Source organism: Xanthomonas sp. 4461 (assembly GCF_024806475.1).
In the GTDB taxonomy this organism is placed as follows: Bacteria; Pseudomonadota; Gammaproteobacteria; order Xanthomonadales; family Xanthomonadaceae; genus Xanthomonas; species Xanthomonas arboricola_F.
The window spans coordinates 918,877-967,051 of sequence record NZ_JANTYV010000001.1; the positions used below are offsets into that span (position 1 = coordinate 918,877).

The following is a 48,175-nucleotide window of genomic DNA, read 5'->3' on the forward strand; positions in this document are numbered from 1 at the left end:
TCTGCCGCCACGCGCGGTCCTGGCAGCGGCGACCGCCGGCCAGCGCATCGTGCGAGATATCGATCTGGATCCGCTGCGCCGCCGGTTTGCCCTTGTTGCGGCGCTCACCGGTCCAGAACGTGTAGGCCTCATGCGCCATGCTGGACGGTGTGCTGAAGTAGGTCTTGCGCCACTTCTTGTGCATCGCCATGCCGCTGGCGACCTTGTTCAATTCGTTGAACCCGTAGGTCCAGAAGAACTCGTCGAAGTAGAAGTTGCCGTGGTAGCCCTGCGCGGTGCGCGCATTGGTGCCGAGGAAGAACAGCTCGGCGCCATTCGGGAACACGATGGTGTCGCCGCCGGAGAGCGTCTCGTTGATCGTCTCGCGCACGAACTGCTGCATGTAGCCGCGGAACAGATGCGCCTGCGCCTTGGACGCGCTGAGGAAGATCTGATTGCGCCCGGTGGTGAGCGCATCGATCAGCGCCTCACGGGCGAAGTAGAACGTGGCGCCGATCTGGCGCGACTTGAGGATGATGCGGGTACGTTCGTTGCCCGCCCGGTACCAATCGCGCTGATAGTCGAAGCAGCCGTCGACGAACGCCGTGGTCAGCTGCTCGATCTGCTCTTCGGTGAAGTCGTTGCGTTTGGGCTTCTTTTTCGGGGCGGCATTGCGGTTCGCCACAGCGGGATTCAGATCGGTTTCATTGCCGCCGCCCTGGTAGCGCTGGATACGCGCCTGGCGCTCCAGCTGGCGGTGCAGCAGATCAATTTCCTTGAAGTCGCCGCCGGACTTTTCCGGCTTCATGATCAGCACGACCAGGCGTGCTTCCAGTGCTCCGCCGATGCGCTCGACGTTATCTGCGCGATCCCACTCGTCACGCGACTTCCAGCTGTGTACAGTCTTCTCGTTCTCGCCGATGGCCTGCGCAATTTCGGTCACGCGCCATCCCATCCAGTACAGGAATTTCGCCTGTCTGCGAGTGTCCATCGGGAGTTGAGTGGCGACGCTGCTCATGCAATCAGAGTGACGCGCGCGATCTATTCCCGACAGCAGCGGGCCGCGTAACGCGCTGAATTACAGGCTTTTTTCGTTGCTGCGTATTGCGCAGCGTTTGACCATGCACTCATCGCATCGCAAACGCATCCAGCGCAGAGGACACGCATGTCGGCCAAGGCCAAGAAGTTCCGTTCCAACTGGTTCCGCGTGGCCGTCGAAGGCGCCACCACCGATGGCCGCACGATTCAGCGCAGCTGGATCGACGACATGGCCGCCACCTACAACCGCGAGACCTACAACGCCCGCATCTGGATCGAGCACATGCGCAGCCTGCTGCCGGACTCGCCGTTCCGTGCGTATGGCGATGTCACTGCGGTCAAGGCGGAAGAGGTCGAGATCGACGGCGCCCAGCGTCTGGCGCTGTTCGCCCAGATCGAGCCGACCGCCGACCTGATCACCATCAACAAGTCCAAGCAGAAGCTCTACACCAGCATCGAGGTGCAGGAGAAGTTCGCTAATACCGGCAAGGCCTATCTGGTCGGCCTGGCCGTGACCGATTCGCCGGCCAGCCTGGGCACTTCCATGCTCAGCTTCGCCAGCCAGAACCCCGACGCCAATCCGCTGGCCGATCGCAAGCAGTCACCGGGCAACCTGTTCACCGTCGCGGAAGAAACCGCGCTGGAATTCAGCGAAGTCAGCGACGGCCCGGTCGCCAATCTGCTCAGCCGGATCCGCACCGCGCTCAAGAGCGAGGACGCCACCAGCATCACTGCCGAGCAGTTCGCCGACCTCGGCCAGGGCGTCGAAGAGATCGCCGAGCACGTGCGCGGCCAGGACGAACGCTTCAACCGCCTGCAGGCCGAACACGCCGAGCAGAAAGCCAAGCACGCGCAGCTGGCGAACGACCTGGCGCAGCTGCGCGAATCGCTCTCGCAGCAGCCCGATCCCGCACAGCCCGCACGTCCGGTGGTCACCGGCAGCGGCGCAGCCGTGCTGACCGACTGCTGATCCCACACACCACATACGCCGCCAGCGCCCCACTTTCGGAGCCACAATGCAAAACGCCACCCGCCTGCAGTTCAATCAGTTCGCCGAGCAGATCGCCAAGCTCAACGGCATCACCTCCGCTTTCCACTCGTTCGCCGTCGATCCGACCGTGCAGCAGAAGCTGGAATCGCGCATGCAGGAATCGAGCGAGTTCCTGTCCAAGATCAACATCATCCCGGTAGATGAACTGTCCGGGCAGAAGGTGGGCATCGGCGTCACTGGCAGCATCGCCAGCCGCACCGACACCGGCGCCGGCAAGACCCGCACCCCGCGCAGCGTCGCCGCGCTCGACAAGAACGAGTACGTCGCCAAGAAGACCGACTTCGACACCGCGATTCCGTATGCGCTGCTCGATACCTGGGCCAAGTTCCCGGACTTCCAGGCGCGCCTGCGCGATGCCATCGTCAAGCGCCAGGCACTGGACCGCCTGCAGATTGGCTTTAACGGCACGCACGCCGCTGCCGACACCGACCGCGCTGCGTTCCCGCTGCTGGAGGACGTCAACATCGGCTGGCTGCAGCAGTACCGCACTAACGCCGCTCAGCGCGTGCTGGCCAGCGGCAAGGCTGCCGGCAAGGTGGTCATCGGCGGCGCCGCTGCCGGCGCTGACTACGCCAACCTCGATGCGCTGGTGTTCGACGTGGTGAGCAACCTGCTCGATCCGTGGCACCGCAAAGACCCGAGCCTGGTCGTGGTGCTTGGCCGCGACCTGATGCACGACAAGTATTTCCCAATGGTCAACAAGGATCAGCCGGCCAGCGAGAAGATCGCAACCGACCTGATCCTGAGCCAGCGCCGCGTCGGCGGCCTGCCGGTGGCCGAGGTGCCGTACCTGCCGGATGGCGCGTTGATGGTCACCTCGCTGGCGAACCTGTCGATCTACTACCAGACCGGTGGCCGTCGCCGTTACATCCAGGAAGTGCCGGCACGCGATCGCATCGAGAACTACGAGTCCTCCAACGATGCCTACGTGGTCGAAGACTACGGCCTGGGCTGTGTGGTCGAGCACATCGAGATCGAGGCCTAAGCCATGGCCGACAGTCCCGCCAAGCGCCACCACAGCCGCGTGCTCGCCGAGCTGGAAGCCGCCCAACGCGCCCCGCACCAGCTGATGGCCGGTGCAACCGCCTACGAGCAGTACATGGCGCAGCTGCAAAGCGATCGCCTGCGCTTGAAGCAGATCCAGTCCACCCAAGGCAAGGCTGCGCTCAAGGCGCAGCTGCTGCCGGCCTACGTGCCGTATCTGGCCGGGGTGCTGGCCGGCGGCCAAGGCGCGCAGGACGAGGTCGTCATGACGTGCATGGTGTGGCGCATTGATGCCGGCGACTATGCCGGCGCGCTGGAGCTGGGCGCCTATGTGCTCAAGCACAGCTTGCAGATGCCTGACCGCTTTTCCCGCACGGTGGGCTGCGTGCTGGCCGAGGAAGTCGCCGAGGCGGCGTTGTCAGCGCAGAAGACCGGCCAGGCGTTCGATGCGGCCGTGCTGGCCGACACCGCCACGCTGACCGCCGAGCAGGACATGCCCGACGAGGTACGCGCCAAGGTGCACCTAGCGCTGGCCCGCGCCTGCCTGGCGGGCATCGCCGACGAGACACCGGCCGACCAGGCGCAGCCCGTCGTGGCGGCGGCTGTGGCCGACCTGCAGCGCGCCATCGCACTGCACGGCAGCTGCGGCGGCAAGAAAGATCTGGAGCGCGCCGAGCGACTCCTGAAGAAGTTCAGCGCTGAGCCTGCGGGCACCAGCGCATAACCGAGCGTCCCCGCAACCCTCGCCGGCTCGGGGCCGATCCACAGCAATTTTCGCTGCGGTGACGCCCCGACCACCGGCGATCTATTCCGAGCCATCCATGAGCGGATTCACTGCCACCGGCACCACCAGCGCCGCGCCTGATGCGATCGCCAATGCGCCGTTCTGGCCAGCGATTGCACCGGCCAAGCTGCGCGCCAGCATGCGCCTGGATGGCACAGTTACCGATCCGCGTCTGCGCCAGGCCATCGTCGCCGCCATGCTGGCGGTCAACGATGAGCTGCAGGCCTGGGCGGATAAGCAGCAGGCGGCCGGCTACGCGGCGTTGGCCGATGTGCCCAGCACCACCATCGATGGCCTCTCCCGCCGCGTACAGCTGTACCTGCGCGCCGTGGCATGTGCCACCGCCGTCGAGGTGGCAGAGCGCTACCGCAGCTTCGACGCCACCGACAGCGCCAACCAGCGCGCCGACAACCTATCGCCGAGCATCACCGAACTGCGCCGCGACCAGCGCTGGGCCGTGCGCGATCTGCAGAACCTGCCGCGCAGCACAGTGGAACTCATCTGATGCGCGTGCATGCCATGCAAGGCGACACCGTCGACCTGCTGTGCTGGCGCCACCTGGGCAGCACGGCCGGCTTGGTCGAGCGCACCTACCTCCTCAATCCCGGCCTGGCCGAACTGGGCGCCGTGCTGCCGCATGGCACGCCAGTGAAGTTGCCCGAGGTAACCACCACCACAGCGGCGATGACGCCGCTCGTGCAGCTATGGGACTGACCTGATGACCGAACCCACCTCCGTATCGAGCGGCTTTTTGATCGCCACCGGTGTGGGCCTTGCCTCCGTGCTGCCCGGCATCGACGGCGACGCGCTGATCGGCGCCTTTGCCGGCGGCGCGCTGTTCGTGGTGTCCGCCGCCAAGCAACCGCTGCTGGCGCGGCTGATCTATTTCCCGGTGAGCGTGATCGCCGGCTATCAGCTGGCGCCGGAGCTCCTGCGCTGGTTGCCGATCAAGTCCAGCGGCGTGGCGGCCTTCGCCAGCGCGGCGTGCGCCATCACGGTGACGCTGGGCCTGATCGAAAAGAGCAAGTCCTTCGACTTTTCCTTCCTACGCCGTGGAGGTCCGCCCAGTGCATAGCCTGGTCACCGTCCTGACGTTGATGGCCTCGCTCGCCATCTGCGTCCGCCTGCTTACCTACCACCGGCCCGTCGATGCGCGCCATCGACGCGGCGCGGGCTGGTGCGCGTGGCTGCTGATCGCCAGCACCGGCGGTCAAGCGCTGCACATCCTGCTGGCCGGCGCCGGCTCGCAGGTCAGTCTTTGGCACCTGGGCACGTTGATCGTGCTGGCGGTGCTCACCTACCGCGCCCAGGGCAATGTGGCGCGCATCCTCAAGGTCGATTGATGTTCACCGATACCCAGCTCGCCTCGATCATGCAGTGCTCCGCGCAACGCGCACAGCGCTGGCACGGCCCACTGCTTGCCGCCGCCAACCGCTTCGGCATCACCACCAAGCGCCGCGCCGCGCATTGGCTCGGCCAGGTCGGTCACGAAAGCCTGAGCCTGTCGCGCATGGAAGAAGGGCTGACCTACACCACCAGCGCTCGACTGTTGGAGGTGTTTGGCGCGCGGATCACACCTGCCCAGGCGCCCAAGTTCCTGCGCAACCCGGTCGGCCTGGCCAACTTCGTCTACGCCGACCGCTTGGGCAATGGCAACGAAGCCAGCGGCGATGGCTATCGCCACCGGGGCCGCGGCCCGATGCAGCACACCTTCCGTGGCAACTACCGCCGTATCGGTGAGCTGATCGGCCTGCCCGTCGAAGACCAGCCCGACCTGTTGCTGCAGATCGAGCCAAGCGCACTGGGCGCGGCAGCGTACTGGCACGACAACGGCCTCAACGCGCTGGCCGATACGGGGGACGTGCTGGGTCTGGGCCGCAAGATCAACCTGGGCAACGTACGCGCCAAGCGCTTGCCGGAAGGCCACAGCGATCGCGTCACGCGCACGCAGCGCGCCCTGCAGATTCTGGGCGTCAGCTGATGGTCACGCGCCTGATCATCCTGCTGGCGCTTATTGCAGTGCTCGTCGGTGGCTGCGTGTGGCAGGAGCGGCGCGTCAGCGCCGCGCAGAAAGATCACGATGCCGCGCTGCAGGCCAAGCGCCAGGCCGAGGCGGAACGCGACAGCGCCAAAGGCTCCACCACCGTCGTGACGCAGTACGTCGACCGCGTGCAGATCGTGCGCGAGGCCGGCGCCACCATCACCCGCGAGATCCCGATCTATGTCACCCAGAAAGCAGACGCTGCTTGCGCTGTCCCTGCTGGCTTTGTGCGGCTGCACGACGCCGCCGCCTCGGGCCACCCTGCCGGGCCGCCCACCGCAGATCCTGATGCACCGGCCGCCGGCATTACGCTCTCTGGCATTACCGGCACCGTCGCCGACAACTACACCAGCTGCCACGCCACCGCCGCGCAGCTGAGCGCGCTGCAGGACTGGATCGATCTGCATCTGCCGGCAGCGGCGCCATGATCAAGCCAGCCAGCCTGCGCGCGCATCTGGTGGCGGCACTGCCCGACCTGGCACGTGATGCTGACCGGCTGCTGGTGTTCATCGACGCCGGCAGCCTGGTCAGCACGTTCCAGCCGGGGCTGTCGTTCGAGTACCAATACACGCTCAACCTGATCGTGACCGACTACGCCGGCCACCCGGACAGCGTGATGCTGCCGCTGCTGGAATGGGTGCAGGCCAATCAGTCCGAGCTGCTGTCCAACCCCGCACGCCGTGGCGACATTGCCTTCGAGGCCGACATCCTCGCCAACGATGCGGTGGATCTGTCGATCAAGCTGCCGCTGACCGAACGGGTGGTCGTGACGGCGAAGGACGGCGGCGGCTACGACATCACCCATGCACCCGAGCCGGTGATCGATCCGACATGGATGACTTGACCGCACTGGAGACCTGGGCTGCACCGTTGCTAGCACGCCTGCAAGAGGGCGAACGACTCAAGTTGGCCCGCAAGATCGGCACCGCGTTGCGGCGCTCGCAAAGCCAGCGCATCGGCAAGCAGCAGGCACCGGACGGCACTCCCTACGCACCACGCAAGCAGCAACTGCGGGATAAGGCGGGCAGAGTCAAAAGCAAGAAGATGTTTGCCAAGCTGCGGCAGGCCAAGTACTTCAAGGTCAGCGCCAGCCCTAACCTGGTGAGCGTGGGATTCATGGGGCGCGTATCGCGCATCGCACGTGTGCATCAAGAGGGACTAACCGAGCAAATTCGATCTGAAGGGCCGAAGGCGCGCTACGAAAAGCGCATTTTGCTAGGTCTCACAAACAAGGACTTAGCGAACATCCGTGACGTCCTGATCACGCACGTGATTCCTGGTCTCTGACGATCCCCCAAATGACCTGGTGCTGGGCCAAGTCTGAGGACAATAACAACTCTGTTATCAAAGCAAAGGTTGGCTGATCTCTGCCCTACGTTCACAGCCTAAGAAATTTGTTGACATCCCGTGAAGGATATGTGATCAATATTGAACGCAAACTTCACTTTATATTTCATTTTTAAACTAAGTCATGGAGGGCTAGTGAAAAAGATTTACATTTTTTCTATCGCGGCCATTATCGCGCTAGGGTTTTTTTCCTTATTAATATTTAACCGCGGCCAGGGCCACAGCCAGCTGACTGGTAAAAATGAGAGTGTCGAGAATACAGAGCGCAAGGATGACCCATCAAACGAGGCAGCTGTTGTCGCGCGGCAGCCTTCAAATTGGGCGTCTAAACCATCCTCGGAAATCGACCGTGATTTTAATGAGCTGAAGAGTCGCGCGGAAACAGGAGACCCTATAGCTCAACGGCAACTTGCCGAAACCTACGAGCGATGCTCTATCTATAGCGTCTCACCTGAAAATTATGCAAAAACTTTAGATGGTTTTGCGAAGATAAAGAACGAAAATAAGTCACGTTATGAAGAAATAAAGAAGAGGACTTCGCATTATTGCAGCGCTATCGATGGCGGAAATATAATTCCTAGCTCAGCTTCTGAGCTTTGGTATGCAGAAGCTGCAAAAAATGGAGACCTCATCGCTCAGTTAAAAACCGCAGCACATGCTTCGGTACCGTCGAGCGCTTATAAGGGATTATTAGAGGAAACCCTGAAGAGCAAAGATCCTGAGGCCATGTTCGCTGTTGACGAAATGCTGGCCAACGCTAAAGGCGAGATTGACCTTGGCAACTACTCACCTACTTCTGGTGGAAATTATTCAGAGTATTCTTGGGCGCTAGCTGCTTGTGAAGCGGGTGCTGATTGCGGGCCTGGCTCGTATCGAATGGATTCAATGTGTGTGAATTTTGGCGTTTGCGATTCAGCCAACTACAAAGATCTTATTAGAAAACACTTCGTCCCACCGAGTCAGTTGAAAGTTATTGACAAAGATATCGAGAGAATCAAATTACTTTCTAATAATTCAAAATAAAATGGACTTACATGACTACCGTGAAGAAGAGTTTTTCCAAGACTGCATGGATACTAGCACTACTATTGGCAAGCCTCACCGCTATAGCCGCCACGATCACAATTCGAGCTGGTGACGCTCCGTACAACCAAGTTCCTGTAGCGCAGGGCATTACAGTCTTGCATGAATCAGAACTTAGAGTTGCTGCGCTCTTCGGTCTTTCCGGTGCATACAGAATACTTCATGGACCCGCCTCTCTCCCACGAGGAACTACATTCAAAGTTTATTACTCTGACATGTCGAGTGAGGATGCGACAGTAGCTTGTGTCGGAGGTACGGTTTGCGTCATCCCGGTTAATGGAACACAGCGTCGAGATGACGGAACTCCGATTCGCGGTGGCGGTAATGGTAACGGCGGCAGTAACGGCGGCAGTGGCGGCGGCACGCCTCCGCCTGGTGGCGGAGTTGTAATCGTTGGACCTCCAACACACGAACCGTAATAGTTTAGAGACGTGTAAAGAATGATTTTCGAAATATTTTTGTCAGGCCGCCCTGAGTAAGGGCGGCTTTTTTTTCCAATAGCCTAGGTTCTCTTAATAATTATGTGATGACGGCGAAGGACGGTGGCGGCTACGACATGAACCATGCGCCCGAGCCGGTGATCGAACCGACATGGATGACCTGACCGCACTGGAGACCTGGGCCGCACCGCTGCTGGCGCGCCTGCAGGATGGTGAGCGGCGCAAGCTGGCACGCAAGATCGGCACCGCGTTGCGGCGCTCGCAGAGCCAGCGCATCGGCAAGCAGCAAGGACCCGAAGGCACACCGTATGCGCCGCGCAAGGAACAGCTGCGGGATAAGTCTGGCAGAGTCAGACGCAAGAAGATGTTTGCAAAGCTGCGGCAAGCCAAGTACTTCAAGGTCAGCGCCAGCCCTGACCAAGTGAGCATGGGATTCATGGGGTGCGTATCGCGCATTGGCCGCGTGCACCAAGAGGGACGGACCGAACAGGTGAGGCCCGGCGGACCACGAGCACGATACGGCGCGCGTGTGTTGTTGGGTTTTTCCCAGGACCATCGACAACTAGTGCAGGACCTGTTGCTGAATCAGCTCAGCGGATAGCCATCTTGAGATACCGTCGCGGTGCAAACAATACGGTCGTTTGATTGATTCCGCGATAGCCAGCACATTCATCAATGAAATTTTTGACGCCGCAGAGAAGAGCGAATAGCGTATCACTGCCCCCAACGGATGGATCAGCAGAGACGCGGCCAAATGAGCGAACAGTATTTATATCTGCTACCCAACAAGGAAGGGACTGCCTTCAAGATTGGAGTTGCATTCCATCCCATGATCCGCAGCACCCGTCTTCCTCAAGCCATTGACCACGAGAAAAGTTTTCAGGTCCCTATGACTTCAGGATCTGCCCTCAAGGTCGAGAAGGTCTTGCATATCCTCTTCAAAGACAATTCTTTTCCGATGCCTCATGGCGCAGGTTACACAGAGTGGTTCGCGATTGAAGCACTTGACGATGTGTTGAAATTCCTCGAAGACCAGAGGAGCCGCCTTGGTGTAGGCGCACCTGAGCGCATCCCGGTTAGGATAGAACGGCCCACCCAAACAAAGGCACAAGATTATTCGCTGGATGAAAGGCGGCAACTGCGCCGTGAAGCTGCCGAACAAAGGTTCTTCAAAAGAAGAGAGCTGGCGATCGAGATCAACCGCGAAGCGATTCAAGTTTTCAAGAAAGTAATAGGCGAATGGGTAGAGGAAGACGCCATCATTGGCACCTTGATTGATACGAATTCCGAGCGTTCCCACGCATACATTTATCTAGAATCTAATTCCGAAAAAGCATCTGCGTGGGCACATACGCTCATTTCAAATGGACTGATCATAGAAGGCCGCAAATCATCCGGGCAAGTAAACTTTTGCACTGGTGTTTTCCACGAACCCAAAATGGGACTCTCAGAACTAAACTTTTCTGCAGATATGTTCACACCCTGTGATTTTTCTGAGGATGATATTCCCGGGTTAGAAGATTTGAGGCGTCTCGTAGACTTGCATTTACCAGTAGCCAGCGGAGATTCAAGGGATACGCTCCTGAAGATCAGGGGTAATTTCAAAATTCTTAGAGAAAAATTTCGCGAAGAATTCTGGGAAGAGTGGAGGAAGGGATCGGGCGGCGTTTGGTAGCATTTGAGCCAGCGTCGTAGGCGCCAGGCAATCGGGCACGGTAAGATCATAGTTATTACTTCGGTGATACGTTCGCCCCAGATGTATCAGTCAGTTTTACAAAGCAAATTCATTGGCTCGATCACGAGAACCAGCGACCCTGATCTGGTCCTCTCTTTCTTTCCGAGCAATGGCATCTTTTACCGCAGTCGATCTATCAAAGCTGCAGGCGCCAGACCTGATCGAGGCTTTGGATTTTGAGACGATCTTCGCTGAGGCCTTTGCCCAGTTCCGCCGGCTCATGCCTGAGTTCTCGGCACTCACTGAAGCAGACCCGGTCTACAAGCTCCTGCAGCTGTTCGCAGCCCGCGAGCTGCTGATTCGCCAGCGCGCCAACGACAAGGCGCAGCAGACCATGTTGGCCTTCGCCACCGGCACCAACCTCGATCACCTGGGCGCACTATTCGGTGTCGCCCGCCTGGTGCTCGATCCGGGGCTGCCGGAGAACGGCATTGCACAGACCCATGAGTCGGACGTGGACTTCCGACGCCGGATACAGCTGGCGCCGGAGGGCTTCAGCGTTGCTGGCCCCGAGGGCGCGTACATCTATCACGCGCTGAGCGCAGCGGCCGATGTCATGGACGCCAGTGCCACCAGCCCCGCACCCGGGCAAGTGCTGGTAACTGTCCAGTCGCGCACCGGCGATGGCACGGCTCCACAGGCGTTGTTGGACCAGGTCGCTTCGATTCTCACCAACGATGACGTGCGCCCGCTGACCGACAGTGTCACGGTCCAGAGCGCCCAGGTCGTCCCGTATGCCATCCGTGGGCGCGTCTACACCTATGCCGGCCCTGACTCGGCAGTGGTCATGCGTGAGGCGCTGCGCAGCCTGCGGGCCTATCTTGCCGAGGCACACCGCATCGGCCGCGACGTTCCTGAATCCGCCATCAAGGCCAAGCTGTTCGCCGATGGTGTGCAGCGCATCGAACTGGACTCGCCTGCAGCGGACATCCGGATCAGCCGCACGCAGGCTGCGTACTGCACCTCGATCGACATCGTGCACGCCGGCATCGATGAGTAGTTCCCCGCTGCCACCCAATGCAACACCGATGGAACGCGCCCTGGCCGCCGTCACGCAGCGCCTGGAAGCAATCCCGTTGCCGTACCCAGACCTGTGGAATCCAGACACTTGCCCAGCCGGCCATCTGCCTTGGCTGGCGTGGACGCTTTCAGTCGACGACTGGAAGGCCGACTGGAGCGATGCGGTCAAGCGCTCGCGCTTGCGTAGCGCCATGGCGATCCAGCGACGCAAGGGAACAGCCAACAGCGTGCGCATGGTCGTCGAGTCGTTCGGCGGTGCGGTCGCCATCCGCGAGTGGTGGCAGACCGAGCCGCGCGGCCAGCCGCACACCTTCGAGCTGGCGCTAACGCTGACCGGTGCCGATGGACAAAGCGCCAGCGCCCGGTTCGTAGAGGAAGTCATCGCCGAGGTCGAGCGCACCAAGCCCGTGCGCTCGCATTTCAGCTTCACCCAAGGATTCCAGGCCGAAGCCCGACTCAACGTCGTGGCGCGCGGCAGAACCACCTTGTTCCTGCGCCTGCAGTGCAAGGCGAGCTAGAGAGCACACATGCCCGGACTCAAACTCAAGATCACCACCGCCGGCCGCCAAGCGTTGGTCAATGCCAAGCAGACCGGCACACAGGCGGTGACCATCGCCGCCGTCGGTTTGACCAGCGCAGCGTTCGTGGCCGATGCCGAGCTCAAGGCGCTGCCGTCCGAGATCAAGCGCCTGACCACCATCGGCGGGTCGGTCACCGCCAAGGACACGATCCACGTGTCGGTGCGCGACGAATCCAATGGCGTATACAGCTGCTACGGGTTCGGCCTTTACCTGGCCGATGGCACGCTGTTCGCCGCCTATGGTCAGCCCGCGTTGCTGGTGGAGAAGTCTGGCGCCGCCTCGGTGCTACTGGCGATTGACGTGGTGCTGGCCGACGTAGATACCGCACAGATCACGTTCGGCGATACCAACTTCACCGACCCAGCGGCAACCGTCGACGTGCCGGGCGTGGTTCGCCTGGCCACCGACGCCCAGGCCATCGCGGGCATCGACCGGGAGCGGGCGGTGTCGCCCGCCAACTTGCTTGCGTCACTGGACCAGCGGCTGGGCGAAATGGGGCCGACCGAATTCATCAAGGAGCTGCTGTCGCGCCCCACGGCGGCGACTGCCCGCAGCCTCCTGGGCATTCGCACGGCTGCACTCAGCGACGCCGGTCACGGCAATGGCCTGGATGCGGACACACTGGATGGCCGCCAGGGCGAGTGGTACCGCGATTTCCGCAACATGCTCAACGTGCCGCAGTCGTTCCTGCTGCCTGGCCAGATCGTCGTCATGGCATCGCTGTACCCGCCCAATGGCCTGCTGGTCTGCGATGGTGCTGCGATCTCACGCGCCAAGTACCCTGCCCTGTTTGCCGCCATTGGCACGGTGTACGGTGCGGGTGACGGCAGCACCACCTTCAACGTGCCCAAGATCAAGGACGGCACAGTCATCACCCATACCAGCGTGGCGACGGCGGTGGGTTCGTACGGCGCCGGCCAGGTCATCTCTCATGCGCATGGCGCCACTGCAGCCGCCGTGGGCGACCACGCGCACTACACAGCGCTCGGCGCAGCCGGTATTCACGCACACGGTGCCAGCAGTAACCCAGCTGGCGACCATGCCCATGGCGCGTGGACCGATACGCAGGGCTGGCACGGCCACAGCGGCAGCACCAGCGCCTCCGGCGACCACCAGCACCCGGGCGTGATCCCATCAGGCGCCGTGAACGGATACGGCGTTTTCCGCGAGCGCGACAACGATGCGGCACCTTCAGATGGATGGACAGGTGCCGGCGGCAACCACGCCCACAGCTTCGGGACGGATGGCGCGGGCAACCACGCACACAACATCGGCATGAACGGCTCCGGCAACCACACTCACGGCATCGGCATCGCCGAGGGCGGCAATCACGTCCACGTGGTGGACCACCGCGGCGCCGGCGCCCACGACCACGCCATTACCGTCAATACCGCCGGCGGCGAAGACAACCTGCCGGCCGGTCTGCGCATGACCTACTGCATCGCTTATTGAGGACTCACCATGACCGCAATGCTCCCACGCACCAACATCGCTTACGCCTTTGATCCCAACACCGGTGAATTCACCGGACCGGTGGTCGTCTATCTCTCTGAGCTGGAAGGCCGCTACCCGCTGCCGCCCAACACGGTGTCCACCACGCCGGCACCGCCTGCAGGTCTGTACCAGCGTCATCGCCTATCGTCAGCCAAGGGAGCGTGGGAGGTGGTTCCGGACTACCGGGGCGTAATGCTCTACAGCACCGACACCGCCGCCCCCGTCGCCAACACGTTGGCATTGGGCGATGCTCTGCCGCTGGGATGCACAACCTCGCAGCCGATCGCCTTTCTTCCCGGCGATTTCCGCCGCAACGTGTGGGACGATGTACGTGCCAGCTGGCGCGCAGATCCCGATTACAGCGCAGTGTTGGTGTGGGAGAAAGCCACTGGCGCGATCGCAGCGCGCCTGGCCGCGGGCATCGAATTGCCCGGGCAGCTGACTACTGTGGCGCCTCCGATGGTGACCGATGGCACACCGGTGTGGGATGAGGAGGCACAGGCCTAGTCGGCACTTTCACTCACGCCTGATGACACGACTGGCTAACCGCTCTCCCTACTTCCCATACACGGTGCAAGCAGCCCAGCGAATCTGCACTCCACCTTTTGATTTGAAATGCTCGCATATCGCATGAAGCGTGCGCGGATTTTTCGATAGGACAGTGTAGGAAGTGTCCTTAGGCTTATCGATTACTGAAAAACCTGGCTCATTGTAGGCAAACAAGGTGAAGTTTGGACATTTCTCACCCTGAGCATACACCCAGCGCGTTTTAGCATTAACACTTACATCCCCATCCGGATCAGTGTCGTACTCACCTGCTTTTTTATCCCACAAAATGGGCAAACGTGCTGGCAAAAGATCATTGGAAGCAATTGCAATCCCATGTGCATCATCCAATCCGACACCTACCCCCTGATATATGACGATCTGGATATCTTTTGGAACCACGAACTCGCCATAGACGCCTCCACTCTTCACCCATTCCCCATGCCCCTCGCAGACCACAACATCCCATCCTTGTGGAACTGCGGGACGAGTCAAGCGTGAGCTCACTCTTAGTGGCTTTTTATCATCCCCGTTAGGCGGATTAAAACCGCCCTTTCCGTAAACTGCTGACATTTCCAAACCCTCCGCATCGACTTTTTATCAAACTAGCTCACCTCTGAACCATCGCCCGACAATTTGTCTCACGCTCCGGGTAACCCTTAGGCTTACAAGATACCTGTTGTGACTTGCTCCTCACGGTCACCGACCATGACTGCATGGGCAACGCATCCTCCGCACTGAGTAACGCCATTCGCCTCGGCACTGTGGCCGAGGTGAATCTGTTCACCGCACGATGCCGCGTGCAGGTCGGCGAGATGCTGACCGACTATCTGCCTTGGGTTGTCACGCTGGCCGGCACCACGATCATCTGGTCGGCACCGGCAATTGGCGAACAGGTCGTGGTGCTATCGCCGGCCGGCGACCTGGCCGACGGCCTGGTGCTACGCGGTCTGTACTCAGACCAATTCGCAGCGCCTGCCGCATCTGACACGCTGCACGTGCTGCGCTTTGCCGATGGCGCGCAGATCCACTACGACACCGATGCGCACGCGCTGCAGGCCACGCTACCCAGCGGCGGGACCGCGTCCATCACCGCCGATGGCGGCATCACGCTCAACGGTCCGGTGACCGTCAACGGCGAGACGACGCTCAACGGCGACACCACGATCGCCGGTACCGCGACTGCGACCACCGATGTCGTGGGCGGCGGAATCAGCCTCAAGAACCACAAGACCACCGGCGTAACCGCCGGCAGCGCGCTCAGCGGCGGCCCACAGTGATCGGCGTCGATGCGACCACCGGCCGAGTGATCGAGGGCGAGCAGCACCTGGCCCAGTCGATCGCCTGCATCCTCACCACGCCCATCGGCACGCGTGAGCAGCGCCGCGACTTTGGCTCGCTGCTGCCCGAGCTGATCGACCAGCCATTCAACGGCGCCACCCGCACGCTGCTGTATGGCGCCACCGCCACCGCATTGATGCGCTGGGAGCCGCGCCTGCGCCTGACCCGCGTCGACCTGGTCGTCGGTGATGCGCCTGGCAGCTTTGTGCTGACGATCGAAGGCGAACGCACCGACGTTGCCCCCGCCAATGCGCGCTCGCGCATGACCATCCCGCTCCGCTTCCGCTCGTCCTGATCGAGGAATCTATGTCCACTGCCTACCACCACGGCGTCCGCGTCATCGAAGTCAGCGCGGGCACGCGCACCATCCGCACCGTCTCCACTGCTGTCGTCGGCTTGGTCGCCACGGCCTCCGATGCGGACGAGAAAGTATTTCCACTCAACAAGGCGGTGCTGATCACGGATGTGTTGGGTGCGGTCGCCAGCGCCGGCACCCAGGGCACCTTGCGCGCCACGCTGCAGGGCAACGCCGACCAGACCAACCCGGTGACCATCGTCGTGCGCGTGGCCGAGGACGCAGATGCGGCCAAGACCACCAGCAACGTCATTGGCGAGGCCAAGTCCAGCGGCTACACCGGCCTGTATGCCTTGCTCGCCGCGCAGGCACAGCTGGGCGTGCGCCCGCGCATCCTGGGCGCGCCTGGCCTGGACACGCTGCCAGTCGCCAAGGCGCTGACCACCATCGCCAAGAAGCTGCGCGCCATGGCCTATGTGCGCCCCGTGGCCGAGACCGTCGCCGAGGCGGTCACCTACCGTGGGCAGTTCAGTGACCGCGAGCTGATGCTGATCTGGCCGGACTTCCTGGCCTTCGACACCGCAACCAGCACTACGACGGCCGCGTATGCCACTGCGCGTGCGCTTGGCCTACGCGCCAAGATCGACACCGACCAGGGCTGGCACAAGAGCCTATCCAACGTGCCCGTATCTGGCGTTACCGGCATCTCCAAGGATGTGCACTGGGATCTGCAGGACCCGACCACCGACGCCGGCGTCCTCAACGAGGGCGACATCACCACGCTGGTGACCCTCAACGGGCAACGCTTCTGGGGGTCACGCACGTGTGCAGAAGACGCGATGTTCGCGTTCGAGACGGCCACGCGTACTGCGCAGATCCTGGCCGACACCATCGCCGAGGGCGTGGCGTTCTACGTCGACAAGCCGATGCATCCCTCGCTGGTCAAAGACTTGATCGAAACGATCAATGCCAAGTTCCGCGACCTGAAGTCGTCCGGCTATTTGATCGATGCCAACGCCTGGTACGACGGCACGGTCAATAGCGCCACCACGCTCGCCGATGGCGCGCTGCGTATTGACTACGACTACACGCCGGTACCGCCGTTGGAGAACCTGCAGCTGTACCAGAAGATCACCACCAGCTACCTGGCGGATTTCGCCGAGCGCGTCAACGCGTAACGCACCCGCCTTAGATTCCCGGAGAACCCCATGGCTTTGCCCAAGAAACTCAAAGCGCTCAACCTGTTCAACGACGGTGAAAGCTATCTCGGCCAGGTGGTCGAAGTGAAGCTGCCCACGCTGTCCCGCAAGATGGAGGAATACCGTGGCGGCGGCATGAATGGACCGGTCGACATCGACTTCGGCCAGGAGAAGATCGATCTCGAATGGAAGTGCGGCGGCCTAATGCGCAGCGTGCTGAATCAGTACGGCGCCACCACGCACAACGCCGTGCAGCTGCGCTTTGCCGGCTCCTATCAGCGCGATGACAGCGGCGATGTGGATGCAGTGGAAGTGGTCGTGCGCGGCCGTCACAAGGAGATTGATCCAGGTACCGGCAAGGCCGGCGATGACACCGAGTTTTCGGTCAAGACCTCGGCCAGCTACTACAAGCTCAGCATCAACGGCGCACCCGTGATCGAGATCGATCTGATGAACATGATCGAGATCGTCAACGGCGTGGATTTGCTCGCCCCGCATCGCCGCGCCATCGGCGCCTGACCCTCCCGGCCTGGCGCCGCCAGGCCTCCACCCTGAGACCTCCCGATGACCCCGACCTTTTCCCCAGCCATTTCCCTCGACCAACCGATCGTGCGCGGCGAGCAGACCATCACCGACCTCAAGGTGCGCAAGCCCGGCGCCGGCGAACTGCGCGGCCTCAAGCTGACCGACGTGCTGCAGCTGGATGTCACCGCGCTGGCAACACTGCTGCCGCGCATTTCCTCGCCCACGCTGACCACCGCCGACGTCAATGCGATGGATCCGGCCGACCTGCTGGCGGTAGGCCAGGAGGTGCAGGTTTTTTTCTTGCCGAAGGCACAGAGGGAAGCGGATTTCCCGACTGCGTAGAGGATGCAATGGCCGACATCGCGGCCATCTTCCACTGGCCGCCGTCTGAAATGGACGGCTGGTCACTGCACGAACTCACGGCGTGGCGCGAGCGTGCCCGCCTACGAAGCGGAGCCGAATAATGCCCCACCCGAACCACGAGGCCGCCTAAATGGCGGCCTCTGACAATCTACGCCTGCAGGTCATCCTAGCCGCCGTCGACCGCGCCACCGGCCCGTTCCGGCGCGTGTTGAGTGGTAGCCGCGGTGTTGCCACCGCACTGCGCAATCAGCGTGACGCGCTGCGGCAGCTCAACAGCCAGCAACGCGATATCGGCGCCTACCGCGAGCAGGTCGCGATGGCGCAGCGCGCCAAGGCCGCGCTCGACGCGCAGCGACAATCGGTGCGCACGCTTGCCCAACAGATGAAAACGGCCGGCACGCCTACGGCGGCAATGAATGCCGAGTTCGAGCGGGCCGTTCGCACCGCACGCGAACTCAAGGCAGCACACGGCGCGCAGGAGGCCGGCTTACAGCGCCTGCGCGGCCGGCTGGAGACGGCCGGAATCAGCACCCGCGAGCTCGTCACGCACGAGCGCCGCCTGCGTGGCGAGATCGAGAGCACCAACGCCGCCATGCGCGCCCAGCAGCAGCGCCTGGTGGCGATCGACACTGCCCAGCGTCGCAGCGCCCGCATCCAGAGCGCTGGCCTGCAGGCGAGCGCCTACGGTGCCGGCATGGCGTTCGCCGGCCAGCGCTGTCACACGCCCGCTAACTTCCAGTGCCGGACCCGGCGAGCAGGCTATCACGCCCGCCGGAACTGGCTTTGACATCGCTGCAGGCAAGGACTGCAGCGCGATCGCCACGCTCTACGTTACGCACGATGCGGTCGTGGTGGTGGCAGCGCTGACCATGGGGCACCACAGCAGCGCCACACAGCGGTGGGAGCGCCGCCGCGGCCCCGGCAAGGGCTGGAAGTTGATCAGCGGCCCGCAACTGTTCACCAGCGAAGCCGACCAGATCAGCAATGCGCTGGCCGACTTCATGGACGATCTGGACTTTCCGTTTGACCTGGCCAACATGCTGCCGCGCCGGCCCACAGCTGCCGCCGAAGCCGCGATCGCCGCTGCTGCGCTGGAGGTGGCCCATGCTTAATTTGGCCCTGATCTTGATCGCGCCAACGATCGGCGGTGCGCTGCTGTATCGGCTGTGGCTCACACGCCCGGCGCGCACTGCACACATCGGGCTGGCCGTGGGGCAGATCCCACAGCGCCTGCGCCGTCGCCGCGCTATGGCCGTGCGCCGGGCGGTGACCCATGGCTGAGTCGATTGTTGTTTGCAGCCCAATGGGTAGCGGTAAGACGCTCAACGCTGACGCAATCCGCCAGGCCTACGAGCTAAAACGCGTGGTCGAGTTGGATGAGCGACTGCAGCGCAAGGGGGACGACTGGCAGCTGGCCCAGCACGACGTGCTCATGTTGACCAATGACCGATTGCTGGCCGAACTGACGGCGCAGCGTCTGCGCATTGAAGTGGTTGCCATCGCCGATGCGCGTGTGCGTATCGGCTGTGCTTGGAGGTCGCCACGATGACGCTCGATCGCGTGATTGCTGTGAGCCGAGCAGCGCAACACTACGGTGGCCCCGGCCCATTGTCGACGGGCGAGGCCTTGACCGCCGCATTGGTGCTCAACCGACACGACTGGCTTGCAGATATGGACTACACCATCGCTCAGGCGCTTGACCGGATTGACGAGGACACCATCGCGCACCTGCTCCAGGCAGAGCGTGCGATCGGCTGTGGCGCAGAAGCCGTGGAGGAACGCCCGCGATGACTCAACGCGAGATATCGCATGCCGAACCGCTTCCCGCCTGTAGGGCCGGTCACGCGGGCCGACACATCGTCGACAGCCGCCGTCTGCAGGCCGGTGGCGGGCATGCCATCGAATGCCGGTGTGGGCGCACCAAGAAGCACGCCGACTTCGCCCAGGCACTGGCCGAGTGGAAGCGTATGCACCGCATCCGCATGCCACGCCAGGTGGCGCCTGCCGACAGCAACGTGGTGCAACTCGGCCTGCGCCTGCGCGGAGGCGACAGCCGGTGAGCAACGAGGACACGGAAGCGCACAGGCGCCAATGCGAAGCGCGCTACTGGCTGCGACAGGGATACACAGACGTCAGATCTGTCTCCCTGCTGCAGCAGCTGATCGCAGCCAAGCGCGGTGACCAGGCGGCGCTGGAGCTGCGCGACGAGATGCGCGAGCAATGGAGGAGCCGCCGGCAGTGGCAGCAGGAACAATTGCTATGACGGGGCGAATCCTGCATTTCGCAGACCTGCAGCGCATCTGTTCGCCGGACGGCCCAGCCCCGCGCCTCTTGGTGGTCTGCCGCTGGGCGGACCGCGAGGGCATCCGCTACCGATATGACCGTAAGGGCAGGATCTGGACAACGATTGACGCAGTGAACGCCGCGCTTGGCATAGCCGAGCCTGCGGCCAACCAAGAAAATGCCATGGAGCTGATCTGATGGGACGCGGTAGAAAACGGAAGTTCAACCCAGCTATTCCGGCACACATTGACCAGGCCGCACTGCCGCAAGGTGTGTATTGGGAGGATGGCCGCTGGTACATCATCGAGTCACATCCTGAGGGAGGCCGTCCTAGAAAAAGGACGGTCGCACACAAGCATTCGCGCCTCTCAGAACTTCATGCGATTGTGGAATGTGCACGGGGCGAGGTCGAAAGAGGCACTCTGGCCTTCTTGAATGAGCGCTTCCACCGATCCACCGAGTTCAAGGCGCTCGCGCCAGGCACTCAGAAGGACTACAAGCAAAGTGGCCGAGCAGCCTGCGCCTACGTGCTGAAAGACGGTAGCCAGCTTGGGCGAATGCAGGTGGCCCGGATCAATGTGCCTGCAATGCAGCGCTTGGTGGAGACGCTCGCAGCAGGGCGTGAGGCCACTGCCATGCAGCCTGCAATCGAGCCGCGCCCAAGCAAGGCCAATCACGTGCTTCGCTACCTTCGTCGCCTATTTGGTTGGGGAATCCGGTTTGGGTTATGCGAACACAACCCGGCCAAGGGCGTACGTCAGGCAAAGGAAGTGGCGGCTCACACGATGCCAGAGCAGGATGCCTTCACGGCGGTATTGCGGTTTGCACAGCAGCGCGCCACCTTCGAGGCGCACACCAAAGGTAGCGTGTCGCCATATCTGCATGCGGTGATGGTCCTGGCCTACAACCTGAGGCTGCGTGGGGCTGAAGTGACCGATCTCACTGACGCGCATGCCGGCGAGCAAGGCATCCTGGCGACGCGGCGAAAGGGCTCGCGCGACAACGTCACGCTCTGGAACGGAGAACTGCGCAGCGCGTGGGAGTGGCTGATTGAGTACCGCAGGCGGACTATGGCTGCGCACGAGCGGCCCATCCCCCTGAAGCCGGAACAGCGCCGGCTGGTCGTCAGCCAATCGGGCACGCCGTTGACAAAGTCAGCGCTCGACAGCGCGTGGCAACGCATGATCAGGCTCGCCATTCGGGAAGGCGTGATCGAAGAAGCCCAGAGGTTCAGCCTCCACGGGTTGAAGCACCGTGGCATCACCGATACGGAGGGCACTCTGGCTGACAAGCAAGAAGCTGCCGGCCACAAAACGCAGGAAATGACCCAGCGTTATTCGCACAACGTGCCAGTCGTAAAGCCGCCTCGCCGGACCTCGTAGGGCGCGGCGTTGCCCCGATCACTTGGCCGTGGAACAGCGTTCCCGGCCATTATTTTCCCGGGAATTTTCCCGGAAGCACAAAAAAAGCGCCTGCGGCGCTGTCTAAGTTGCTGATTGTAATGGTGGGCCGTGATGGATTCGAACCATCGACCAAAAGATTAAAAGTCTTCGGATGCCACTTACTGCCGCAATGGTTTCTGGCCATTCAGCGCTCCGCATTTAGCAGGAATGCTAACGATTTAATCCCGCGTTTGCGCGGCCTTATAGCGCGATTGCGGAGCGCGGTATCTGCTCCTGCGGCGAGTCTCAGCGTATGAGTCTGCTGCTGTCCATCCTGGGGCCCATGCCACCAAATCCACTGCCTCCCGCCTGCCGCTGGGTCTCCGTGACCGCAGATAGCGCGCTCATGCAATTCAACTACGGGACCGTGGCGCACATCTCTGGCGGGACGGTCTGGCTTTCCTGGCGCGGATCCCGAATATCGGCGCCACAGACCGGCAGCATTCGGCAATCGATGATGTTCGCGGAGCGGTGGATCGCCGCGCGCACCGGCCTGCCAGGGGTTAGGAAGGCACCCAGGAAGACCGGCGCGGGCGAGTGCATCGCTTGGAAGGCGGTGCAGCGCGCGGCCACCCGCGCCATCAATGTGGATATAGCCAATTGGGGGCCAACCGACGCTGAGATAGATGCGATGGAAGCAATCGGCTCAACGACGATCACATGGGGATAGAAGCCGGCTCGGCGCTGCTCAGGCGCCACGCGGGTGAGCGGCCCATGGCCCCGCGTCCGGCAGTTGCAGATTGGCACTGCAGTGGGATTCAGCATATCGGGCTGAACCGCACCAAGGGGTGGGGTTTTTCCTCACCGAGGCTGTGCGCCACGCCTGCAAATGAACGTTTTTTCCGGCGCGCGCGCCAAGCATCTTGGTGACGCGCCGAGATGATCTCGCGCCGCCGGCGCTGACCGGCGCAGCACATTCGGAGATCCGTGATGCACACATTCCTAGCCACCGCCGCCATGGCGCTGCTTGGCGCCACCCTGCCCGCCTTTGCTGCTGACCCGCCGCCGGTGAAGTTCGGCCAGGCCACCGAGTTGCACCAGGAAACGTCGGCCGCCGGCGAGAGCCTGGACGCCTTCGTGATTCGCATCGCGCCGCGCGCCCGCGCCGTATCGGTGAGCACTCGGTCTGTCGTGTGCGGTGAGATCTCGGGCACGGGGCAGTACAGCGTGACCTTCAAGACCGACGGGCGCCAGGACATGTGCACGATGCGGAAGAACTCAGCGCCCTACGTGCTCGTCAATGGCATCGCCAAGGACGCGCGCGAAGACCACATCCCGGCCATCTACTATCGCCGTCCCGGCTACCTGATCACGCCGTGGAGCATCAAGTTCCAGGACCGCACCGGTGTGCGGCGCGTGGCCCCGGCTCAGTAGTTGCGGACGTTGAGCAGCAGGCAATCGACCTGCATGGTGCCGTAGGTTCCCGAGGGCGCAGGGGGATTGCCCTGCGTGCCCTCGGCATGGTCGTAGTAGGTGTTGATCCCCTTGGCCGACGCGACGCCTGGCGTGTAGCGCACACCGGCCACGTAGGCCAAGCGGTCCATCACCCAGTTTGGACCACCACCAATGACGCCACTCACGATTGTGTAGGACGCCCCTGTGTGACCAAGCGCAATGGCCACTCCGTCGCCCTGGGTCGGGTAATCCGTCTGACTGGTGCCGGCAGTGGTACGCATGCGCCCGATCACCCTCATGTACTTGTAGCGCGAGTCGAAGGCAATGCGACCCGTGGCCGGGTCTCGGAACCGCACACCTTTGCTCATCACGAAGGCCATTTGCGCCACGTCGGTCGTGTCGAAAACGTAGTACTGGATAGCCGTATTGGCCGTTTCGCACACCAGCTCGAAGGTGAAAGTGTTCCCACTCTGGGACCGGCTCCGCAAGCCAACGAAAGCTGCACAGGTGACGGCGATGAGAGGTGAATTGCCACCGCCAACTGTGACGGTCGCAAAACCGATGCCCTGGTTTGGATTGGCCGCATTGGCGCCTGCAGCGATGACCGTCCCTTTCTGCTTCAGTGCGAGATTTTCGTAGCGCGTGTCGATCTGGATAATGTTCCCGCCCTCGGGCCGGATCCGCACGCCCAAGGCCATCAGTACCTCCCGTAAGTGAGCACGCCGCCGATCTGCGTGCCCTGATTGCTACCGCCGCCGTAGTTCCAGCTGATCGTCCCGGCCTGATCATCCACAGTGAAAAGTGGCGCCTGGGCAAACTGGGCGTTGCTGCTGGCAGAGAACCAGTAGTAGATCTCGTTGGTGCCGAGAGCAGGGACCTCTACCGAGCCGCTCGAGCCAGCTGAGATACTGACCGCACCGAATTTGCTGGTGATGCGCGTCGAGATGTCGATCAGGATGTTGCCATCCGGATCTCGCTGACGGATGCCGCGCGCCATTAGAGCAGCTCCCCAGCTTCGAACAGCGCCACGGTGCCGGCTGCATTCCAGAAACGCAGCGCCTGCTCGTTGAGGGTCATGAAGCCGCCGTTATTTGCGCCGTTCATCGAGAGCGTGCCGTTCTTGTCCAGCTTCCAGCGCGGCTGGCCGTTGGCGCCCACACCATTGGACTGGATGGTGTCGCCGATCATGGCGTTGGTGATCCAGGCATTGCCGATGAGCGCTTGGTTGATGAAAACCTGCCCGCCCTGGATGACGAATGGCGACGTCACCAAGTTGTTGGCGACGTTGATCACCGCGAAGCGATCGGCCTGCATCAAGATCTGACTCTGAAAGCTGCCGTCCTGCTGCTGCTCGACGCCGACACCCATGCCAGCCATGTAGATCTGCCCGGCACTGGTGATCTGCGCCTTGACGGTGTACGTCGCGCTGATCCTGCCATTGAGGTCGACGACAGTCTGACTGGCCTGCTGGACGCTCGCAGATACGTCGCCGATGGATGCCTCCACCGTGTCAATGCGACGAGCCTGTGCGCGGTCGCCCTCAGCGATGACCGTCTGCCATGTGCGCGTGCCAGCAAACACGTTGCGGTCGCCCGCATGCCAGTCTCGGTCGCCTGCGTGCCGATTGCTGATCTGGGCCACCAGGCCGTCCGTGCGTTCCCCGATGGCTGCGAGGCCGCTCTCCGGGTCATTGATCTGCAGCTTCAGCGAGTTGACCTCGCCCACGATGGCACCAGCCTCGGCGATCGCGTTGCCAACGTTCTGCCACTTCGTGCCCGGCGGCTCCTCGTTGCCCGGCTCCGTTGGCACCCAGCTCCATATGATCCCGCCCCGCACGACCGTCTGCCCGGTGCTGTAGGTCGCCCCTTCGTCCCACACCAGCGGCACGAGGTCGCTGATGGACTCGATCGGAAGGCGAAGCTCCTGCGACAACTCGGTCAGGCCGATCTTGCCGGCCAGGTACGCGAGAATTGCCGTGGCATCGGTGCTGCTCTCCCCCATGACGCCGTTGGTCAGCGGATACCACGGACCGATGTTCCCGCTTCGATCCACCAAGCGGCCCCAGAAGAAGAACCGCGCGCCTGCGGCCAGGCCGAGCATTGAGTGCTTCGCCTGCGGGTAGGCGAAATCGCCAAGCTTGGTTGCCGCCTCCAGATTGTTGGCCGGGCTGTGCCAGATCTCGGTGCGCTCGGTATCGGTAGCGCCTTGCGGGAACGACCAGGACAGCTCAATGCCGAAGATGATGCCCGCGGCGGTGAGGCTGGCCAGCGAAGGTGGCGGCTCGGTCTTGCCGGTGATTTCGGTGAGCGCGGACATCGCCGGCATGGACACCGCATTGAGCGCGTTCACCGCGCGCACGCGCGCAAGGTATTGCCCGGCATAGATGCCGCGCACCTCCAGGTTGCTGGTGGTCGCGCGCCCGGCTTTCACCCAGGCCATGTCGTCCCGCCGCCATTCGACGTCGTAGGCGATGGCCTTTTCGGCTGGATCCCAGGCAATCGTCAGCACGTGCTGGGCAATGCCCTGCTCGACAAAGCTGTGCGACGACAACCGCACGTTGGTGGGCGGCGGCTGCAGGCCGGGCGGGATGATGCTGATCGGCGGCAGCTCGACACGCGCGCCATCGTCGATCGCGGCGAACTTCTGCGGGACGTGCTCCAGCGCGGTTATCTGGTAGGTGATGGCGTTCTCGGTCCCGTCGCCATCAGCGACTGCCAGGACGCGGAACATCTGCAAGGCGAGTTCGGCGGTGGACACCGCCCATACCGAGGTGGCCACCGGCACGCTGTCCCACGGCACTGCCACGGAGACGGTGCTACCAGCGATGCCGCTGATCGTCCGCCCCTGGCTGCGGCCATTGCTGCCCAGCACGCGGATCGTGTCGCCCACGCTCAGCCCCGGCGGCACCACGTCGAGATCGACGGAGTGCGCGCCGGCAGCCTTGATTCGTCCGCCATTGCGGCGCCCGGCCCGCTTCGGGTCGGCCACTTCAATGATGTCGCCAGGCTGCGGGACCACGCCCTCCAGGCCCACGCTGAACGAGACGGTTTCGGTCTCCAGGTTCTCGGTGTACAGGATGTGCAGCCCGATGCGCTGCGCCTGCGCACGCGACGTGCAGCCCATGGCTGCAACTTCGACCTGCTGGATGCCGTAGCGGGCGATGCCCGGCCGATACTCGACCGTCTCGACCTTAGCTCGGCCAAAGTCATCCGGGTCGTTCCAGGACACCAGGGCGACCGTGTGGCGCACCTTGCGCGCTGAGCCGGAATACACAAACCGACCTTCGATGACGTTGGTCTGGTTGAACGTGTAAACCGGATCCTGCGGCATGTCCGCCGACGCGAGCACTTGCCCGGCGGCGTAATAGGTGATGCCCCGGAACACCGCGGCCATGTCCTGCAGCATCTTGTAGGCGTCCTGCCTGGTCTGCAGGTACATGTTGCAAGTAAAGCGCGGCTCCTGCCCGCCCATACCGTCGCTGACCATTTGGTCGCAGTACTGTGCGATCTGGTAAAGGCGCCACCGGTTCACCCATGCGGCCGGGATCCGGTGACCGAGGCCATATCGGTCCTTAGTGACCATGTCATAGAACACCCACGCCGGGTTGTTGGTCCAGGCCGGCTTGAAGCTGCCATCCCATATCCCCGTGTAAGTCCTAGCGTCAGGATCGTAGTTGCTCGGGACCGATACGATCAGCCATTCACCCCAATAGGCACGAGACGGGATGGCTTGGAACTGGCTGGCATCTACTTCCAGCGCCCCGAGCGCGCAGTTGGGATAGCGCAGCTTGGCGTCGATGATTTCCGTCATCGACTGGACTAGCGTGGTGTCGGCGATGACAGCGCTGTTGGCATTTGGCGTCAGGCGCCGAACCCGAATCTGCCACTGGCTGCCAGCGGGAAGATCTACACGGTGGCTGCGCTCGTAGAGGGTAGTGGTCTTGCCGGTGAAGGCATTCGAAATCACCGTGTTGAAGGCGCCGCCGTCAGTGGCCACGTCAATTGCGTAGCTGACGCTGTAGCCCTCAATGTCGCCGTTTGTGGTGTTGGTCTTCTGCAGCGCTTGCACCGCAATGCGCACGCGGATCGCGGACAGGTCTGGATTGGTGAAGCTACGCACGACGGGTTGATCGCCGCGCAGCTCTACATTCACCGAGTTCTCGTTCTCAACGCTCGGGAAACCTGCCAGGTGCTCCTGATCCTGGGTGCCCATCCGAGTTTCAAAGCGGACGCCTTGGAAATTGAACGATCCATCCTCTCCCTGTAGTGGCGTGCCATCCAGAAATACCGACCTCGCCCCGTTGATCAGCCCCTTGACCTCTCCCTCGCTCCATAGGTCGATGATTTTCGCGTACGCGATCGACTGCAAACTGTCAGGCGTCTCCACGGGAGTCCGCGCGGAGCTCGCCCCTTTCTTAGCTCCGTGCAGCACTGGGGCTAGGTCCTGAGCATCCCCACTCATTGCTGGTCCTCGGCGAAGATGCCTCCGCTGATGACGGCCGACCCAATCCAGCAGCGGCCGTAAGCGAGAGGGACCGGGTTACCCTGGGCCTGGACATTCACAGGCCCGTTGAACGCATAGCTAGGTCGGTTGTCGGGGCTGTCCTGCGTCCCCAGCCCCTTCTGCGTTGGGGAAAGCATCTGCACCACGCCGCCGATGACCATCGCGATGCCAGCGTTGGTCAGGGGGACACCCACCACTCCCAAGCCATAGGCGCTCAGCACCAATCCCGCGACTATCAGTACTGCGCCCACGATCGTCTGCAGCACACCTCCGCGCTTCGAACCCTGAAGCACCGGAGCGATGCGGATTGCATCATCGCCGGGCGGGTCGTGCAGCTGATCCTCGGACAGGTTGCGGCGGCCATTGAACACGGCGAACGTCAGGCCACGGTCCTTGGCGCCCATCAGGAACGCCTGGAAGCCGGGAAGCTGCACCGACAGTGCGCTGATCGCCTCGGCCGGCGATGCTACTGCCAGCCGAAACTCCTTGCCGAACTTGGCGCGCAGCACGCCGTACAGCCGAACGACACGCACCTTGGGCACTGCATGCATGCTCATGCAGCACCGCCGGCGGCGAGCTTGTGGCGCACGACACGCACGGTGCGGTCTGCCCAGTACCCGCCGTAGGGCACGCGCGCGGACAAGCGGTCCGCGAGGTGGTGCAGCATCTGTCCCTCGCCCAGGTAGACGCCCGTATGGTTCGGCACCGGCGCACGGACCTGCATCACGATCATGTCGCCGCGCTGCGGATCGTCCTGAATCTCGAAGAAGCCCTCGGCCTGCAGCCGCTCCAGCGCGTAGAGGTCGCCACCGTTGTTCCACCAGTCGTCAGCGCGTTCGTACTGCGAAAGTTCGATGCCCAGCTCGCGCGAGTAAAAGTCGCGCACCAACGTGTAGCAGTCGAGCACGCCGTGGGCGAACTGGCGCCCCACCAGCGGCGCGACGTATCCGCTCGGCTGGATGGTCTGCACCTCGCCGCACTCCGGCACGCCGTCGATCTGTCCAACACTGATGATGTGCCAGGTCAGACCACTGGCTTCGCACATCGCCTTGTCCGCATCCGAAGCATGCGCCGACGCGTTGGGATGGCTGTGCACCAGCGCCACAACCTGGCCGGCATCCTCCGCAGCGGCATAGTCCTCGGCCGGCAGGATGAAATGCTCGCTGGGCGTGTTAGCCGCATTGCGGCACTGCCGGTAATGCTCCCCGACGTCCGAAAGCACAATCAGCCCGCAGCACTCGCGCGGGTATTCGGCCGCGGCGTGCGCCTGGATGGCCAGAAGCGTTGCGTGTTCCATATGGTCGCCCATGAAAAAGGCCCGCACATGGCGGGCCTTGGTGTGATGGATGGAAGCCGCGCGCTACGTGCGCAACAGGCCTGCCGCCGGGAAGCCGCCGTAAGGCAGCGGGTTATTCGCGCCAAAGCGCAACTTGCAGGAGCGGACCTTGCCGCCGCAGACATCCAGAGACGGATCGTTCACCGGGTTGTCGTTGATGTCAGCGACAGGCGGGCCGTTGTACCCGCAGTACGGGCCGCGGTAGCCGCCGCGAATGATCCAGCTGCAGGTGTTGGCGATGATCTGGCGGCCGGGCAACTGCTCACCGTTGAGGTCCGCTGCGGTGGCCAGCTCGAACTCGACCACCTCGTGGTCTTCGCTGACCTTGCGCTCGATAAACCAGATCTCGTCTGGGAAATGCTCTTCGGGGTCAGCCGTTGGGTTCCCACCGGCGAAGTTCACCGGGTCAAGATATTTCGCCAGCGTCTGCCGACGAACAATGCGCGCGCCTACCAGGTCGTCGAACAGCAGACACAGCGCTGTGATGGTTCCGTCGACGTTACCCACGCGCAGGCGCGGGTTCGGCGGCTGGTCGCTGGTGCGTTCGAAGCCGGTGGCCTCGACCGGCCAGAGGTCGTAAACCTGTCCCTGCCATACGATCGGGGTGCTCTGGAGGTGCGCATGGAACAGCAGCGAGTCGGCGCCGAGAGCGGTAGCATCAAGTTCAAATACCGTGACGCGCCCGCCCGGCTCCAGCGTCTGGATGTCGGCAAGGATGCTCATGAAGGCCAGCCGGCGGCCACGTCATAGGATTGTAGGGACTCGAGCGATTCCAGGGCTTCGATGGCCTCGTGGTGAGCACGCTCAGCGCTGAAGCAGGCCTGCACATGCGCACTGATTGCCGCTGCAATGCCGCGGATCTCGGCGAGCGTCAGCGTCACCCAACCGCTATTCGCCTTGAAGTCGACCTGATCCACCGTGCCCAGATCGGCGGCGGCAAGCACCGTGCTGATGCGGTTCTGGTCCTCCGTGGTGCTGCCGACCTGCACGCCACCGATCGTGACGCCGCCGGTCTCGCATTCCCAGCGTAACTGCGTGGCCCGCGCCTTCGCGGCCTGCTTCAGCCCTTCCAGAGTCCTGGGCGGACCGATCAGGTGCTCAGGGAACTCCAAGGAGAGCACCTCGCCTGCCTGCAGGTCCGATGCCTCGCTGATCGCGCGGAAGCCTGCGCCATTGATTGCGTACATGCCTGTCACCTCTCGAATCGATAGCCGCGGCAGCGATGGAACGAGCTGTTCCCCGTTGCGTCATATGCGTAGGTGTAATTTCGCGAAGCATCCAGCGGAAGCTCCGGATCGCCCGTCCCTGGTCCTACGACTGCCAGATACCCAGAAGGCGGAACAGGGCCCTCGCTATTGCTGAGCAGCACGTACGCACCGGAGGATCCGAAGTTAAGCAACGACAGAAGCACCGAAACCGCGGTGACTGGTGTCGCGTTAGCGGCGGAAACGGTCGTGGCCGTCGTGGCCGCCACAGCGCTGGCGAGTAAGAATGGCGCCGAATTGATAGACGCAACCCAGAAGACCAATCCAGCTTCAGCGTGGTGAGTGAATCGTGTCACGTCGGTTCCGCCAACTCGAAAGCTGAATATGTAACGCCTCGAAGCGTCACCCGTCTTTGTGCGCGCCCGGCCGGAGTAGCGCGTGCTCGGCGCAGTTGTTGACACCTCGATCGAGCCGGCCGCCGTCAGATAAAGGTGCGCAAACGTGTTGGATGGCACCCCCGAAATGGGAACAGTGGTGTCCGTTGCCAGAGCAACGATCCGCTGAACGCTCGGAACGAAGGCCGCACCGGGGAGCACCCTCAATGTGGCCCCATTGACCCACTCAACGCCGAGGCCAGTTCGATAGGAAGTGAACTTTTCGCCGAAGAGCTCCAGCGTCATCTCGTTGACTTTTCCGAAAGCAGTAAAGGCGTCGTCGCCGATGCTGCCGTCCGGATTGACAGTCGTTTGATCGATTGCTTGGCGTGCCATGCAGTGCCCTTACGGCTGAAATTGTTGTTCGAAGGTGGCCGACAGCGTGTAGTTGCCCCCGCCGTGAGCGACCGGGTTGTATGCGGTGCACTGGTAGTACCCCTGCACTGACAGCGGCGGTGTCCACAGGAAGGACCTGCCAGCGTGCGCATCGAGGAAGGCCGAGATCTGCTTGATCAGATCCTCCTTGCCGACGCGCGAAATGTTCCAGACCTGCCGCTTGGGATTGATTCCGTCGGGTGATGTTTGCCGATAGCCATCGCCGAACTGCGCAGCACGCACCGCGAGCGTGACATTGCCGCTGGCCTCTGTGCGGACCGGCCAGGTGAAGACCTCAGCCACGGGCGCCACCTGGCGCGAAGAGCCCGCCCGGCCGCATCTGCTGCTGCAGCACGCGCACAACCATGGGCTGGATCATTTGGTTGAGCGCGCGCAGCATGTCGCTCTGGTCGCCCTGCGTTTCGCCGCTGGCACTGCCGTCGCTGTTGATCACGTAGTTCGCGTTGAGTGTCAGCCCGCCGCCCATCCCTGTGGTGGCGTCCGTAACCGGCCGGCCCGCAGTGATCGGCACTACGCGGCCGCCCTGGTTGCCCGGGATCATGTAGGTGCGGCCGCCGGCCTCGTACATCTCCGGCCGGCCGCCTTCGCCCACTTCGTACAGCGCGCCAGCGGCGACCGGACCGCCGCCCGCGCGGCTTCCTGCAATCGCACCACCGATCGCCGCCACCCAGCTGTTCCCGGAGCTGGCGGCCATCGTGCCCAGGGCCTTCAGCAGTTGAGAAGATGCCAGGTCCGCCAGCATGCGCTGGATGGTCTTGGCGAACCCCTTGGCCATGCCGCCCAAGCCTTCCTCGAATGGGTCGAACAGGAAGTCGGAGAAAGCGCCTTGCGCGCTGCGTGCGGCCTCCAGGCTGAACTCTTTGATGACGTCGCTGCTCTCCTTGGTCTTGGCGATCATGCTGTCGTAGCTTTCGCCGTAGATGGCTGCGTAGTCATCCATCGCGTCCTTTGTCGCAGCGTAGCTCTCCAGGAGCCGGGCCTGCTCCTCGCTCAGCGCGCCGAACGCGCCTGCTCGGATGTCGTAAGCAACCTTGGCGGCCTCGCCGATCTGCCCATGCAGCGCCAGCTCGCGCTCCAAGCTCGCGAGGTAACTGTTGACCTTCTCGTCGGTCGAACCGTATATCGCCGCAATGTCTTCGTTGACGTCCTTGATCTGGGCGAGCTGCAGCAGGCTTTCCGCCTGCCCACCGGTAATGCCCTTGAGTGAACCGCTCTGGATCTCGTAAAGGACTTTTGCGTATTCGGTGTTCTGGCCGGTGAGCGCCAGTTGCTTGGCCAGCTCCGCCGACATCGCGGTGTAGGTCTTCTGAAGCTCGGCCGCAGCCTTGCCCGCCTCCTTATCGGTGTATTCGAAGGTTGCCGTCTTGGCGGGGCGCACCAGCGCTGAATCGTCCGGGAGCGCGCCGTTCTCCAGCAGCTTGACCTCTGGGCGATTGCGAGCCGTGATTTCGCGCTGAAGCCTCATACGCTCTGCAATCAGATCGTTGATCTGCTGCTGGCGCTTCAGCTCCTGCCCGTCGGTCAACGGAAGGCCGAAATTACCGGTAGTGCGGCTGCGCGCTCCATCAAGCCTTTCCTGCACCCTAGCCATTTGCGCGGTCAGTGCCCCCGTGCTGGCGTCACCGATCGCGCTCCCTGTGTCGAGACCACGCAGCTCCTTCACCCGTCCGATGTAATTGACCATCATGATGACGCCGTTCGCCATCTCGGCCGTCAGCCCGCCGACGAACTGCGTGATCGAAACGAATGCGGATTTGGTACTGTCCGAACCGAGAAAGGCGGTCAGCTCCTTGACCTGCGGCAACAGCTCCGCGCCCACCTGATTCTTCAGGCCTTGGAAGGCCAGATCCATCTCGGCTGTCTGGGCGCGCAGCTCCTTGATGGACTTCGTGGTCTGCGCATCCAGCACGACGCCCAGGCGCTCAGCCTCGTCGCCCCACTTCCGGAAACCCTCGCCGTTCTTGGCCAGAAGCGGAGCCAGCAGCGTGGCGTCGCTGGCGATGGCCTCCAGGTAGAAGATCATCCCGTCCTGCGAGACACCGGCCTTTTCCAGGGCGCTGTAGTACTTCTGCAGCGCCTCCGGGCCGCTGAGATTGCGGAACTCCTTCGCCGTCAGGCCGATCTTCGGAGCGATGTTGGTGAAGAAGTCCTGCAGCTCGCCGCCACCGCTCTGCAGGAACTCGCCGATCTTCTCCTGCGTGTCCTTGAAGATATCGGTCAGCTGATCCTGCGCCACACCCACTGTGCTTGCGCCGGCGGCAAGCCGCTGGAAGTTCTGCTCGGTGGTGCCAGAGATCCGGGCGAACTTCTCGACCTCGCCGGCGAGCAACGATAGCTCACGGGTCCAGTTGAGCATGGCGGTGCCAGCAACGGCCAGGCCGCCGACGACCGCCCCGCCGATCTTCGCGAAGCTCGATGCCACCAAGGCAGAGGTGGACCTGGAATCGTCGCCGACATTACGGATGGACCGGCGCGCACGGTCGGTATCGGTCTCGAAAGAGCCCGTCCGCATCAGCAGGTCGACGATGATTGAACCGGCAGTTGCCATCAGGGATTCCTATCAGCGGTCGAAGCCGAGCGCGCGCAACATGTCGCGGTCGGCATCGCTTAGCTCGGGGTCGGTTGGTTCTGGCGCCAGGGCAGAGAGCACCTGGTCGAACTTGCCGCCCATCGAGGCGGCGATGATCGCGGCCGGGCGGTGGTGCCGGTGAAGATCGTCAAAGGGATATAGCGAGTAGTAGGTGCGCCATCCGGATAGCTCTCGTTCCGGCATCGCGTCGATCTCGGCGAGCGTCTTCCCCAGCGCTAGAGCGAGGGTGTATCGGAACCACTCGCCGCTTCCTCGGTCGGCAAGCTCACGTTTCCCTGGTAACTGTGCACCCCGCTGATGGCAGCAGCGAAAGCGATCTGCACCGAGAATTTCAGATTGCGGGCCTGTTCCAGCGTCAGCGCAGGCTTTCCGTCTTCCGTGCAGACCGCCTTGGCGATGATCCGCGCCATCGAGTCGGCCTGCTTCTCGGGGTCTTCGCTGGTCTGCCCTGACAGGAACGCGCGCACGACACCGGCCAGCTGCTCGCGGATATGGATGGTGTGCTCCTTGCCGTCTGCGAGCTTCACCTGGCGCGTGTGCACATCGGGCGAGACGAACAGCGAGGCATCGAATAGCGGCGGCGCGGTTTGGACGGGATTGGTCATTGCGATATCCGTGGGTAGTTGTGGGCCGGCGCGGAGCCGGCGCCACAGGATGGAATCAGGCCGCCAGCGGCTTGCCGTAGCGCGTAACGCCGCCGCTGCGCTGGACGATGACCGTGCCGCGCACGATCTCGTTGGTGGCGATGTCGATGTTCACGTCGGCCACGTAGCCCTTGAACGCGAAGCCCGAGCGCGCGGTGGCCAGCGGCGGCACAAGCGCGTCGTCAACGCTCAGCGTGGGCGCGGCGGTGCCATCGCTCAGACCGATGTACCAATCCACCACCTTGCCGCTGTCCTTCAGCGCAAACAGCGCGTCGTGCGATGCGTTGCTCGGGATGTAGTTGAACGGCATCGACACCTGGCCGGGATTGCCCAGGCCGCGTTGGTAGGTCCGGTCCGTAGTCGCATCGAGGCAGGTGTCCTCGATCTGGTCGGCAGCGCCGCCCAGACCTGACGCACCGGTGGGACATGCGAACTTGGTGATGGCCGGGCCGCCAGCGGCGTCCGGATCGACGAAAAACAGGTGCGTGCCCTGGGTCTTGACGACGCCCTCGGTCATGGCTGAATCCTCATGTGTGCCGCGCGAGGGCGGCTGTGTAGAAGCGACCAGGCGTCAGCGCTGGTCGATGAAATCGGCCTCGAGGCCGATGCGGTAGAGCCTCGTTTCCGAGTCCCGGTTATTGATGACCACACGGTTGACGATAAGCAGTGCGTCGAGCGCGGCGCGCACGGCCAGGGCCAGCTCCTCAACGCCGGCATCGGCCGCGTGATAGCAGTCGATCTGCACGCTGGTGGCGTCACCGCGCGGCGCCTCGCTGAGCGTGTCGTACGGCAAGCCGGTGACTACCTGCCACACGATGTAGGGGCGATGCTCGTCCTGCGCCACTTCACCATGCCGGCCAATGCGGTCGTCAACGATGGCGGCCACCGCCGGCGTGCGGATGGTGCGATAGACCTTGGGCAGCATCAGCGCGCCCCGCCTTGCTGCTGGGCAAGCTTCTGGGTTATCTGATCAAGGCGCTTCAGGAGATCCTTGGTCACCACATCGATCACCTGTGCCCCATGCTGCTGCACGGCTGGACGTAGCCAGGGCCGGGCCGGCTGCAAGGCGGACCCGTATTCCATCAGCTGAGCCGCGCGGCGCGCGCTCGTGTGCGAGCCCTTCGCATTGATGAAGGAGACGCGCTTGACCCGCACCAGATACCGCTCGCCCTTTGAATCGGTGGGGGCCTTGCCGCGGCTGGCGATCACCGCCTTCACGGTCGTTCCGGTGCTATCTGCACCTGCGTTCGTGATCTGGCGCTTGAGATTTTCCTTCGCGCGGTCGCGAAGCAGGCGCGCACCCTTGGCGAGTGCCAGCTTCACCGGTCCGCCACGCTTACTCACCACCTCAGCAGGTAACGACTGCAACACGCCCAGCACGCCGTCAACACCCTGGATGTTCAACTCGACGCGCATTCCTACTGTCCGTCATTGGTGCCGGTCGAAACCGGCAGCGTCAGATACTCCAGGCCACTCTCGCGATCGGCGAGTGCACCCTGGATGTTGTAGATCTCGGCATCGGCGCCGTTGCGCACTTGCACCGCGCGCATGCTGGCCAGAATGCCAGCGCGGTACCGGATGGTGATGCGGGCAGTGATCTCGCCCTGCCCGGCGCCAGCGGCGATGAATTCCCGCGCGGACAGCGGCTCAATCGCGGCTGCCAAGGTGCCGACGTGGACCGGCTGCCAGGTTGTGGTCTGGACACCATCGTCGTCACGCGCGGTGACCTGTTTCTCAATGCGGACACGATGGCGCAGCTTTCCAGCAGCCAAGCTCATACGCCTAGTCCGACCCTATGTGGCCAGAGCAAAGCGTGCGCGCCCATCGGTAGCTGGTTGACGGTCTCACTGGTCACAGCTTCCCGATTGCGGAACAGATGACCAGCAATCAAAAGCACAGCTGCAGTGATGGAGGGGTTGGTGACGATTGGGTCGTAACCGGCTGTTCCATCGAGAACGCCCGATGCCAGCGTATCCGCATCAGGATAGACGCGCCGGTTGAGGAAATCCTGGGCGGCCTGCTCTGCGGCGTCAACGTAGACGGTCAGCAGCGAGTCGTCGGAACTGTCAGCCCGGCAGTGCTGCCGGGCCTGTTCGATACTTACTAGCTCCATGGCTCAGGTTGCCTTGCCGGCCGAAACTTTTTTCGCCACGGACTTCTTTGCAGTGGAGGTCCCAGCGTCGGATGCAGGCGCATTCGCCTCCGCCGCAGAATCCCCGCCCTCTGCCGCCTTGCTGGCCCTACCCTCGTCGATGAACCTTTGCGCCAAGCTGGAATCCATTTGGACAGTCATGCCGGCGCGCGGGTCGGGACTCTTGAACTTGATGAGCATGTCGCTCTCCCAGAAGTGGGCCTGCTGGAGCAGGCCCCGTTGGATTAGGCGATGTTGCCGAAGTCGCCGTAGATGAAGGCCTCAGGGCGATACACGGCCAGGGCGAGGCGCTCTTCCGCCAGGATGGTGACCATGTTCTTGATGAAGTCGTCTTCGTTCTCGGTGGCCACTTCGACACGCGCCTGCCAGCGATCGAACACCTGCGCGCCCAGACGGAAGGCACCGGTCAGGAACTTGTCCTCCGCGATGGCGGCCGTTGCTACCACCGGCAGATTCCAGAGCGAGGCGCCGATGGTGCCCTGCGGATTGCCGATGATGTAGCGGCCCGTGGTGTCCTTCAGCAGCTCGATGCGCGCCCAGTCGATCGGGTTCATCACGATACCGCTAGCCGGGAACTCCGCCAGCTGCGCCTGGAGCATCGCCAGGCGCACCTGGTCGATGATGGTGGCGTCGGCAATGTCCAGAGGCGATGCGTAGGCAGATGCCTGCGGGATGATGCCCAGCAGATTCTGGCCGGTACCGTCGCCGCTCAGCAGCTGCTGCTCTTCCTTGAAGGCCAGGCCATAGCGCAGGCGGCCGTCGATGTAGCTGGCCAGCTGCGATGCATCGCTCAGGATCTGGCGCGACGCCTTCATGTAGTGCGCGATGACCTTCGCGGTCGTGCTCACCATGTCGAACTTCAAGGAGGACTCGGGCTTCTTCGCGGTCTCGGCGACCATACCGGCGTTGTTGGTGAAGCCGGTTTCCTTCACGTATTCGAGCGCGTTACCGTCCATCCGGCCCGGGGTGATCAGGTCACGGACGGTAAGGCGGCGATCCGGCGGTGCGATTACCCCCGGGAGCCGGGTGGTCTGCACGAGATCCCCGGCCGAGCCATCGGCATCGGTGGTGAGCGAGGTGATGGCGGCCTGGAAGGTCATATCCACGCGACCACGTGGCGTGGTTTTCCCGGCAAACGCCTTGAACTCTTCGCTGCCGACGAACTGCTGCCCGTAGCTTTGATGCTGGACGTCACCGCCGGCACCGTTGGCTTCGATCTTGGCGATCTGCTGCTCGGCGTTCTGCAGGTTGGCCTGCAGCTCGCCTTGCTTCAGAAGCAACTCGTCGACCTTTGCGCGAGTGTCTTCGGCCATCTTGGAGCTGGCTTTGATTTCGGAGCTGGCTTTTTCGGCCATTGCCTTTACGTCATCGCCGATGCGCTTGAGCTCGGCCTGGATTTCGGTCGTCATTACTGTGTTCCTTTATGCGGAGATGGAAAAATCACGAAGTGCGGACAGTTCCGCAGGGGTGGCGACTTGATTGCCGCGTCCGGTGGGATCTCCCTCACCGCCGCCAGCGGGATCACCCGCGCTGGACTTGAACTCGCTGATGAGGCGAACGGCCTCACTTTTCGGCAGGCCGCTGGCTCGCAGCGCCGACTCGATCCGGCGAACGGCCGATGCGCTCGCCTTTGCCGCTCCTCGCTCGACCTGGTCACTGGCCAGAAGCTCGTCGGCGAAGCCCTCTTCGATCGCGGCTTCGCCGCCGATCCAGGTCTCCGCGTCCATGAGCTTGGCCATGGACTTCTGGTCCTGGCCGGTACGTGCCGCGTAGATGCTGGCCATCGCGTCGTCGAAGGGCTTGAGCGTGTCGGCCACCTCGATCAGGTCGTTACGGTTGCCGACGGCCATGACCCATGCGTTGTGGATCATCAGAAAGCCGGCGCGCGCTATCTGCACCGTGTCTCCAGCCATCGCGATGATGGACGCCGCGGATGCGGCCAGGCCAAGCACCTTCACGGTGACCTCGCCCTCGTGCTCACGCAGCAGGTTGTAGATGGCCAAGCCCTCGAACATGTCGCCGCCGGGGGAGTTCACATTGACCGTGACCGGCCCCTTTCCCATTGCGCGCAGCGCGCCGGCCACGCGCCTGGCCGTGACTCCCTCGCCCGTCCAATAGTCCTGGCCGATGACGTCATAGACGCTGATGGTCCGCTCCTCATCGGATTCGGCTGCGGCGCGCACGCCTGCATTCCAGCGATCCATAGCGCGCGGCTGGATCTGGCTGCTGACTGCGGCGCAGGGCCGACCCTCCGGAGCACCCGGCAGCGTCTTTATCGTCATCTCGGTTCCTCAGTCCCGCGCGGTGGCGGGTTCTTCAATGCCCAGGAGGGCGCGGAGCGAGGCGCGGACCTGCTGCGCCTGCTGATCGTTCTGTCCCAGCGCGTCGAGCGGCAACATGGCCGACTGCACGGTCAGGACCGCAGCATTCCCACCCATCGGCTCCCGGTCTTCTAACTCGCGTACCTCGTCGCGGGTCAGGATGCCGTTGTTCACCATGGCGGCGTAGAAGGCAGCACGGCCGGCGCTGTCCGCGCGCAGAAGGCCTTCGACCGCAAATTTCGCGTAGTAGCGCGTTCGCTCGCCGGCGCTTAACAGGTCCTTGCTGATGGCCTGTTCGATCCGGCGGAGCCAAGGGCCCAGCGTGAATGTCAGAAACCCGATCATCTGCTGCTCGATGCCGCTGCCCCAGCTCGTGCTTTTCTCGGTGTGGCCAACCATCCAGGGCGGAACACGGAACCAGCGGCAGATCGATTCCACCGAGAACGCCCGCGATTCCAGCAGCTGTGCGTCACTCGGTTTGATTCCCAGACTCCCTGCCTCGGTGCCTCCCTCGAGCAGCGGCGTTTCGCCTCGCTCGATCGTGCCCATCAGGTTCTTCTTGAACTCGTCGCGCTGTTCCGGCTTCAGGAAGCTTGCGACCTTGTAGTAGACGGTTTGCAGCAGGCCATTCTTGAATGTGCGGGCTGCGGCCCTGTCAGCGGCGATCGCGGCGCCGAACACCTTGGCGCCATAGCTGATCACCGAAACCCCGTTCAGGCCGTCGAGCGTGAAGCCGGGAATGATCCAGATGCGATCGCGCGGGATGACGCGGCGAGAGCCGTCAGTCCGCGGATACACGAAGATCTTGCGGCCCTCGATGTCGCGGTTCACCACCAGCTTGTCCGGGTCCAGGAACGACAGACCGATTAGGCGAGTGCCGGCGTAGAGCTTCTCGGCATGCGCCGCGCCGCGCAGTAGCATAGCGGCCACCATCGCCTCCCAGAAAACAGACGCGGTCGAATCGGCGTTGGGTTGGTCGTGGATGACAAAGTGCAAGGGATGCTGCCCGGCAACGCGTTTGCCACCTGACGTTCTTTCGAACATCGACAACGGGAGCGTCGCGATTGTTTCGGAGATCAGCCTAACGCAGGACCAGGCTGCATCCACCTGCAAAACCGTCTTGGCCGTTACCTCCGCACCCGTCTCTGATTCCGTCTGCCGGTCGACATAGAGCTCTTTGTCCTTGGGCGAAAACGAACGCACCCAGCCGTCGACAGCTGCAGCAATCCGCCGCATCACGCCGGTCCTCGGTTGGGTTTTCATCGCGTTCCAGTCCTCACCGGGTTGCTGAGCCAGTCATTGAAATCACCTTCTTCGTTGCCTTCGCTGGCGAACGCCAGACCTACTGCCATCAGCAGAGCTGTCATGTCATCGATCTTCTCTGCCGAGCGCTTCTTGTCCGGCGCCATATTCAAGTTCTGATCGGTGCGCGCCACCAGGTTCGAAGCGCACCACGTGAGCACTGGGTCGCCGTCGTGTACCAGCTTGCCGCCGATATAGGCGCGCTCTAGCTCCTGCATCGCTGGGTGATACGACTTGGTGCCCTGGATGAACTCAACCAGCGGCACCTCGGCGGCTACCAAACGGCTGACCATCTCCGTCGCGTTCCAGCGATCGAAGGCAATCGACTGGACGTTGAAGCGCTCCACGACCTCAAGCACTGCACGCTCGATCGCTGCGTAATCGGTGACTTCGCCCTCGGTCTGCTCCATCAGGCCCGACGCAACCCACCCGGCATAAGGGACGGTGCCTCGCTCGGTCCGCTGCGCTACCGCCGCGGCGGGAACCCATCGCCTCCCCCAAGTGATGATCTGATCACCGACGCGCCACACCAGACGCAACGAGGTCAGATCGCGCGTGCTCGCCAGATCCAGACCACCCCAACAAGGCACGTCCCGCAATGCCTCTAGGTCAACCACGCCCACGCACGCGTTCCACTTCGGCAGCGCCACCCAGCTGTTGGCCGAAGCCGCTGGGCGGTTGACGCGCTTGATTTCGAACTCGGCCAGCTTCGACGGCATCCGCTTGGCTTCGACCGCTTCCTTACGGATGGCGGCCAGCAGGTGCGGGTTCGAGTCGATCAGTGGATTCGCCTTGATCCACTTCGATTCGTCGAACGTGTCGTCGGCCTTGCGGCCGGTTGCCTTGTCCTCCTCGTCGATCGCGTAGAACAGCGCAAGGTAGTGATCGGCCTCGTGGCCGAACACGCCCCCCAGCAGTTGCTTCACGAACTGCCTGATCTCCGCCCAGGGCCCGGGGTTGGTGTAGCCCTCGGTGGTGGTGAACAGCCAGAGCGGGTTCTGGCGCGCGCCCGCGGCCGACTGCAGCACGTTGAGCAGGTCCGGCGTCTTGTGGGCGTGGATCTCATCCAGGCCGACATGCGACGGGTTGAGGCCGTCTTGCGTGCTGGCCTTTGCGTGGATTGGCTTGAAGCTCGCGCCGATCTCCATCCGCGTGATCGACTTCGCCCAGGTCTCCAGGCCATAGGCCTCGCGCAGGTCTGGCGTCTTCTCCACCATCCTCTTGGCGACGTTGAAAATGATCGACGCCTGCGGGAAGGTGGTTGCCGCCGAGATGACCTGCGCGCCCTCCTCGTTCTCGCAACACTGGCAGTACAGCAGGATTGCCGACGCCAGCGTCGATTTCGCGTTCTTGCGCGCCACCGCGAACAACGCGGAGGTGAAGCGCCTGGATCCGTCAGGCTTCCGGAAACCGAACAGCTGCACGACGAAGAACACGTGCGACCGGTGCATCCGAATCTCTGGCGTTTCCCACTTGCCTTCGACGTGTGGCAGCAGCTCGATGAACCCGCATGCATGGCACGCATGCTCCGGAGAGAACCGGAAGGGTGCGCCGCGCCTCTTCGCGCGCGCCAAGTCATCGATGAACCGCCGCGCGGCCTGCCGGATCAGCTTGCCGAACCGCAACCCCTTCTTGTCGGCGATCGCTTCCTGCGCGTACGCAATGGCCACGCCGACATAGTCGGACGGATCCAGCTTGCGAGCGCGCGGCGCGGCCCTGCCCTGCTTCTTCGCTGGCGCCTTCTTGGCAGCAGGCTTACTTGCTCGGCGCGGCGAGCGCGGCGAACTTGTTGCCGGGCTTCTTGCTGTCGCCACCCGAGCTCACCTTGCGCCTGCTGGCGGGAGTCATGCCGAACTCGGACATCAGCGCCTTGAAGGCGGTGTCCTCGGCGGCCGTTATGTCCATCCCCGCCTTCTGCTTCATCACCATGCGTTGCCAGGCGTAGCAGAGTTGCTGGAGTGCGTAGAGGTCGACGACTTGCAAGACCTTCGCCGCGACCAGCTGCGGGCCGAGATCACGCCACATGGCGGCGCCATCGGCGTTCAGATGCTGAGGGGCGTCGGGAAAATCATCGATCAGGTCGAACTCGGGAACGTCCGGCACCTCGCGGTCCGGCCGGGCCGTCCCGGCGATCACCTTGAGGGCCGGAGCTGTCGGCTTCCGTCCTCTCATTTTTCAAATCCTAATTTTGACCGTGCGAAAATTTGGCTGAGCGGCCGGTGTCCGATTGGAAAGGGTCAAAGTTTTTCCCCTCCCCCCCGCTGTCTCGTTCATATTTCATTCAGCTTTTGTTCATAATTAGCGTTCAGGATTCACGTTCAGCTTTGCGCGGCGTGGATGAGAACGATTCGCGCCGCGTGCGGCCTCGGCCTTCGTCTTGGCCTCGTGGCAGTCCAAGCAGATGGCCTGCAGGTTGTCCTCTGCGCCCGTGCCGCCTTCCGCCTGGGGTACGACATGGTCGACCTCCTCCGCGGGCCTGAGGCGGCCAGCTGCGCCGCAAGGCACGCACAGGTACTTGTCCCGCTTCATGATCGCGTCGCGCTTGCGGCGCCATGGACGGCCACCGCGGCCCTTGCCGTAGTTCTCAGGCTGGGATTGCGCCACGTGCACAGGCGCGATCTGCTGCAGCGGCTTGTGCCGCGACGGAAAGCCAGGCATCAGTCCAGGCCCATTGATTGGTCACGCTCACCACCAGCCAGATCACCATCGAGCGTGCGCGCTGGTTCCTCCTGCTCTTGCTCCTGCTCATCGCCAGCCAGTGCAGCGATCAGCGTCTCGAGCTTCTCCTCAATGCGATCCAGTTGTGTGGAGTGCTGCTGAGTCATGGCATCACCTTGGCGCGGTCTGCGGCAACGACTGCTTGGCAGGCGCGGACGTGGTCGTCGGCGTCTCGGACGACTTGAACAGCAGCGCCAGCAACCTCGCTTCGTAGTTGGGCGTGCGCATCACGTTCGATGGCGCCGGTGACGGAACGGGACAGGAGGTCAGTGCTGCAGGTGGCGAGGTCGTTGCGCAGCTGGAGCACACCAGTGCGCAGGTCAGCCACAACAGCATCAGGGACGGCCTTGGCCGCCTCACGGTCTTGCTCATGGGCATCTCCGATAGCGGCCATTGCTTTGGCCTGGTTGTGCTCTGCCGCGCGTGCGGCCTGCTCAACGTGTAAGGCTTGCTTACCAGTTGCGGCTTGGCCGGTTGCGGCCGCTGTCTCAGCGCGGTCGCCGCGCCATGTCCAGCCGGCCCAGAAGCTGAGAGCGAGCAGACCAACAGCGATGGCGAGTTTCAGTTGCATGGGCATGTTCGGCCTCTCCGGTAGTCCACGATCCCAACGCTCGGCCATGTCAGCCGCCCGGCCCTCTTCGAGCCATTCCAAAGAAGTAGCCGATCACCATGCCAGTGGCGTTGTTCAATCCGCCGATCAGCATGCCGAACGAGTCTTTGTTCTCTGGCGGGATGGCCACCGCAATTAATGCAGCCATGGCCATGCCCAACAGGAACAGCACCAGAACCGCAATCCCCACGCGTGCGGCGCCGACGTTCCGCGTCGCGAAGGTCACCGGACACCAGCCAGGCTATGGATCTCCTCAAGCGCCCAGTGGTAGAGCTGCTGATCGACCACCGACACGCGCGTGATCCGCTTGCCGTTCAATTCCCGGACGCTGACTTGCGTGGACTGTTGGACCGCAAGCAGCACGAAACCGATGCGCTTGCGCAGTGGGTCCGGCTCCTGCAGCACTGCAATGGCATCGCCCACCATCTCGCGGATCGTTCCCAGCAGCTCTGCTGTGGGTCGTTTGGTGCGGTTGTCCAGCACCGACAGAACGCCCTGCAACTGGTTGATGGCCGGCACCACCGGTTTGGACTTTGCAGGCATCAAGCACCCAATGCTTTCAGTGCGCGGGCGTAACGTGCGCGGCGATCGGCGGCGCCGTTCTGGCCTCCGTTGACGCGCTCGGTGATGTCGTCGAAGCGGCCAGCGTCGGCCAGTGGGTTGAGGTTGCGCGTATCCCAGAAGGCCGCGGCCGCCAGGGCACCCCACTTGGGCTGCTCCAGCGTCTCGGGCTGCTTCTCGAAGTCCGGTACGTCCCGCACACCCTTGGCGCGCAGCGTGTCGCGCATGCCGGCGTAGTTGGCGCGTCCCGTGTTCTGGATCGGGCCACGGCCGCGGTAGAGGTAGCCGTCCCCGCTGGCTTCGTCGCCGTTGCCCAGGCGGTTCGCGTAAGCCGCATTGCCCAGGCCGACCGAGTTACGCGCCAGCTCCTTGGCCCGTGGTAGCAATGAGCGCCACCGGCTGTTCGGCTTTGCGCGCTTGCACGCGTCGATCAGGTTTTCGAGGCTGTAATTCAGGCCTTCCACCACGGCGGTGAGGCCGGTGGATTCGTGTCCTACCTGGGCCAAGAACGCTGCCATCCGCCGCGGCGTGCTGATGCCGTATAGGCGGCACGCCTCGCTGATCGGCTCGATCCAGCGCTCCGCAGTCTGGTCGGAGCAACCCACCGCCTGCTTCAGTTGTTGGGCGGTCAGTTGCATTTTCACCTCTAAATGAAAAGGCCCCTCCTTTTAAGGAGAGGCCTCGATATTGACAGCGTCAGCCGTTTTACTCAGATGCGCTTGTCTTGCAACTCTGCATGCTTACTTTGCAGCGCTTCCATCGCGGCACCGACTTGCCTTGCGAACTCATCACCTGTTTCAACCTTCGAAAGCCATCCTGCCTGGAGGGCAGTTTTTACCAAGTCATAGGCCGCGTTGAGCGCTGCTGTTCCGTTCGCCATGTCTTTTCACTCCTGAAGGAGCTGCAAGACTATCAGTCATGGATGCTAGTTGAGCCGGCACAGCAGGTGCGTCGTTGAGGTGCTGCCGTCACGGAACACCCCTTTTATGTGACTCCAGCGGGAAGCCTCACGGCTGGCCTGTTGCCTGGATGCGCATCCACTATGACTACCGACTCGAAAGTTGGAACGAAAAAAGCCCCGGCATCTCTGCAGGGGCTTTTCTCACCAATGCGCTTATTTTGGATAAAGACCCCTGGGTGTCAAGCATCTTTTTCATCCGTCCAATCGAAACTCGCGCCAGCGCTTCCCGCCGGCTCCGTCAGGCCAGTCCGCATGCGTGCCGGCAGCCTCCATCGCGAGGCGCATTGCGCTCTTGTCGGCCTCCTGATCCGTGCGCATGTGCAACCACGATCCGTGCTGCCAGTACTTACCGAGATCTGACGCCATGCCGGCAACGGCCGCGTGCGCAGCGCGTTCGCTACAGGTGGGCATGGTCCAGACCTTGGCGATGCGCGCCGGGCATGCTTCCTGCACCTGCTTCAGCGTGGCCGCCAGGTCTACAGCCCGACCGAGGCGGAACGCGCTCTTCCCGTCCGCGAGCGGCACCGCCGCCAGGTACACCCACCACCGTTTCAGCGCGCGCTTCATGCCGTGAGCTCCGGCTTGGCAGCGAGCATGGCGGCGTCGATTGCCGAATCTAGGCGTTCTAGATCGGTGGCGTGCCCGCGGCTGCCGTCGCTGACGAAGATCGCTGATATGGCGCCCTGCTTATTGATGTAGTTCTCATGCCATGCATCGGCACGGCGCAGCCACTGATACCGCTCCGCATCGCGCTTGACGTCCTCAGGCACCGCCTGCTGCTGGGATAGGGCGGCGACGATGGCGCGGATGGCGATGTATTCCGCGTGTGCACGGAGTTCGTGCCCCGACATCGTTTCTTGCGCCAACGCCATGCGGCCTTCCTTGACGTATTCACCCGCCAACAACTCCCGCGCCCTCTGCTCAATATCGTTCATGCCATGACCAGTTGTCGTTCAATCCATTCGGTCTGCAGCGCGATCAGCTCGTCGTCACTGCCGTAGGTCTCGTGAAACAGCGCGCTCCCGTCCATCAGCGATGGGCCGTAGCTATCGCGGGTGCTGCTGGTCGTCTGGCGCGGCATTGGGTGTGCCCGGTGGTGCCACACGCACAGCGCGTAGCCGAACAGGTGCCCGCGCCGGCGGTTGCCGCTCTTGCAGTGGTTGTAGTCGCAGCCCACCACCACCAGCTGCTGCGGCAGCAGGCCGGCTGCCATGCGCACCACGCACGCCATGCACGGCCCTTCCTTCGACAGCTCGAACCGCACCACCTCCTCGGCTGTCGGCGTGCCGGTGCTGTGGCGCATCACCACCACCTCAGGGCTAGATCTGCCTCCGCCTCCGACTGCAGGAGTCGCACCGGGCGGATCGATATCGTTTCGCCGGCGATCTCCTCCCGGTGCTGGAGCAGATACTCCAGCGCTTTCGCTTCCTCACCATGGCGGAAATAGGCGACGATCAGGCCGCAAGCTTCGACGCGAAGCGCCGGGATCCGATCCTCGTCTTTCTTTACCTGGAGAGCTCTGTCCAGCGCCTCTTTGGCCTGAATCAGCTCCCCCATGTCTGCGCCGTGCAGCCATGCCCCCACGTCGGCGAAGTTCGTCATGCGACCACCTGCAGCAGCGGGCGGACCATCTGCGGGCGCAGGCGGCGGCCGACCAGCTCGAAGCCGGCCGCGCGCAGCGTCAGATAGGCGCCCTGGCGCAGCGGCGGGTGCCCAGCGTTGGCGATCAGGTTGTTCGCCGTCTCCATGCGCTCGATGTTCTTGCGCCCCATGCCGCAGTAATAGCCGCGCAGCACGCAGGCCATGACCACGTCCTCGCGCGCAATGCGGCCGATCACGTCCTCAACGCGCTGGGCCCGGGCGTCCACCTCCAGCGGCTTGAACCCCACGTTCGGCGGCGGCATCTCGCCGCGGTGCTCGATCAGCACCTGCAGCATGTTCTTGCTGGCCAGCCCCAGGTAGTCGAAGTCCCGGTGCAGCGCGAACTCGAAGCCCCACCATTCCAGGTCGGAGCGCGTCGCCTCGGTGAAACTGTCGAATTCGGCCATGGTCAGCCCCTCCCCTGGACCGGCTCTGCGCTGCCATCCCGGCCCAGGCACCACACCTGGCCGTCCACGTGCACGTTCGCCCACGGAGCACCCTGCAGCAGCAGCCAGTGCGTGGCGTCGTCCAGCGACTGGAACTCGTGGCGCGCGGCGCGCGGGTCGGCTGCGTTGGTGTTCGTGTACATCAATTCCCCCTCTTCTCTGCTGCTGCCGCGATGCGTTCGAACTTGCGGGCCTGGTACTCGTTGGCCTGGATCGCAGCGCTTTTGCTCTTACGCTCGCGCTCGCCAATGGCCGGCTTGCGGTGAATGCCGTCGAGCCGCGCACGGATCTGGCTGGCTTGGCTCCGCGCCCAGGCCGAACGCTTGACCGATGCCGTCATGCCCGGCCGTTTCCGGCACGGCCGAACGCGGTGCGCAGGCGCTTCGTCCAGACGTACAGCGGCCAGCACCAGCTCGCGCGAAATTGCGCGTTCTCGCTGCTGACCTCGATCAGCTTCTGGAGGTTGCTGCCCAGGTTGGCGCGCAGCACGTCCTTGGTCGGCTGCTTCATGCGGCGCGGCTGCGGCGCGGGCTGGTTGGAGATCAGGTCTTCGCTCATCGGGGCCTCAGTGGTGCGTAATGGTGGAAAGCGCGGCCGGCGCGCCGAGCGCCTTGGCCAGGTTGGTGAGGCCCTTTGCGGTAACGCGCACCTGCGTGCGCACCCACTCGCTGCCGTCCGGCTTGGCGCCGGTGGTGACCTTGTGCTCCAGGCAGCCGCTGTGCAGCCGGCCGGCGTAGGCCAGCCACGTGGTGGAGAAGGGATTGCGATAGATCCACTTCTTTTGCTCGAGCAGCGACAGGAATTCGCGCTCCGGGATCTGCAGCGCCTTGGCCGCCTCGCGCAGCGGCATCGATCCACGCGCGGTCGCGATCCGGTCCAGCGCGTCAGCCTTGGGTGTCAGCTCCTCGACGCGGCCGGCATAGCTGGCCAGCAGCCCACGGAGCGCGGCCGGGTCCGACAGCAGCGCCAGCGGATCGGCCGGCGCGGCGACGCGGCGCTCCAGCTCCTGCCAGCGGTCGACCAAGCGCGCGGTGAACTCCGGCGACAGCTGCGCCACCACCACGATGCTGTCGCGCTTGCCCTGCTGGCCCGAAAACACAAATTCAGCCCCGGGCCTACCTGCGGTGGCCTTTTCCACCAATGGTGGAAAAGCTATGACGCCGCTGGTGACAAGCCGCTCAATCGCGCGCTTGACGCTGTCGTGGCGGGAGTCCACCAGCTCGGCAATATCGCGACTGGTGATGGCCGGCGGATCGCCGGCGATGGTGAGTTGGCTCATGGCTGGCTCCCGTAGCGCGCGATCAACGCTGCGTCGGCGAAGGCCTGGCCGGCAGCCTTCTTCCCCAGGTCAGCCCAGCGCGGCCACAGCTGGATAGCGCGGCTGCGCGC

At 63.2% G+C, this 48,175-nt stretch carries 76 protein-coding genes and 2 pseudogenes (2 of these 78 running past the window's edge); 36 read left to right on the plus strand and 42 right to left on the minus strand.

Features of this window, described 5'->3' with window-relative positions; genetic code table 11:
- Positions 1–997: the 5' portion of a terminase ATPase subunit family protein gene (locus tag FHY19_RS03760; RefSeq protein WP_259161776.1), read on the minus strand. 767 nt of this gene lie to the left of the window's left edge; the window shows 997 of its 1,764 coding nt (coding positions 1–997); its start codon is at positions 995–997; the stop codon falls past the left edge of the window.
- A 147-nt stretch (positions 998–1,144) separates the two neighbouring features.
- Between FHY19_RS03760 and FHY19_RS03765 the strand changes: the two genes are divergently transcribed.
- From FHY19_RS03765 to FHY19_RS03855, 19 genes and pseudogenes are all read left to right on the plus strand, one after another.
- Positions 1,145–1,987, plus strand: a complete 843-nt coding sequence (locus FHY19_RS03765) for a GPO family capsid scaffolding protein (RefSeq protein ID WP_259161778.1) — start codon at positions 1,145–1,147, stop codon at positions 1,985–1,987.
- Positions 1,988–2,033: 46 nt separating this feature from the next.
- Positions 2,034–3,053, plus strand: a complete 1,020-nt coding sequence (locus FHY19_RS03770) for a phage major capsid protein, P2 family (RefSeq protein ID WP_259161784.1) — start codon at positions 2,034–2,036, stop codon at positions 3,051–3,053.
- Between the two features lie 3 nt (positions 3,054–3,056).
- Positions 3,057–3,776, plus strand: a complete 720-nt coding sequence (gpM, locus tag FHY19_RS03775) for a phage terminase small subunit (RefSeq protein ID WP_259161792.1) — start codon at positions 3,057–3,059, stop codon at positions 3,774–3,776.
- Positions 3,777–3,873: 97 nt separating this feature from the next.
- A complete protein-coding gene (locus FHY19_RS03780) occupies positions 3,874–4,341 on the plus strand; it encodes a head completion/stabilization protein (protein WP_259161794.1) in 468 nt (155 codons plus the stop codon).
- Entirely contained in the window at positions 4,341–4,550 is a 210-nt protein-coding gene (locus FHY19_RS03785) for a tail protein X (RefSeq protein ID WP_005922188.1), read from the plus strand. The genes FHY19_RS03780 and FHY19_RS03785 overlap by 1 nt, the downstream gene beginning before the upstream one ends.
- Positions 4,551–4,554: 4 nt before the next feature.
- Entirely contained in the window at positions 4,555–4,911 is a 357-nt protein-coding gene (locus FHY19_RS03790; protein WP_005917737.1) for a phage holin family protein, read from the plus strand.
- Entirely contained in the window at positions 4,904–5,179 is a 276-nt protein-coding gene (locus FHY19_RS03795) for a phage holin family protein (protein ID WP_005922189.1), read from the plus strand. Before FHY19_RS03790 ends, FHY19_RS03795 begins: the two co-directional genes overlap by 8 nt.
- Complete coding sequence (locus FHY19_RS03800) at positions 5,179–5,817, plus strand: glycoside hydrolase family 19 protein (RefSeq protein WP_259161803.1); 639 nt, start codon at positions 5,179–5,181, stop codon at positions 5,815–5,817. Before FHY19_RS03795 ends, FHY19_RS03800 begins: the two co-directional genes overlap by 1 nt.
- The gene (locus FHY19_RS03805; protein WP_259161807.1) at positions 5,817–6,305 is read left to right on the plus strand and encodes a hypothetical protein; all 489 of its coding nucleotides are present in this window, start codon (positions 5,817–5,819) and stop codon (positions 6,303–6,305) included. The genes FHY19_RS03800 and FHY19_RS03805 overlap by 1 nt, the downstream gene beginning before the upstream one ends.
- Entirely contained in the window at positions 6,302–6,721 is a 420-nt protein-coding gene (locus FHY19_RS03810; RefSeq protein ID WP_005929466.1) for a phage tail protein, read from the plus strand. The genes FHY19_RS03805 and FHY19_RS03810 overlap by 4 nt, the downstream gene beginning before the upstream one ends.
- Positions 6,709–7,164 carry a phage virion morphogenesis protein gene (locus FHY19_RS03815; protein ID WP_259161811.1) on the plus strand — a complete coding sequence of 152 codons (456 nt, stop codon included), beginning with the start codon at positions 6,709–6,711 and terminating at the stop codon, positions 7,162–7,164. Before FHY19_RS03810 ends, FHY19_RS03815 begins: the two co-directional genes overlap by 13 nt.
- 195 nt (positions 7,165–7,359) lie before the next feature.
- The gene (locus FHY19_RS03820) at positions 7,360–8,247 is read left to right on the plus strand and encodes a hypothetical protein (RefSeq protein ID WP_259161813.1); all 888 of its coding nucleotides are present in this window, start codon (positions 7,360–7,362) and stop codon (positions 8,245–8,247) included.
- A 583-nt stretch (positions 8,248–8,830) separates the two neighbouring features.
- Positions 8,831–8,911: pseudogene (locus FHY19_RS03825) on the plus strand (phage tail protein); the annotation flags it as partial.
- The gene (locus FHY19_RS03830; RefSeq protein WP_259161823.1) at positions 8,899–9,348 is read left to right on the plus strand and encodes a phage virion morphogenesis protein; all 450 of its coding nucleotides are present in this window, start codon (positions 8,899–8,901) and stop codon (positions 9,346–9,348) included. The pseudogene FHY19_RS03825 and the gene FHY19_RS03830, both read left to right, overlap by 13 nt.
- 153 nt (positions 9,349–9,501) lie before the next feature.
- A complete protein-coding gene (locus tag FHY19_RS03835; protein ID WP_259161826.1) occupies positions 9,502–10,422 on the plus strand; it encodes a GIY-YIG nuclease family protein in 921 nt (306 codons plus the stop codon).
- 169 nt (positions 10,423–10,591) lie between these two features.
- Entirely contained in the window at positions 10,592–11,482 is an 891-nt protein-coding gene (locus FHY19_RS03840; RefSeq protein WP_259161832.1) for a baseplate J/gp47 family protein, read from the plus strand.
- A complete protein-coding gene (locus FHY19_RS03845; RefSeq protein ID WP_259161840.1) occupies positions 11,475–12,020 on the plus strand; it encodes a phage tail protein I in 546 nt (181 codons plus the stop codon). The genes FHY19_RS03840 and FHY19_RS03845 overlap by 8 nt, the downstream gene beginning before the upstream one ends.
- 9 nt (positions 12,021–12,029) lie before the next feature.
- On the plus strand, positions 12,030–13,535 hold the full coding sequence (locus FHY19_RS03850; protein WP_259161841.1) for a phage tail protein: 1,506 nt from the start codon (positions 12,030–12,032) through the stop codon (positions 13,533–13,535).
- A 9-nt stretch (positions 13,536–13,544) separates the two neighbouring features.
- On the plus strand, positions 13,545–14,084 hold the full coding sequence (locus FHY19_RS03855; protein WP_259161842.1) for a phage tail protein: 540 nt from the start codon (positions 13,545–13,547) through the stop codon (positions 14,082–14,084).
- Between the two features lie 48 nt (positions 14,085–14,132).
- Here the strand turns inward: FHY19_RS03855 and FHY19_RS03860 are convergent, their stop codons facing one another.
- Positions 14,133–14,696 (minus strand): putative adhesin, encoded by a 564-nt coding sequence (locus tag FHY19_RS03860; RefSeq protein WP_259161843.1) that lies wholly within the window; start codon positions 14,694–14,696, stop codon positions 14,133–14,135.
- A gap of 143 nt (positions 14,697–14,839) precedes the next feature.
- Here FHY19_RS03860 and FHY19_RS03865 point away from each other — a divergent pair, with 143 nt between their 5' ends.
- The 17 genes and pseudogenes from FHY19_RS03865 to FHY19_RS03945 all read left to right on the plus strand — a co-directional run bounded on the left by FHY19_RS03865 (position 14,840) and on the right by FHY19_RS03945 (position 22,945).
- The gene (locus FHY19_RS03865; protein WP_259161845.1) at positions 14,840–15,403 is read left to right on the plus strand and encodes a phage baseplate assembly protein V; all 564 of its coding nucleotides are present in this window, start codon (positions 14,840–14,842) and stop codon (positions 15,401–15,403) included.
- Complete coding sequence (locus FHY19_RS03870) at positions 15,400–15,759, plus strand: GPW/gp25 family protein (RefSeq protein WP_029820441.1); 360 nt, start codon at positions 15,400–15,402, stop codon at positions 15,757–15,759. Before FHY19_RS03865 ends, FHY19_RS03870 begins: the two co-directional genes overlap by 4 nt.
- Positions 15,760–15,770: 11 nt before the next feature.
- A complete protein-coding gene (locus tag FHY19_RS03875) occupies positions 15,771–16,937 on the plus strand; it encodes a phage tail sheath protein (RefSeq protein WP_259161858.1) in 1,167 nt (388 codons plus the stop codon).
- Positions 16,938–16,967: 30 nt separating this feature from the next.
- Positions 16,968–17,477 (plus strand): phage major tail tube protein, encoded by a 510-nt coding sequence (locus tag FHY19_RS03880; RefSeq protein WP_259152921.1) that lies wholly within the window; start codon positions 16,968–16,970, stop codon positions 17,475–17,477.
- A 45-nt stretch (positions 17,478–17,522) separates the two neighbouring features.
- Complete coding sequence (locus FHY19_RS03885) at positions 17,523–17,825, plus strand: phage tail assembly protein (RefSeq protein WP_259152920.1); 303 nt, start codon at positions 17,523–17,525, stop codon at positions 17,823–17,825.
- An 8-nt stretch (positions 17,826–17,833) separates the two neighbouring features.
- Positions 17,834–17,947, plus strand: coding sequence for a GpE family phage tail protein (locus FHY19_RS03890; RefSeq protein ID WP_005922203.1), 114 nt, complete (start codon positions 17,834–17,836; stop codon positions 17,945–17,947).
- Positions 17,948–17,976: 29 nt separating this feature from the next.
- Positions 17,977–18,561: pseudogene (locus FHY19_RS03895) on the plus strand (phage tail tape measure protein); the annotation flags it as partial.
- Positions 18,533–18,958 (plus strand): hypothetical protein, encoded by a 426-nt coding sequence (locus FHY19_RS22365; protein ID WP_326521104.1) that lies wholly within the window; start codon positions 18,533–18,535, stop codon positions 18,956–18,958. The pseudogene FHY19_RS03895 and the gene FHY19_RS22365, both read left to right, overlap by 29 nt.
- Positions 18,951–19,127, plus strand: coding sequence for a hypothetical protein (locus FHY19_RS03905; protein WP_259161863.1), 177 nt, complete (start codon positions 18,951–18,953; stop codon positions 19,125–19,127). Before FHY19_RS22365 ends, FHY19_RS03905 begins: the two co-directional genes overlap by 8 nt.
- Positions 19,120–19,395, plus strand: coding sequence for a hypothetical protein (locus FHY19_RS03910; RefSeq protein ID WP_259161864.1), 276 nt, complete (start codon positions 19,120–19,122; stop codon positions 19,393–19,395). The genes FHY19_RS03905 and FHY19_RS03910 overlap by 8 nt, the downstream gene beginning before the upstream one ends.
- Complete coding sequence (locus tag FHY19_RS03915; protein ID WP_259161866.1) at positions 19,392–19,637, plus strand: hypothetical protein; 246 nt, start codon at positions 19,392–19,394, stop codon at positions 19,635–19,637. Before FHY19_RS03910 ends, FHY19_RS03915 begins: the two co-directional genes overlap by 4 nt.
- Entirely contained in the window at positions 19,634–19,906 is a 273-nt protein-coding gene (locus FHY19_RS03920; RefSeq protein ID WP_259161869.1) for a hypothetical protein, read from the plus strand. The genes FHY19_RS03915 and FHY19_RS03920 overlap by 4 nt, the downstream gene beginning before the upstream one ends.
- Entirely contained in the window at positions 19,903–20,109 is a 207-nt protein-coding gene (locus FHY19_RS03925; RefSeq protein WP_259161871.1) for a hypothetical protein, read from the plus strand. The genes FHY19_RS03920 and FHY19_RS03925 overlap by 4 nt, the downstream gene beginning before the upstream one ends.
- A complete protein-coding gene (locus FHY19_RS03930; RefSeq protein ID WP_259161873.1) occupies positions 20,106–20,327 on the plus strand; it encodes a hypothetical protein in 222 nt (73 codons plus the stop codon). Before FHY19_RS03925 ends, FHY19_RS03930 begins: the two co-directional genes overlap by 4 nt.
- Positions 20,327–21,511, plus strand: coding sequence for an integrase (locus FHY19_RS03935; protein ID WP_259161875.1), 1,185 nt, complete (start codon positions 20,327–20,329; stop codon positions 21,509–21,511). The genes FHY19_RS03930 and FHY19_RS03935 overlap by 1 nt, the downstream gene beginning before the upstream one ends.
- A 313-nt stretch (positions 21,512–21,824) precedes the next feature.
- Positions 21,825–22,241 (plus strand): hypothetical protein, encoded by a 417-nt coding sequence (locus FHY19_RS03940; RefSeq protein WP_259161876.1) that lies wholly within the window; start codon positions 21,825–21,827, stop codon positions 22,239–22,241.
- A 260-nt stretch (positions 22,242–22,501) separates the two neighbouring features.
- Entirely contained in the window at positions 22,502–22,945 is a 444-nt protein-coding gene (locus FHY19_RS03945; RefSeq protein ID WP_259161878.1) for a hypothetical protein, read from the plus strand.
- Here the strand turns inward: FHY19_RS03945 and FHY19_RS03950 are convergent.
- From FHY19_RS03950 to FHY19_RS04145, 40 genes are all read right to left on the minus strand, one after another.
- Positions 22,939–23,664, minus strand: a complete 726-nt coding sequence (locus FHY19_RS03950) for a hypothetical protein (protein WP_259161879.1) — start codon at positions 23,662–23,664, stop codon at positions 22,939–22,941. The genes FHY19_RS03945 and FHY19_RS03950 overlap by 7 nt on opposite strands.
- Positions 23,664–23,963 (minus strand): hypothetical protein, encoded by a 300-nt coding sequence (locus FHY19_RS03955; protein WP_259161882.1) that lies wholly within the window; start codon positions 23,961–23,963, stop codon positions 23,664–23,666. The genes FHY19_RS03950 and FHY19_RS03955 overlap by 1 nt, the downstream gene beginning before the upstream one ends.
- Positions 23,963–27,352 carry a host specificity protein J gene (locus FHY19_RS03960; RefSeq protein WP_259161891.1) on the minus strand — a complete coding sequence of 1,130 codons (3,390 nt, stop codon included), beginning with the start codon at positions 27,350–27,352 and terminating at the stop codon, positions 23,963–23,965. The genes FHY19_RS03955 and FHY19_RS03960 overlap by 1 nt, the downstream gene beginning before the upstream one ends.
- Before the next feature lie 71 nt (positions 27,353–27,423).
- A complete protein-coding gene (locus tag FHY19_RS03965) occupies positions 27,424–28,026 on the minus strand; it encodes a tail assembly protein (RefSeq protein WP_259161893.1) in 603 nt (200 codons plus the stop codon).
- Complete coding sequence (locus FHY19_RS03970; protein WP_259161894.1) at positions 28,023–28,778, minus strand: C40 family peptidase; 756 nt, start codon at positions 28,776–28,778, stop codon at positions 28,023–28,025. The genes FHY19_RS03965 and FHY19_RS03970 overlap by 4 nt, the downstream gene beginning before the upstream one ends.
- A 51-nt stretch (positions 28,779–28,829) precedes the next feature.
- On the minus strand, positions 28,830–29,528 hold the full coding sequence (locus FHY19_RS03975; RefSeq protein ID WP_259161899.1) for a phage minor tail protein L: 699 nt from the start codon (positions 29,526–29,528) through the stop codon (positions 28,830–28,832).
- On the minus strand, positions 29,525–29,992 hold the full coding sequence (locus FHY19_RS03980) for a DUF4376 domain-containing protein (RefSeq protein WP_259161901.1): 468 nt from the start codon (positions 29,990–29,992) through the stop codon (positions 29,525–29,527). The genes FHY19_RS03975 and FHY19_RS03980 overlap by 4 nt, the downstream gene beginning before the upstream one ends.
- Before the next feature lie 5 nt (positions 29,993–29,997).
- Positions 29,998–30,780 (minus strand): hypothetical protein, encoded by a 783-nt coding sequence (locus FHY19_RS03985; protein ID WP_259161903.1) that lies wholly within the window; start codon positions 30,778–30,780, stop codon positions 29,998–30,000.
- 9 nt (positions 30,781–30,789) lie between these two features.
- Entirely contained in the window at positions 30,790–31,122 is a 333-nt protein-coding gene (locus FHY19_RS03990) for a phage tail protein (RefSeq protein ID WP_259161905.1), read from the minus strand.
- A complete protein-coding gene (locus tag FHY19_RS03995; RefSeq protein ID WP_259161906.1) occupies positions 31,115–33,388 on the minus strand; it encodes a hypothetical protein in 2,274 nt (757 codons plus the stop codon). Before FHY19_RS03995 ends, FHY19_RS03990 begins: the two co-directional genes overlap by 8 nt.
- A gap of 12 nt (positions 33,389–33,400) precedes the next feature.
- The gene (locus tag FHY19_RS04000; protein WP_259161907.1) at positions 33,401–33,613 is read right to left on the minus strand and encodes a hypothetical protein; all 213 of its coding nucleotides are present in this window, start codon (positions 33,611–33,613) and stop codon (positions 33,401–33,403) included.
- Between the two features lie 32 nt (positions 33,614–33,645).
- A complete protein-coding gene (locus FHY19_RS04005) occupies positions 33,646–34,035 on the minus strand; it encodes a phage tail assembly chaperone family protein, TAC (protein WP_259161913.1) in 390 nt (129 codons plus the stop codon).
- Positions 34,036–34,090: 55 nt separating this feature from the next.
- A complete protein-coding gene (locus FHY19_RS04010) occupies positions 34,091–34,591 on the minus strand; it encodes a phage tail tube protein (protein WP_259161914.1) in 501 nt (166 codons plus the stop codon).
- Between the two features lie 54 nt (positions 34,592–34,645).
- Positions 34,646–34,999 carry a DUF3168 domain-containing protein gene (locus FHY19_RS04015; RefSeq protein ID WP_259161915.1) on the minus strand — a complete coding sequence of 118 codons (354 nt, stop codon included), beginning with the start codon at positions 34,997–34,999 and terminating at the stop codon, positions 34,646–34,648.
- Complete coding sequence (locus tag FHY19_RS04020) at positions 34,999–35,490, minus strand: hypothetical protein (RefSeq protein ID WP_259161916.1); 492 nt, start codon at positions 35,488–35,490, stop codon at positions 34,999–35,001. Before FHY19_RS04020 ends, FHY19_RS04015 begins: the two co-directional genes overlap by 1 nt.
- 2 nt (positions 35,491–35,492) lie before the next feature.
- Complete coding sequence (locus FHY19_RS04025; RefSeq protein WP_259161922.1) at positions 35,493–35,852, minus strand: phage head closure protein; 360 nt, start codon at positions 35,850–35,852, stop codon at positions 35,493–35,495.
- Positions 35,849–36,187, minus strand: a complete 339-nt coding sequence (locus tag FHY19_RS04030; protein ID WP_259161925.1) for a head-tail connector protein — start codon at positions 36,185–36,187, stop codon at positions 35,849–35,851. The genes FHY19_RS04025 and FHY19_RS04030 overlap by 4 nt, the downstream gene beginning before the upstream one ends.
- Before the next feature lie 3 nt (positions 36,188–36,190).
- Positions 36,191–36,406 carry a hypothetical protein gene (locus FHY19_RS04035; RefSeq protein WP_259161927.1) on the minus strand — a complete coding sequence of 72 codons (216 nt, stop codon included), beginning with the start codon at positions 36,404–36,406 and terminating at the stop codon, positions 36,191–36,193.
- Positions 36,407–36,450: 44 nt separating this feature from the next.
- Positions 36,451–37,635, minus strand: a complete 1,185-nt coding sequence (locus FHY19_RS04040) for a phage major capsid protein (RefSeq protein WP_259161928.1) — start codon at positions 37,633–37,635, stop codon at positions 36,451–36,453.
- Between the two features lie 12 nt (positions 37,636–37,647).
- Entirely contained in the window at positions 37,648–38,508 is an 861-nt protein-coding gene (locus tag FHY19_RS04045; RefSeq protein ID WP_259161929.1) for a head maturation protease, ClpP-related, read from the minus strand.
- Between the two features lie 9 nt (positions 38,509–38,517).
- Entirely contained in the window at positions 38,518–39,810 is a 1,293-nt protein-coding gene (locus FHY19_RS04050) for a phage portal protein (protein WP_259161933.1), read from the minus strand.
- Positions 39,807–41,519 (minus strand): terminase TerL endonuclease subunit, encoded by a 1,713-nt coding sequence (locus FHY19_RS04055; protein WP_259161937.1) that lies wholly within the window; start codon positions 41,517–41,519, stop codon positions 39,807–39,809. Before FHY19_RS04055 ends, FHY19_RS04050 begins: the two co-directional genes overlap by 4 nt.
- 85 nt (positions 41,520–41,604) lie before the next feature.
- On the minus strand, positions 41,605–42,021 hold the full coding sequence (locus FHY19_RS04060; protein WP_184385321.1) for a P27 family phage terminase small subunit: 417 nt from the start codon (positions 42,019–42,021) through the stop codon (positions 41,605–41,607).
- Between the two features lie 126 nt (positions 42,022–42,147).
- Positions 42,148–42,507 carry an HNH endonuclease signature motif containing protein gene (locus FHY19_RS04065; protein WP_259161940.1) on the minus strand — a complete coding sequence of 120 codons (360 nt, stop codon included), beginning with the start codon at positions 42,505–42,507 and terminating at the stop codon, positions 42,148–42,150.
- Positions 42,507–42,674, minus strand: a complete 168-nt coding sequence (locus FHY19_RS04070) for a hypothetical protein (RefSeq protein ID WP_259161942.1) — start codon at positions 42,672–42,674, stop codon at positions 42,507–42,509. Before FHY19_RS04070 ends, FHY19_RS04065 begins: the two co-directional genes overlap by 1 nt.
- Positions 42,671–43,138 (minus strand): hypothetical protein, encoded by a 468-nt coding sequence (locus FHY19_RS04075; protein WP_259161944.1) that lies wholly within the window; start codon positions 43,136–43,138, stop codon positions 42,671–42,673. The genes FHY19_RS04070 and FHY19_RS04075 overlap by 4 nt, the downstream gene beginning before the upstream one ends.
- Positions 43,139–43,187: 49 nt before the next feature.
- A complete protein-coding gene (locus tag FHY19_RS04080; RefSeq protein ID WP_078562349.1) occupies positions 43,188–43,403 on the minus strand; it encodes a hypothetical protein in 216 nt (71 codons plus the stop codon).
- Positions 43,400–43,696, minus strand: a complete 297-nt coding sequence (locus tag FHY19_RS04085) for a hypothetical protein (protein ID WP_259161946.1) — start codon at positions 43,694–43,696, stop codon at positions 43,400–43,402. Before FHY19_RS04085 ends, FHY19_RS04080 begins: the two co-directional genes overlap by 4 nt.
- A 23-nt stretch (positions 43,697–43,719) precedes the next feature.
- Positions 43,720–44,376, minus strand: coding sequence for a glycoside hydrolase family 19 protein (locus FHY19_RS04090; protein ID WP_259161947.1), 657 nt, complete (start codon positions 44,374–44,376; stop codon positions 43,720–43,722).
- A gap of 71 nt (positions 44,377–44,447) precedes the next feature.
- Positions 44,448–44,618 carry a hypothetical protein gene (locus FHY19_RS04095; RefSeq protein WP_259161948.1) on the minus strand — a complete coding sequence of 57 codons (171 nt, stop codon included), beginning with the start codon at positions 44,616–44,618 and terminating at the stop codon, positions 44,448–44,450.
- 273 nt (positions 44,619–44,891) lie between these two features.
- The gene (locus FHY19_RS04100) at positions 44,892–45,266 is read right to left on the minus strand and encodes a hypothetical protein (RefSeq protein ID WP_259161957.1); all 375 of its coding nucleotides are present in this window, start codon (positions 45,264–45,266) and stop codon (positions 44,892–44,894) included.
- Complete coding sequence (locus FHY19_RS04105) at positions 45,263–45,634, minus strand: hypothetical protein (RefSeq protein WP_259161962.1); 372 nt, start codon at positions 45,632–45,634, stop codon at positions 45,263–45,265. Before FHY19_RS04105 ends, FHY19_RS04100 begins: the two co-directional genes overlap by 4 nt.
- The gene (locus FHY19_RS04110; protein WP_259161964.1) at positions 45,631–46,002 is read right to left on the minus strand and encodes a Ref family protein; all 372 of its coding nucleotides are present in this window, start codon (positions 46,000–46,002) and stop codon (positions 45,631–45,633) included. The genes FHY19_RS04105 and FHY19_RS04110 overlap by 4 nt, the downstream gene beginning before the upstream one ends.
- Positions 46,002–46,301, minus strand: a complete 300-nt coding sequence (locus FHY19_RS04115) for a hypothetical protein (protein WP_259161966.1) — start codon at positions 46,299–46,301, stop codon at positions 46,002–46,004. The genes FHY19_RS04110 and FHY19_RS04115 overlap by 1 nt, the downstream gene beginning before the upstream one ends.
- Positions 46,298–46,747 (minus strand): hypothetical protein, encoded by a 450-nt coding sequence (locus FHY19_RS04120; RefSeq protein ID WP_259161968.1) that lies wholly within the window; start codon positions 46,745–46,747, stop codon positions 46,298–46,300. Before FHY19_RS04120 ends, FHY19_RS04115 begins: the two co-directional genes overlap by 4 nt.
- 2 nt (positions 46,748–46,749) lie before the next feature.
- Positions 46,750–46,929, minus strand: a complete 180-nt coding sequence (locus tag FHY19_RS04125) for a hypothetical protein (RefSeq protein ID WP_259161970.1) — start codon at positions 46,927–46,929, stop codon at positions 46,750–46,752.
- Positions 46,929–47,126, minus strand: a complete 198-nt coding sequence (locus tag FHY19_RS04130) for a hypothetical protein (RefSeq protein WP_259161973.1) — start codon at positions 47,124–47,126, stop codon at positions 46,929–46,931. Before FHY19_RS04130 ends, FHY19_RS04125 begins: the two co-directional genes overlap by 1 nt.
- Positions 47,123–47,344, minus strand: a complete 222-nt coding sequence (locus FHY19_RS04135) for a hypothetical protein (protein ID WP_259161975.1) — start codon at positions 47,342–47,344, stop codon at positions 47,123–47,125. The genes FHY19_RS04130 and FHY19_RS04135 overlap by 4 nt, the downstream gene beginning before the upstream one ends.
- 7 nt (positions 47,345–47,351) lie before the next feature.
- Complete coding sequence (locus tag FHY19_RS04140) at positions 47,352–48,065, minus strand: phage antirepressor KilAC domain-containing protein (protein WP_259161982.1); 714 nt, start codon at positions 48,063–48,065, stop codon at positions 47,352–47,354.
- On the minus strand, positions 48,062–48,175 hold the 3' portion of the coding sequence (locus FHY19_RS04145; RefSeq protein ID WP_259161990.1) for a crossover junction endodeoxyribonuclease RuvC. Its footprint extends 354 nt past the window's final position; only the last 114 of its 468 coding nucleotides appear in the window; the start codon falls outside the window, past its right edge — the gene reads right to left on this strand; the stop codon is at positions 48,062–48,064. Before FHY19_RS04145 ends, FHY19_RS04140 begins: the two co-directional genes overlap by 4 nt.

Excerpts from the sequence above, each read along its gene's own strand:
- FHY19_RS03850 (WP_259161841.1), top strand. The coding sequence starts at position 12,030 with ATGCCCGGACTCAAACTCAAGATCACCACCGCCGGCCGCCAAGCGTTG.
- FHY19_RS03805 (WP_259161807.1), top strand. The coding sequence starts at position 5,817 with ATGGTCACGCGCCTGATCATCCTGCTGGCGCTTATTGCAGTGCTCGTC.
- FHY19_RS03885 (WP_259152920.1), top strand. The coding sequence starts at position 17,523 with ATGACCCCGACCTTTTCCCCAGCCATTTCCCTCGACCAACCGATCGTG.
- FHY19_RS03935 (WP_259161875.1), top strand. The coding sequence starts at position 20,327 with ATGGGACGCGGTAGAAAACGGAAGTTCAACCCAGCTATTCCGGCACAC.
- FHY19_RS03840 (WP_259161832.1), top strand. The coding sequence starts at position 10,592 with ATGGCATCTTTTACCGCAGTCGATCTATCAAAGCTGCAGGCGCCAGAC.
- FHY19_RS03875 (WP_259161858.1), top strand. The coding sequence starts at position 15,771 with ATGTCCACTGCCTACCACCACGGCGTCCGCGTCATCGAAGTCAGCGCG.
- FHY19_RS03770 (WP_259161784.1), top strand. The coding sequence starts at position 2,034 with ATGCAAAACGCCACCCGCCTGCAGTTCAATCAGTTCGCCGAGCAGATC.
- FHY19_RS04045 (WP_259161929.1), bottom strand. The coding sequence starts at position 38,508 with ATGACGATAAAGACGCTGCCGGGTGCTCCGGAGGGTCGGCCCTGCGCC.
- FHY19_RS04025 (WP_259161922.1), bottom strand. The coding sequence starts at position 35,852 with ATGAGCTTGGCTGCTGGAAAGCTGCGCCATCGTGTCCGCATTGAGAAA.
- FHY19_RS03915 (WP_259161866.1), top strand. The coding sequence starts at position 19,392 with ATGACGCTCGATCGCGTGATTGCTGTGAGCCGAGCAGCGCAACACTAC.
- FHY19_RS04010 (WP_259161914.1), bottom strand. The coding sequence starts at position 34,591 with ATGACCGAGGGCGTCGTCAAGACCCAGGGCACGCACCTGTTTTTCGTC.
- FHY19_RS04110 (WP_259161964.1), bottom strand. The coding sequence starts at position 46,002 with ATGCGCCACAGCACCGGCACGCCGACAGCCGAGGAGGTGGTGCGGTTC.
- FHY19_RS03910 (WP_259161864.1), top strand. The coding sequence starts at position 19,120 with ATGGCTGAGTCGATTGTTGTTTGCAGCCCAATGGGTAGCGGTAAGACG.
- FHY19_RS04060 (WP_184385321.1), bottom strand. The coding sequence starts at position 42,021 with ATGAGAGGACGGAAGCCGACAGCTCCGGCCCTCAAGGTGATCGCCGGG.
- FHY19_RS03955 (WP_259161882.1), bottom strand. The coding sequence starts at position 23,963 with ATGGCGCGCGGCATCCGTCAGCGAGATCCGGATGGCAACATCCTGATC.
- FHY19_RS03830 (WP_259161823.1), top strand. The coding sequence starts at position 8,899 with ATGGATGACCTGACCGCACTGGAGACCTGGGCCGCACCGCTGCTGGCG.
- FHY19_RS03890 (WP_005922203.1), top strand. The coding sequence starts at position 17,834 with ATGGCCGACATCGCGGCCATCTTCCACTGGCCGCCGTCTGAAATGGAC.
- FHY19_RS03930 (WP_259161873.1), top strand. The coding sequence starts at position 20,106 with ATGACGGGGCGAATCCTGCATTTCGCAGACCTGCAGCGCATCTGTTCG.
- FHY19_RS03785 (WP_005922188.1), top strand. The coding sequence starts at position 4,341 with ATGCGCGTGCATGCCATGCAAGGCGACACCGTCGACCTGCTGTGCTGG.
- FHY19_RS03860 (WP_259161843.1), bottom strand. The coding sequence starts at position 14,696 with ATGTCAGCAGTTTACGGAAAGGGCGGTTTTAATCCGCCTAACGGGGAT.
- FHY19_RS04095 (WP_259161948.1), bottom strand. The coding sequence starts at position 44,618 with ATGGCGAACGGAACAGCAGCGCTCAACGCGGCCTATGACTTGGTAAAA.
- FHY19_RS03845 (WP_259161840.1), top strand. The coding sequence starts at position 11,475 with ATGAGTAGTTCCCCGCTGCCACCCAATGCAACACCGATGGAACGCGCC.
- FHY19_RS04100 (WP_259161957.1), bottom strand. The coding sequence starts at position 45,266 with ATGAAGCGCGCGCTGAAACGGTGGTGGGTGTACCTGGCGGCGGTGCCG.
- FHY19_RS03865 (WP_259161845.1), top strand. The coding sequence starts at position 14,840 with ATGGGCAACGCATCCTCCGCACTGAGTAACGCCATTCGCCTCGGCACT.
- FHY19_RS03780 (WP_259161794.1), top strand. The coding sequence starts at position 3,874 with ATGAGCGGATTCACTGCCACCGGCACCACCAGCGCCGCGCCTGATGCG.
- FHY19_RS04000 (WP_259161907.1), bottom strand. The coding sequence starts at position 33,613 with ATGCCGGAACGAGAGCTATCCGGATGGCGCACCTACTACTCGCTATAT.
- FHY19_RS03940 (WP_259161876.1), top strand. The coding sequence starts at position 21,825 with ATGAGTCTGCTGCTGTCCATCCTGGGGCCCATGCCACCAAATCCACTG.
- FHY19_RS03815 (WP_259161811.1), top strand. The coding sequence starts at position 6,709 with ATGGATGACTTGACCGCACTGGAGACCTGGGCTGCACCGTTGCTAGCA.
- FHY19_RS04065 (WP_259161940.1), bottom strand. The coding sequence starts at position 42,507 with ATGCCTGGCTTTCCGTCGCGGCACAAGCCGCTGCAGCAGATCGCGCCT.
- FHY19_RS04135 (WP_259161975.1), bottom strand. The coding sequence starts at position 47,344 with ATGAGCGAAGACCTGATCTCCAACCAGCCCGCGCCGCAGCCGCGCCGC.
- FHY19_RS04125 (WP_259161970.1), bottom strand. The coding sequence starts at position 46,929 with ATGTACACGAACACCAACGCAGCCGACCCGCGCGCCGCGCGCCACGAG.
- FHY19_RS03920 (WP_259161869.1), top strand. The coding sequence starts at position 19,634 with ATGACTCAACGCGAGATATCGCATGCCGAACCGCTTCCCGCCTGTAGG.
- FHY19_RS04075 (WP_259161944.1), bottom strand. The coding sequence starts at position 43,138 with ATGCAACTGAAACTCGCCATCGCTGTTGGTCTGCTCGCTCTCAGCTTC.
- FHY19_RS04070 (WP_259161942.1), bottom strand. The coding sequence starts at position 42,674 with ATGACTCAGCAGCACTCCACACAACTGGATCGCATTGAGGAGAAGCTC.
- FHY19_RS04130 (WP_259161973.1), bottom strand. The coding sequence starts at position 47,126 with ATGACGGCATCGGTCAAGCGTTCGGCCTGGGCGCGGAGCCAAGCCAGC.
- FHY19_RS03765 (WP_259161778.1), top strand. The coding sequence starts at position 1,145 with ATGTCGGCCAAGGCCAAGAAGTTCCGTTCCAACTGGTTCCGCGTGGCC.
- FHY19_RS03985 (WP_259161903.1), bottom strand. The coding sequence starts at position 30,780 with ATGGCACGCCAAGCAATCGATCAAACGACTGTCAATCCGGACGGCAGC.
- FHY19_RS03905 (WP_259161863.1), top strand. The coding sequence starts at position 18,951 with ATGCTTAATTTGGCCCTGATCTTGATCGCGCCAACGATCGGCGGTGCG.
- FHY19_RS04035 (WP_259161927.1), bottom strand. The coding sequence starts at position 36,406 with ATGCTCATCAAGTTCAAGAGTCCCGACCCGCGCGCCGGCATGACTGTC.
- FHY19_RS04120 (WP_259161968.1), bottom strand. The coding sequence starts at position 46,747 with ATGGCCGAATTCGACAGTTTCACCGAGGCGACGCGCTCCGACCTGGAA.
- FHY19_RS04090 (WP_259161947.1), bottom strand. The coding sequence starts at position 44,376 with ATGCAACTGACCGCCCAACAACTGAAGCAGGCGGTGGGTTGCTCCGAC.
- FHY19_RS04015 (WP_259161915.1), bottom strand. The coding sequence starts at position 34,999 with ATGCTGCCCAAGGTCTATCGCACCATCCGCACGCCGGCGGTGGCCGCC.
- FHY19_RS03965 (WP_259161893.1), bottom strand. The coding sequence starts at position 28,026 with ATGAGCATGCATGCAGTGCCCAAGGTGCGTGTCGTTCGGCTGTACGGC.
- FHY19_RS03970 (WP_259161894.1), bottom strand. The coding sequence starts at position 28,778 with ATGGGCGACCATATGGAACACGCAACGCTTCTGGCCATCCAGGCGCAC.
- FHY19_RS03950 (WP_259161879.1), bottom strand. The coding sequence starts at position 23,664 with ATGGCCTTGGGCGTGCGGATCCGGCCCGAGGGCGGGAACATTATCCAG.
- FHY19_RS03995 (WP_259161906.1), bottom strand. The coding sequence starts at position 33,388 with ATGGCAACTGCCGGTTCAATCATCGTCGACCTGCTGATGCGGACGGGC.
- FHY19_RS03790 (WP_005917737.1), top strand. The coding sequence starts at position 4,555 with ATGACCGAACCCACCTCCGTATCGAGCGGCTTTTTGATCGCCACCGGT.
- FHY19_RS03835 (WP_259161826.1), top strand. The coding sequence starts at position 9,502 with ATGAGCGAACAGTATTTATATCTGCTACCCAACAAGGAAGGGACTGCC.
- FHY19_RS03980 (WP_259161901.1), bottom strand. The coding sequence starts at position 29,992 with ATGTACGCAATCAATGGCGCAGGCTTCCGCGCGATCAGCGAGGCATCG.
- FHY19_RS04030 (WP_259161925.1), bottom strand. The coding sequence starts at position 36,187 with ATGGAGCTAGTAAGTATCGAACAGGCCCGGCAGCACTGCCGGGCTGAC.
- gpM (WP_259161792.1), top strand. The coding sequence starts at position 3,057 with ATGGCCGACAGTCCCGCCAAGCGCCACCACAGCCGCGTGCTCGCCGAG.
- FHY19_RS04050 (WP_259161933.1), bottom strand. The coding sequence starts at position 39,810 with ATGAAAACCCAACCGAGGACCGGCGTGATGCGGCGGATTGCTGCAGCT.
- FHY19_RS03810 (WP_005929466.1), top strand. The coding sequence starts at position 6,302 with ATGATCAAGCCAGCCAGCCTGCGCGCGCATCTGGTGGCGGCACTGCCC.
- FHY19_RS04140 (WP_259161982.1), bottom strand. The coding sequence starts at position 48,065 with ATGAGCCAACTCACCATCGCCGGCGATCCGCCGGCCATCACCAGTCGC.
- FHY19_RS04105 (WP_259161962.1), bottom strand. The coding sequence starts at position 45,634 with ATGAACGATATTGAGCAGAGGGCGCGGGAGTTGTTGGCGGGTGAATAC.
- FHY19_RS03880 (WP_259152921.1), top strand. The coding sequence starts at position 16,968 with ATGGCTTTGCCCAAGAAACTCAAAGCGCTCAACCTGTTCAACGACGGT.
- FHY19_RS04005 (WP_259161913.1), bottom strand. The coding sequence starts at position 34,035 with ATGACCAATCCCGTCCAAACCGCGCCGCCGCTATTCGATGCCTCGCTG.
- FHY19_RS03855 (WP_259161842.1), top strand. The coding sequence starts at position 13,545 with ATGACCGCAATGCTCCCACGCACCAACATCGCTTACGCCTTTGATCCC.
- FHY19_RS03945 (WP_259161878.1), top strand. The coding sequence starts at position 22,502 with ATGCACACATTCCTAGCCACCGCCGCCATGGCGCTGCTTGGCGCCACC.
- FHY19_RS04020 (WP_259161916.1), bottom strand. The coding sequence starts at position 35,490 with ATGCGCGTCGAGTTGAACATCCAGGGTGTTGACGGCGTGCTGGGCGTG.
- FHY19_RS04040 (WP_259161928.1), bottom strand. The coding sequence starts at position 37,635 with ATGACGACCGAAATCCAGGCCGAGCTCAAGCGCATCGGCGATGACGTA.
- FHY19_RS03800 (WP_259161803.1), top strand. The coding sequence starts at position 5,179 with ATGTTCACCGATACCCAGCTCGCCTCGATCATGCAGTGCTCCGCGCAA.
- FHY19_RS04115 (WP_259161966.1), bottom strand. The coding sequence starts at position 46,301 with ATGACGAACTTCGCCGACGTGGGGGCATGGCTGCACGGCGCAGACATG.
- FHY19_RS03975 (WP_259161899.1), bottom strand. The coding sequence starts at position 29,528 with ATGAGCATCCTTGCCGACATCCAGACGCTGGAGCCGGGCGGGCGCGTC.